Raw genomic sequence first — 53,907 nt, 5'->3', positions numbered from 1 at the left:
CTCCCCCCGCCACGCCCGGCCCCCCGCGCGCCGGGCGCCGGCCCCGTCGGGCGGGGCCGGGGTTCATCCCCGTCCGTCCGCCCCCTCCGCCCCGACGGCGCCGGTGAGGAGCGCGTGCACGGCGGCGGCCATGGTGTGCCGCGCCTGTTCGACGCTCAGGCCGCTGTCGCGCCAGTGGTGCCAGGCGCTCCAGGTGGTCACCGCGTCCAGGGAGTTGAGCAGGTCCGTGCGGGCGGGCCCGGGGAGCGGGTCGAGTTCCGCCGCGAAGACCTGTGCGAGCCGCAGGCGGGCGAAGTCCAGCATCTGCCGGACGGCCTCCAGGACCCGGGGGGACGGGTTCTCCAACCGCATGACGGCGAGCCTGGCCGGGGTGACGCCCTCCAGGATGCGCGCGCGCTGTTCGGTGATGGCCGCCACCCGCACTTCGCGCGGCCCCTCGGTGGGCAACGGCCTGATCTGGGCCGCGAGTTGTTCCAGGCGCCGGTCGACGGCGACTTCGGCCAGTTCGGCCATGTCCGCGAAGTGGTGGAACACCAGCCGGCGTGAGACGCCCGCCCGTTCGGCCACCTTGTCGGCGGGGAAGTGCGCCTGGTTCTCGTCGAGCAGCGACAGCACGGCGTCGGCGATCTTCTCGCGGGTCTGGCGCCCGCGTTCCGTGCGCCCGTCAGGGACGGGCGCGGCGGCCTCGGTCCGTTTCACGTGGGCTCCTCGCCCTCTCGTTGACATTGTTGCACCGTGAGTGCAAGTGTACGCGTTGCACTGAGAGTGCAATGAGTTTGGCGGGGGCCCGATCGCGCCTCCCGCCGCACGAGAAGGGCTGTCCGTCGCCGATGTTCACCACTGTGGGGCGCTGGTGCGCCCGCAGGCCCAAGCGGGTCGTCGCGGCCTGGCTGCTGCTGGCGGCCGCCGCGCTCACCGCCCTCGCGACGTTCGGGCGCGTCACCAGCGAGGCCGTCTCCATCCCCGGCAGCGACAGCCAGGCCGCGCGGGACCTCGCCGACCGCGCGTTCCCCGCCCCGGCCTCCGGCAAGCAGCCCGTCCTGCTCCACACCCCGGCCGGCGGCCCCGCCCTCACCGACCCGGCCACCGCCGCCGCGGTGCGCGGCGCGGCCGCGGCCGTCGCCGCCGTCCCGCACGTCGCCGCCGTCACCACGCCCTACGACCCGGCGGGCGCGGGCGCCATGAGCGCCGACGGCCACACCGCCTACCTCTCGGTCGAACTCGACGTCACCGGACGGGAGGTGACGCCCGCGACGACCGCTGCCGTGCTCGCCGCGGCGGCCCCGGCCACCGCGGCCGGCGTCGAGGTCACCCCCGGCGGCTACCTGGCCGCCGCGGTCGACAAGGGGAGCACCGGGCGCAGCGAGGCCATCGGCCTCGGCGCCGCCCTGGTGATCCTCACCCTCACCCTCGGCAGCCCCGTCGCCGCCGCACTGCCGCTGCTCGCCGGTGTGATCGGCCTCGGCATCGCGCTGCCCGTCCTCGGCCTGGCCGGGCACCTGATGGACGTGCCCGAGGCCGGCGAGACCATCGCCGCCATGATCGGCCTGGGTGTCGGCATCGACTACACCCTCTTCGGCCTCACCCGCTTCCGGGACCTGCGTGCCGCCGGGGCCGGCATCGAGGACGCCGCCGTGCGCACGACCGCCGGCTCCGGCAAGTCCGTCGCCTTCGCCGGCAGTGCCGTCGTCGCCGCGCTCGCCGGACTGGCCCTGGGCGGACTGCCGCTGCTGTACGCCCTGGCGCTCGCCCCCGCGATCGCCGTGGTCACGGCGCTGGGCGTGAACCTCACCCTCCTGCCCGCGACCCTCGTCCTGCTCGGCCGGCGGCTGACCCCCCGCGCGGCCGCCCCGGCCCCCGGCGGGCGCCCGCGCGGCTGGGGGAGGATCGCCGCCCTGGTCGCGGCCCGGCCCTGGCCCCTGCTGCTGGCCGGCCTGGCCCTGCTCGGCGCCCTCGCCGTCCCGGCCGCCCGCCTGCACCTCGGCCAGCTGGACGCCGGCAGCAAGCCCGCCGGGAGCATGAGCCGCACCGCCTACGACCGGATGGCCGAAGCCTTCGGCCCGGGCGCCAACGGCGTGCTCCAGGTCGTCGACGTCCTGCCCGCCCCGGCGCCCGCGGGCACCGCCGACCCCCGGACCGCGGCCGTGACCACCGCGCTGCGCGGGGCGGAGGGCGTCGCCGCCGTCAGCCCGCCCGCGCCCGCCGCCGACGGCCGCACCGTCCGCTGGCAGGTCACCCCGGCCACCGCCCCCGCCGACCCCGCCACCACCGCCCTGGTCCACCGCCTGCGCGCGCAGGTGCTGCCCGCCGCCACCGCGGGAAGCGGCCAGGTGCTGCACGTCGGCGGCACCCCCGCCGCCCAGGCGGACCTCAACGCGCGGATCGCGCAGCGCATGCCGCTCGTCGTCGGCTTCGTCCTCACCGTCGCGGGCCTGCTCCTGCTGCTGGCCTTCCGCTCGCCGGTCGTCGCGCTGAAGGCCGCCGTGATGAACCTGGTCTCGGTCGCCGCCGCCTACGGCGTGCTCACCGCGGTCTTCCAGCAGGGCCACGGCGCCCGGCTGATCGGCCTGGAGGGCGCCGTGCCCGTGCCCGGCTACGTGCCGCTGCTGATGTTCGCCGTGCTCTTCGGCCTGTCGATGGACTACGAGGTCTTCCTGCTCAGCGCCGTGCGGGAGGGCTACCTGAAGGAACGGGACAACCGCCGCGCCGTGGTGGCCGGACTCGCCGGCACCGGACGGATCATCAGTTCGGCCGCCCTGATCATGGTCGCCGTCTTCCTCGGCTACCTGCTCTCCGACGACCCGGTCGTCAAGATGTTCGGCATCGGCCTGGCGACCGCCGTCGCCCTGGACGCCACCGTCGTCCGCGGCCTGCTGGTCCCCTCCACCATGGTCCTGCTCGGCGACGGGAACTGGTGGCTGCCCCGGTGGCTCGACCGCCTCCTGCCGCACATCGACATCGAGGGCGACGGCTCCGGGGAGCACCCCGCCGCGCCGCACCCCGCCGACCCGTCACCCGCGACCCGGTGAGCCCCGCGGGCCGACGCCCGCCGGACCGCCCGGGCCCCGCAGCCCCACCCTTCCCCGACCCGATCCACCCGCCAGGAGCAGTTCCCGATGCACCCGCACCCGCGCCGCCTGCCGGCGCTCACCGCCGTCGCCCTCACCGCCCTCACTGCCGGCGGCGCCGCCCTCGCGGCGCCCGCCGCCCACGCCGCCCCCGACTGCGGGCGCGCACCGCTCCAGTACTCCGTCGACAGCGGCGCCCACTGGACGAACAGCGCGACGATGCCCGCCGAGTCCGCCACCGTCCAGGTCCGACTGGCCGGAGAACCGGCCGCCGGCTGCGACTACCACGTCTCGCTGGGCTCCTACGAGGCCCAGGGCCCGACCTGGGCCACCTCGGGCCGCCAGGCCTTCCTCGGCTGGGCGACCACGACGCTCACCCGCGAGCACTACCGCGACACCCTCGACGTCACCGGCCACCTGCCGCGCTGCTACGGCGAACTGGCCCTCTACGCGGTCGGTGAGAAGTACGACGGGAGCGACAGCGACCACCCGCTGCCGCACTACCCGGACGAGCCGTTCTCCGGCCTGGCGATCGCCTCCTGGAACGGCGGCACCGCCTGCGCCCCCGCGCCCACGGCCGGCCCGACGTCCACCCCGACGACCCCCGCCCCGGTGCCGTCCACCCCGACGACCGCCCCGACCACCGCAGCCCCGACGACTGCCGCCCCCGCCCCCGCGCCGTCCCCGACCGGGCCGGGCACACCGTCCCGGACCCCGACGCCCGCCCCGACGCTGGCCGCCACCGGATCGGACGACGGCCTGCTGACCGCCGCCGCGCTGGGCGCCGTGGTCCTGGTCGCGGCCGGCGGCGCGGCGCTCCACGTCGGCCGACGCCGCTGACGGCCCGGCGACGAACGGGCGGCGGCCCCGCGTCGGGGCCCGCCGCCCGGCGCGGGGCCGACGGCCCAGCCGGCGTCCGCAGCGGCGTCCACGGCCTGCCCGGCCGCTACGCCCGCTCGCCCTCGCCCTCGGTGTCGAGGTGCGGCAGGACCCGGTCCAGCCAGCGCGGCGTCCACCACGCCTTCGCCCCCAGCAGCGTCATCACCGCCGGCACCAGCAGCAGCCGCACGACCGTCGCGTCCACCAGCACGCTCACCGCCAGGCCCAGCCCCATCATCTTGATCACGATGTTGTCGCTGACGATGAACGCGGCGAACACACTGACCATGATCAACGCCGCGCAGGTGATCACCCGCGCCGTGATCTCCAGCGCGTGCGCCACCGCGTCCCGGCTGCGCCCCGTGCGCAGCCAGGCCTCGTGCACCCGCGACAGCAGGAAGATCTCGTAGTCCATGCTCAGCCCGAAGACGATCGCGAACATCATCATCGGCACGTAGCTCTCGATCGGCACCTTCCCCGAGACCCCCAGCGCCTGCCCGCCCCAGCCCCACTGGAACACCGCCACCACCACCCCGTACGAGGCCGCGATCGACAACAGGTTGAGCACCGCCGCCTTGACCGCGACCAGCAGGCCCCGGAAGACCACCAGGATGACCAGGAAGGCCAGCCCGACCACCACCGCGATGATCAGGGCCAGCCGGCTCGCCACGATGTCCAGGAAGTCGACCTGGGCCGCGGTGTTCCCGGTCACGTACGTCCTCGCCCCGGTGCCCGCCACCGCGTCCGGCAGCACCGTGTCCGACAGACGGTTGACCAGGTCGGTGGTGGCCCGGTCCTGCGGCCGGTCGGCCGGGACGACGGTGCCGAACAGCACCGCGCCGTCCGGACTGGTCTGCAACGGCGTGCTGCTCGCGGCGCCCGGCACACCCGTGAGCGACTGCTGCACCGCGGCCAGCACGGCCGGCCGCGACCCGGCGGGCACCGCGCTCTGGTCGACGACCACGGTCAGCGGCCCGTTCGACCCCGGACCGAACGCCGCGGACATCAGGTCGTAGGCACGCCGGTCGGTGAAGGAGGTGGAGTCCGCGCCGTCGTCGATGTGACCCAGCTGGATGGAGAACAACGGGATCGACAGCACCGCCAGCACCGCCACCCCCACGGCCAGGTACCGCCACGGGTTCGCCTCCACCCGCCGGGCGTAGCGGTGCCAGCTCCCGCCCTCCACACCCCCGTCACCGCCGGCCTCGGCGATCGGACGGCGCACGCACACCCGGTCCATCCGGCGCCCGATCGCCCCCATCAGCGCCGGCAGCAGGGTCAGCGCCCCGAGCACCGCCGACACCACCGTCACCGCCGCCGCCGCACCCAGCTTGGCGATGAAGGAGATCCCCGACACCGACAGCCCGGACAACGCGATGATCACCGTGCAGCCGGAGACCAGCACCGCCCGCCCGCTGGTGGCCACCGCCTGCCCCGCGGAGGCCACCGGATCCACCCCGTCCATCAGGTTCTGCCGGTGACGGGTCAGCAGGAACAGCGCGTAGTCGATGCCCACCCCGATGCCGATCATCGTCGCCAGCGTCGGCGCGACCGTCGCGAAGGTGGACAGCGCCGCGATCAGCCCCAGCACCCCCAGCCCCACCACCGCCGCGAACAACGCCGTCAACAGCGGCAGCCCGGCCGCGACGACACTGCCGAACCCCACCAGCAGCACCACGATCGCCACCGCGAACCCGATCGCCTCACTGGCCCGGTCGTCCGGCGCCGGCCGGGCCAGCTCGCCCAGCGGCCCCCCGTACTCCACCTGCACCCCGGCCTCCCGCAGCGGTGCCACCGCCTCGTCCACCCCGGCCAGGTACTCGGTGCCCAGCAGCGTCGGCGCGGTGTCGAACCGGACGGTGATGTACCCGGTCGTCCCGTCGGCGGACAGCGGACCGCCCGGCGGGGACGGCTGACCCGGCGGCGGCAGCGGACTCTGCACCGACACCACGTGCGGCAACTGCTGGAGCGAGGAGACCGCCTGCGCGATCTGCGGCTGGAAACCGCCCAGCTGCGCCGGGTCGTGCAGCACCACCTGCGAACTGGTGCCCGCCGCGGCCGGCTCGTGCGCCTGCAGGACGTCACGGCCCTGCTGCGCCTGGGTACCGGGCAGCGAGAAGTCGTCGGAGTAGGTGCCGCCGATCGTCTTGTTGGCGGCCTGCACCCCGGCCAGGGCGACGATCCACAGCACGATGACGATCACCGTGTGGCGGGCGCACCACTCGCCCAGACGGCGCAGCGCCGCCCGCTCGGTCGGGCTCGCGGCGGCCGGAGGGGCTTGGCGGGCGGACGGCGGCATGGACGGCTCCCGGGTCTGCTGCGCGCTGGTGCGCCGGATCGGCGCAGTGTTCCCGACGGCGCGCCGCGGCCACCGGTACCGGCGGGTAGTCGCCCCTACGGCCCCGGCCCCGCAGTGGGGCCGGCGCCGCGGGGAACCGCAGGTCAGCGCCCGGTCAGGGCCGGGCGGGTCCGCCCTGCAGGGGGGTGCGGACGGGGGCGGCGGCGCCGACCAGGACGACCAGCTCGTGGCCGCCGGGGTTGGTCCGGACGGGCACGGTGCGCCAGTTGTTGGCCAGCCAGACGTTGCCCGAGGGGTCGATCTGCAGGCCGGTGTTGCGCTCCAGGCCGTCGCTCGGATACCCGGTGCCGGGCGGGGAGATCGGCTGGCCGGTGCGGAACCCGGGCGGACAGGCGGTGAGGTCGGTGCCGCACAGCCGGGCGACGCGGTGGCCGCCGAAGTTGGCGACCCAGACAGTGTCGTCCCCGTCGACGGCGACGCCCCAGGGCAGGAACAGGCCGCCGTCGGTGAAAGGTTCGGGGGCCGGGGTGCCGTCGGGCCCGATCAGGGTGACCGAGGCGCCCGGGAGCGGGCCGGAGCCGGTGTCGGTGCCGACGGCGGCGGCGAAGTCGTCCGCGGTGGTGTTCCCGCAGGGCACCGGCAGGATGCCGCTGTTGCTGACCCAGGCGTAGCCCCTGCTGTCGGTGGCGACGGCCAGCGGGCGGCGCAGGCCGCCGCCGGTGACGGTCCGCTCCGGGGTGCCGTCGGCGGCCAGGACCTGGACGCTGTCGTTGCCGTTGCCGCTGACCCACAGCCGCCCGGCGGGGTCGACGGCGGCGCCGAAGGGCTTGCTCAGGGCGGGGGTGGGGACCTCCCGGGCGCGGGTGGCGTCGCCCTCCGGGATCCGGGTCACGCTGTCGCCGCCGCAGTCGGCGACCCAGACCGTGCCGGCCCGGTCGGCGGCCATGCCCTGCGGCTGGACGATGCCGCCCCCGCGCCAGCCCTCGCGCGGGGAGAGCGCGGTGCCGTCCGCAGCGAACCGGGAGACGCTGCGCTCCAGCGGGGCCGGGTCGACGGGGCAACCGTCGCCCTGGAAGCCGAAGTTGCCGACCCAGGCACTGCCCCGGGCGTCGACGGTGATGCCGAAGCCGGCGCCGTACAGGCCGCCGCCGCGGTAGGGCGCGCCGGGGGCGTCCCGGCCGGCGGGGGTGAACTTCAGGACGGTGCGGCCGCCGCAGACCGGGACGGCGGGGTCGGCGCCGTAGCGGTAGTTGTTGCTGACCCAGGCGTTGCCGTCGGCGTCGAAGGCGATGTTGCCGGGGCCGTCGAGCTCCCGGCCGTTGCCGTCGTAGCGCAGGGCCACGGTCCAGGCGTCGGGGGCGGCGGGCAGGGCCGGCCGGTAGGTCGGGGTGGTGGCGGCGAGGTCGAAGAGGCCGGCGGCGTTGTTCCCGGGGTCGTGGGCGATGTCGACGGCGGCGCGCAGGGTGTCGCGGGGCCGGTCGTGGCCGGGGCTGCGGGCCAGGTCGAACAGCCGGTCGCAGGCGCCGCCGGTGACGCAGGCGGCGAGCAGGTCGGCCAGGGTGTTGAACTCGGCCATGGTCGAGGTGAGGGCGCCGTTGGGCGGCGCGGCGAGCAGGGCGGCGACGTCGCCGGTGCCGGTGTCGGCCAGGTTGTGGGCGACGGCGGCGGCGTTCTGCAGCCCGGGGTGGGGGCCGGAGACGCCGTCCGGGCCGGTGAAGCGGGACAGGGCGTAGGCGACGGCGACGGTGGTGCGCTCGTTGACGACGAGTTCGGGAGGGGCGGCGGCGCCGCCGAGCACCGCGGCGAGCACGGCCGGCCCGCCCCGCCGGGCCCCGTCCGGCCCGGCCCCGTCCGGCGGCGCGCCCTGCGGGGCCCGGCCCGCGGGGCGCCCGAGGTCGGCGAGCACGTACAGCACGGCGCGCGGGTCGTGCGGACGGCGGTAGTCGAGGGTGAAGCGTCCGTCCTCGGCGCTGCGGGCACGGGCCAGTACCCGGGGCGCGGCACCCTCGCCGTCCCCGGCCTGGTAGAGCGTCACCTCGGCGCCGCCGAGCGGGGTGTCGCCGCTGCGCACCACCCCGCACTGGTCGGTGCTCTCCCACCCGGCGGGGGCGGGGGCCGCCGCGTGGGAGGGGCCGGCGGCGAGCTGGGCCAGGAGGGCGGCGGTCAGCAGGACGCCGTGGCGTCGGCGCATGGGGGCTCCGTTCGGTCGCGGGGGAACGGCGGCCCGTGCGCCCGGCACGGGCGGGGCCGCCGTCCTCCTGCCTGCCACACCGGGGCGCCGCCGTGCGCGACCGGCCGCGGGACGCGGCGGAAATTGCCCGGTACGGGCGAGGCGGTGCGGCGGGAGGTGTCCCCGCCGCACCGCCCCGCCCGTGTCGTCCGGGGGCGCGGTGCCTCAGCGGAGTTCGGCCAGGGCGGCGGTGGCGAAGGCGTGGTCCTGCTCGGGGGCGCCGCCGCCGATGCCGATGGCGCCGATCAGGCGGCCGTCGCGGTGGACGGGGATGCCGCCGGCGATGAACAGCAGGGGGCGGTCCAGCGCGGTGGACAGGGAGTGGAACGGGCCGTCCGGCTTGACCAGGTCGACCAGGTCGGCGGTCGGGGCGTTCAGCTGGAGGGCGGTGTAGGCCTTGCGGGTGCTGGTCTCGCCGGAGATCAGCACGGCGCGGTCGTCGCGGCGGAAGGCGAGCAGGTGCCCGCCCGCGTCCAGGACGGTGACGCCGACCGCGACCCCGGCCGCCTCGGCGGCGGCGCGGGCGGCGGAGACGAGGGTCTCGGCGTCGGTGATGGTCAGCGGGGCGACGGCGGTGGTGGTGCTCATGGGTGGTTCTCCCGTGGTGCGGTGCGGTGCTCGGTGCGGGTGGTGGGGGTGGTGGTGCTCGGTGCGGGTGGTGGGGGTGGTGGTGCTCGGTGCGGGTGGTGCGGTGGGGGTGGTGCGGGGCGCCGGTCAGTGGTGCAGGGCGGCGGCGCGGGGTGCGGCGTCCGGGGTGACGGTCGTGGCGGCCCGGTCGCGGCGCTCCAGGGCGGCGGACCAGAAGGCGAGGACGAGCGCGGCGGCGGCGAGGGCGGCGCCGACCCAGTTCGGGGCGGTGTAGCCGAGGCCGGCGGCGATGACGGTCCCGCCGAGCCAGGCGGCCAGCGCGTTGCCGAGGTTGAACGCCCCGATGTTGACGGCCGAGGCCAGGGTGGGCGCGCCGTGGGCCTGGTCCAGGACCCGCTTCTGCAGCGGGGGGACGGTGGCGAAGCCGAGGGCGCCGACGAGCAGGATGGTGACGGCGGCCAGGACCTTGTCGTGCGCGGTGAGGGTGAACAGGGCCAGCACGACCGCGAGGCCGCCGAGGGTGGTGTAGAGCATCGGCATCAGCTTGCGGTCGGCGTACCTGCCGCCGAGCAGGTTGCCGAGGAACATGCCGACGCCGAACAGCACCAGCAGCCAGGTGACCGCGCCCTCGGAGTAGCCGGCGACGTCGGTCATCATCGGGGCGACGTAGGTGATCGCGGCGAAGACCCCGCCGAAGCCGAGCACGGTCATCGCCATCGCGAGGAGCACCTGCGGGTTGCGGAAGGCGGTCAGCTCGCGGCGCAGGTGGGCGCCTTCGGGGCGCGGCATCGCGGGCACCAGCCTGGCGATGCCCAGCAGTCCGAGCACGCCGAGCACGGCGACGCCGCCGAAGGTGGTGCGCCAGCCGACGGCCTGGCCGACGAAGGTGCCCAGCGGCACGCCGACGATGTTGGCGACGGTCAGTCCGGTGAACATGGTGGCGATGGCGCCGGCCTTCTTCCCGGGGGCGACCAGGTCGGCGGCGACGACCGAGCCGATGCCGAAGAAGGCGCCGTGGGCCAGGGAGGTCACGATGCGCCCGGCCAGCATCAGCGGGAAGGTCGGGGCGAACGCGGAGAGCAGGTTGCCGGCCACGAACAGGCCCATCAGCAGCATCAGCATCGTCTTGCGGTTGATCCTGGTGCCGAGCGCGGTCATCAGCGGCGCGCCGAGGACGACACCGAGGGCGTAGCCGGTGACCAGCAGGCCCGCGCTGGGGATGGAGACGCCGAAGTCGCCGGCGATCCGGGGCAGCAGGCCCATGATCACGAACTCGGTGGTCCCGATCCCGAACGCGCCGATGGCCAGGGCGAGGAGAGCGAGAGGCATGGGCCGTCCCTTCCGTGCGGTTGCTTGAGTGGGCGCCTAGCGTGCTTTCACAATAGTTGCAGACGCGCGATAAGTGCAAACGCTGACAGGAGGCGTGCGCCATGGGGCCTGGTCGGGGCGTTCCGGTCGGGGGTGTTCCGGCCGGGGCGGTCGGGCCGGTGCCGGGCCTGTGTCGGTGGCGCCGGGCCCGTGTCGGTGGCGGGGTGCCGGGAAACGCGACCGGGCCCGACGCGTCCGTGCCGCGGGGCGGCAGGGGCGGGTCGGGCCCGGTCGGGTGGGGGAGCGGCCGGCGGGCCGCCCGGGGTCAGGTGCGGGACGAAGCGGCGTCCACGGCCTCGACGGCCTCGACCAGTGAGGCCAGCTCGGGGTTGCGGGCGGCCTCGTCGAGCGCTTCCCGCAGGGCGGCGTCGTTGGTCGGCCGGGCCTCCTCCAGGAGCTTCAGGCCGTCCTCGCTCACGTTGGTGTAGATCCCGCGGCGGTCGGTCGGGCACAGGTAGCGCAGCAGCAGGCCGCGGTCCTCCAGCCGGGTGACCAGGCGGGTCGTGGCGCTCTGGCTGAGGACGACGGCGTCGGCGACCTGCTTCATCTGCAGGTGCCCGCCCTCGCCGTCGTGCTGGCGGCTGAGCACGTCGAGCAGCGAGTACTCCCGCACGCTCAGGTCGTGCCCGGACTGCAGGGCGCGCTCGATGTGGGACTCGATCCTGCCGTGCAGGAGGGACAGTGCGCCCCAGCCGTTGGCGAGGGCGGTGAGCGCGGGGTCCGTGGCGGTCATGGGGCCTGGTCTCCTTCCGGATGTGGATGTACTCCAGTCAGGATACGCCATGAAATGAAATATCGGCTAGAGCTTATATAAAGCTTGTGCAAGTATCTTTCGCCCCGGAGTTCACGCGACGCCCTGACGTCCGCGCGGCACCCCGGCGGCCGCACGGTGGCGCCGGAATGGTTCAGACCATTGACGCGCGGGAAGGCGGCTCCTACGGTGTCCGCAACCGGTCTGGCGCGAGCATGCCATGTCATGGCAGGGCCCCACGCGCACCCCCACGCGCACGCCCCGCGCCGGGCGCACACTCCATCCACCCCCACGGAGGAGCACCATGCGCACACGCCACCTGATCGCGGCCACCGCGGCCGCGATCGCCCTGCCGATCGCGACGGCCTTGCCCGCCCAGTCGCACGGCTTCGTCAACCAGCCGCCGAGCCGCTCCGCACTCTGCGGGGCCAACGCCGTCCCCTGGGACTGCGGCGACATCCAGTGGGAGCCGCAGAGCGTCGAGGGCCCCAAGGGCTTCCCGGGCCGCGGCCCGGCCGACGGCACCATCTGCGCCGGCGGGGACGCCCGGTGGGCGCCGCTGGACGACCCGCGCGGCGGTACCTGGCCCACCACCACGGTGACGGCCGGCCGGCAGCTCACCTTCACCTGGGAGATCGAGGCCCGGCACTCCACCACGAACTTCACGTACTACCTCACCAAGCCCGGCTACGACGCCTCCCAGCCGATCACCCGGGCCGCCCTGGACCTGACCCCGTTCCTGACCGTCCCCTACAACGGCCGCCGGCCCGCCGCCACCACCACCCACACCGCGACCCTGCCCACCGGCCGCACCGGCCACCAGGTGATCGTCGCCGTCTGGGAGATCGCCGACACCGGCAACGCCTTCTACTCCTGCACCGACGTCCGGTTCTGACCCACCGCCGCGTCCCGCCGCCGCCCGCCCCCGCCCGGGCGGCGCCGGCGGGGCGCCGCGCGTCCGGGGCCCCAACAGGCCCGGCCGGGGCGGTCCCGGCCGCGCGCTCCGGAGCCCTTTCCGCGCGCCGGAAAGCCGCAGATCTGTAGATTGAGGGCATTTGGGGGGAGCAGCGCCAGGCTTCGCGCGTCCACGCACAGAAGGCCGAACCGCCTTCGGAAAGGGTCTCCATGCACCCCGCCCTCAGCCCTGCCGTCCTCGCCGAACTGCGCCGGCCCCGGCCCTACCCGGTGGTGTCGATCCTGATGCCCACCCACCGCCGGGAGCCGGACAACGCGCAGGACCCGGTCCGGCTGCGCAACCTGCTGGCCGAGGCGAAGGAGCGGGTCCAGGCCGACCCGGCGGTGTCCCGGGCCGAGCGGATCGACGTGCTGGAACAGCTCGACCGGGCCGCGGCCGAGGTCGACCTGGTGCACGCGGAGGACGGCCTGGCGGTCCTCGTCGCGCCCGGTGAGCACCGGGTCTGGTCACTCGGGCGCACCGCCCCCGCCCGGGTGGTCGTGTCCGACACCTTCCTCACCCGCAACCTGGTCGCCGCGCACGCCGCCGAGCGCCCGCACTGGGTGCTCGCGGTCTCCGCCGACCGGGTCGCGCTGTGGGGCGGCACCGGCGAGCGGGTCGTCGAGGAGACCGGCGACGGCTTCCCGCTGGTGCGCGTCCACGACAACCCCGACCCCGAGCGGCAGGAGCAGATCGGCGACACGCCCAGCACCTTCCGCGACGAGGAGACCAAGACCTTCCTGCGGCAGGCCGACACCGGGATCGGCAAGGTGCTCGCCGCCGACCCGCGCCCGCTGTACGTGGTCGGCGAGGCCGCCGCGCTCGCCCTGCTGGACGCCGTCGGCCCGATCGCCCAGCAGGCCACCGCGCAGATCCCGCACGGAGGCCTCGCCCAGGCCGGCGCCGAGACCGTGCGCCGGGTGGTCGAGCCCGCCGTGCGCGCCCGGGCCGAGCGCGAGGTCACCGACGCCCTCGCGGTGCTCGACAAGGCCCGCGGCGGCAAGGGGTTCGCCGCCGGCCTGGACGAGGTCTGGCGGGCCGCCGGCGAGGGCCGGATCGACCGGCTGGTGGTCGAGGAGAACTACCGCGCCACCGTCCGCGACGACGGCGAGCACCTCGTGCCCGCCGAGTCCGACCAGTCCGGTGCCCGCGAGGACATCGTCGACGAGGTCATCGAGCGCGCCCTCGACACCGGCGCCACCGTCAGCTTCGTCCCCGACGACACCCTCGCCGACAGCGGGCGGATCGCCGCCGCCCTGCGCTACTGACCCGCCGGCGACCCTTCGCGGCCGCCCACCGGAGCACCCCTCCGACGGGCGGCCGCGGTGCGTCCGGGGCGGTCGGGGTGGTCGGGGCGGCCGCGGTGCATCCGGGGTCTTGACGCCCCGTAAGTGTGAGTGGTTGAGTACTCACATGCAGACGGAACGCCGCCGACAGTTGTCCACCGCCGAGGAGCGCCGGGAGACGGTGCTGCGCACCGCGATCGGTGCCTTCGCCGCCCGTGGCTACTTCGGGACCACCACCACCGAGGTCGCCAAGGCCGCGGGCATCTCCCAGGCGTACGTCTACCGGCTCTTCCCGAGCAAGGAATCGCTGTTCGTCGCCGTCGTCGAGCACTGCTTCGTCCAGGTGCGCGCCAGTCTGGAGCTGGCCGCCGTCGAGGCGAAGGGCAGCTCGGCGGAGGTGGTGCTGCACGCGATGGGGGAGTCGTACGCCCGGCTGATCAGCGACAACGACCTGATGCTGATCCAGCTGCACGCCCAGGCGGCGGCGGTCTCCGAGCCGGCCGTGCGCGAGGCGGTCCGCCAGGGCTACGCCCGCCTGGTGGAGTACGTCCGCGGCGCCTCCGGCGGCGAGGAGCGGCAGATCCAGGAGTTCTTCGCCACCGGGATGCTCTGCCACCTGCTGGTCTCGATGGGCGCGGACGCCGTGGACGCGCCCTGGACCAGGACCCTGTCCGCGGGCATCACCCACTACTGACCCGCACCCGCCGCCGACCCGTTCGGCCCCGGACCCCGCACCGGCGGGGCGCGCACCCGCTGCGCGCGCCCGCCGTTTCTTCGGCCACGAGTGTGAGTGGTCAACCACACATATATCTGAGAGGAAACCCCACCATGTACACCGTCGACCCCACCGCCCCCCTCGTCGTCCGCCTGTCCACCGTGATCGACGCCCCGCTCGACACCGTCTGGGCCCTGCACACCGACATCGGTGACTGGCCCGTCTGGAACACCGACATCGACCAGGCCCGCCTCCACGGCCCGCTCGCCGAAGGCGCCCTGTTCACCTGGCGCACCCACGGCATGACCATCACCTCGACCGTCCACGAGCTCGTGCCCGGCGAGCGGATCGTCTGGGGCGGCCCCGCCAACGGCATCGACGGCATCCACGTGTGGACCTTCGAGCAGACCGGCGGACAGGTCACCGTCCACACCGAGGAGTCCTGGAGCGGCGAGCCCGTCGACGCCATGCCCGAGGAACTCGGCCACGCCCTGCGCGCCTCCCTGGAGAGCTGGCTCACCTGCCTCAAGAACCGTGCGGAGAAGCGTCTCTGACGGAACATCACCGAATCCCGCCCCCCGCCATCCGATCCCGCCCCACCACCCGATCCCGCCCCACCGAGACTGCGAGGCCCCGACCATGACCGGCAAGCCCTATCTCACCGGCCACTACACCCCCGTCGCCGACGAGATCACCGCCACCGAGCTGACCGTCGAGGGCACCCTGCCCCCCGAGCTCACCGGCCGGCTGGTCCGCAACGGCCACAACCCCAAGCCCGGTGTCACGCCGACGCACTGGTTCAAGGGCAGCGGCATGGTCCACGGCGTCCGGCTGCGCGCCGGGCGCGCCGAGTGGTACCGCAACCGCTGGGTGCGCACCCCCGCCCTGGACGGCGCCCCGTACATGACCGAGCACGGCCCGGACCTGACCGCCAGCGTCGCCGGCACCCACGTCATCGAGCACGGCGGACGGCTGCTGGCGCTGTGCGAGGCCAACCTCCCCTTCGAGCTGACGCCCGAACTGGAGACCGTCGGGGCCTACGACTTCGGCGGGCGGCTGCGCACCGCGATGACCGCCCACCCCAAGGTCGACCCCGTCACCGGCGAGCTGCACTTCTTCGGCTCCTCGCCCGTCCCGCCGTACCTCACCTACCACGTCGCCGACGCGAGCGGAGAGATCGTCCGCAGCGTCGAGGTGCCCGGCGCGAGCGCCGCTCTCAAGCACGACTTCGGCCTGACCCGCAGCCACGTGGTCTTCGTCGAGGGCAACGTGACCTTCGACCCCACCGAACGCTCCGGCATCCCCTACGGCTGGAAGGACGAACAGCCCGCCCGGATCGGCGTGATGCCGCGCACCCCCGGCGGCGCCGGACGGATCCGCTGGTACCCGGTCCGGCCCGGCAGCATGCTGCACGCCGCCAACGCCTACGAGGACGCCCGGGGCCGGATCGTGCTGGAGGGCCCCACCGTCGACCGCGAGGGCTTCGAACGCTCCTGGAACTGGTGGACCGGCGCCCCCGGGCGCGGCAGCGAGCCGTCCTCCCGCTCCTTCAACCGCCGCTGGGTGATCGACCCGGACACCGGCACCGTCGACGAGGACACCGTGGACGACCTCGCCACCGAGTTCCCCACCATCAACGAGGACTACCTCGGCGCCGAGCACCGCTACCAGTACGCCGTCTCCTTCCCGGACGACGACCTCGGCGGCTACGGCATCGTCAAGTACGACCGCACCACCGGGGAACGCCACCTCCGCCCGGTCGGTGACGCCCGGCTGCCCAGCGAGGCCCTCTTCGTCCCCGCCGCCGGCGCCACCCGCGAGGACGACGGCTACCTCCTCACCGTCGTCTCCGACCTCAAGCAGGACACCTCCCGGCTGCTCGTCCTGGACGCCTCCGGCCTCGACCAGGTGGCCGCCGTCCACCTGCCGCGCCGCGTCACCGCCGGCGTCCACGGCTCCTGGATCCCCGACAACGGGCCCGACGCCGACCGGGACTGACACCCAGGCCGGGCCCGACGCCGACCGGGACTGACACCCAGGCCGGGCCCGACGCCGACCGGGACTGACACCCGCCGGGACCGGCACCACGCCACCCCCTCCCCGCCTCCCGGTTCCGCCCCGCCCCGGCGCGCGGAACCGGGAGGCGCCCCCAATCCGCCGCCGCACCCGCTCCGAACACCGGATGCGTCCCCGCACGGGCGCCGCCCAGCCGCACCGCACCGAGCGCACCGCACCGGCCGACCGGGAGGGAACCCCGTTGACCACACCCACGACCGCACCGCCCGCCGCCCCGCGCACCCCGCGGACCCCCGAACGCCGCCGGATCGCCGTCGTCGGCGCGGGCGTGGCCGGCCTCACCGCGGCCTGGGAACTCCGGCGCGCCGGCGCCGCCGTCGAACTCTTCGAAGCCGACGGACGCCTCGGCGGCCACGCCCACACCCAGCGCGTCCCCGCCCCCGACGGCCGCCGACTCGCCCTGGACACCGCCTCCCTGATCCACGACGAGCGCACCAGCCCGCACCTGGCCCGACTCCTGAGCGACCTCGGCGTCCCCACCCGCGACGCCGACATGAGCATCTCCGTCCACTGCCAGGGCTGCGGCCTCGCCTACGCCGGCGCCGACGGCCCGGCCGGACTCCTCGCCCGCCCCGACCCGCCGCTGCGCCACCGCTACCTGCGCCTGCTCGCCGACATCCCGCGCTTCCGGGCCCGCGCCCGCCGCCTGCTCGCCACCCCCGGCGCCGGCGACCCCACCCTGCGCGACTTCCTCCTCGACGAGTGCTTCTCCGGCTACTTCCTCCACCACTACCTGATCCCCCTGGCCGCCGCGGCCCCGCCCCGCGCCCCCGAACCCGCCGGCGACCACCCCGCCCGCCACCTGTTCGCCCTCCTGGACCACCACGGCCTGCTCACGGAGACCGGCCCGCTGGCCTGGCGCACCGTCACCGGCGGCTCCGCCGCGTACGTGCGGCGGATCGCCGACCGGCTCACCACCGTCCACCGCAACACCCCCGTCCGGGCCGTCCACCGCCACCTCGACGGCGTCACCCTCACCACCGGCGACGGCCGCCGCGCCGAGGCCGACGCCGTCGTCATCGCCACCCACGCCGACCAGGCCCTGGAACTGCTCGCCGACCCCACCCGCGCCGAACGCGAGGTCCTCGCGGCGTTCCGCCACACCAGCACCCCCACCGTCCTGCACCGCGACGCCTCCGTCCTGCCCCGCGACCACTGGGCCCGCAGCGCCTGGAACTACCGCATGCCGCACTGCACCGCCCCGGCCGGCACCGCGCGGATCAGCCACCACCTCAACCGGCTGCTGCGCCTGGACACCGCGGAGGACTACCTGGTCACCCGCAACGAATCGCCCCACGACCCCGTCCCCGAGGACCTGGTGATCTCCCGCACCGTCCACGAGCACCCCGTCCACACGGCCGAGTCCGTCGCCGCCCAGCGCCTGCTGCCCCGGCTGACCACCGGACGCACCGCGTTCGCCGGCGCCCACCACGGCTGGGGCTCCCACGAGGACGGCTGCCGCTCCGGCCTGGCCGCCGCCCGCGCCCTGCTCGGGCTCGCAGCGGACGCGCCGTGACGGCCGCCGGGCACCGCACCGGGCGGGCCCAGAACGCGTACCCGACCCGCAGCCAGGGCGCGTGCCGCTCGATCAGCGCACGCAGCCCGGCCAGGGCCGCCGCCTTGGCCCGGGCCCGGTAGCGCACGTTCCAGCCGCCGTTCCCGGACAGCTCGGGCTCCTGGAGGCGGGGCGCCACAGCACCTGCTCGGCCCTGGGGGGCCGGCCGGGGTTCACCTCGTGCAGGTCCCGGTTGCGGGTCAGCATGATGATCTCGGCCGCCGCCTGCGCCTTGACCGCCGGGCCGAGCACGTCGTCCATCCGGCACATGGGCTCGGCCCAGTCGGCCTGCCGGCCGGCCCGCAGCACGACGGGGGAGAGGTCGAAGCGGACCTCGTAGCCGGCGGCCAGAAAGTCGTCGGCGGCCCGGACCCGCTCGGGCACCGCACGGGAGGGGCGGAGTGGGACACGGGTGACCTCCAGGGGAGCCGATCGCAGGGCCCGCCGTGCCACGGGCGAAAACGCTGCGCAAACGCTGCGAATACCCGGCCGGGGTTCCGCTGCGGGACGGTCGGAGTGTGCAGGCGACGATCGACCGGCGACCCGGCGCGAGCGCCCCCGAAGCCCCCGGCGCCGGGGTGCCGACCCCCGAGGCACCCGGCGCCGGGACGTCCGCGGACCGGCGGGCCGGGCTGCGCGCGCTGATGGCCCGGACCGCGTGCGGCGACGAACGGGCCTTCGAGGCCCTCTACGGCACCGCCGCCGCCCCCGTCCTCGCCCTGGTCCTGCGGGTGCTGCGCGACCGCGCCCAGGCCGAGGAGGTGGCCCAGGAAGTGTTCTGGCAGGTGTGGCGGGAAGCGCCGCGCTACCGCCCCGAGCGCGGCGAGGTCCTGCCCTGGGTGCTCACCCTGGCCCACCGGCGCGCCGTCGACCGCGTCCGCTCCGCCCGGGCCGCCGCCGACCGCGACCGCACCGCCGCCCTGCGCGACTACACCCCCGACTTCGACCAGGTCGCCGACCGCGTCGAGGACGCCCTGGACCGCGACCGCGTCCGGCGCGCCCTGACCGTGCTGAGCGACGCCCAGCGCGAATGCCTGCTCCTGGTCTACTTCGGCGGCTGCACCCAGGCCCAGGCCGCCGCCCGGATCGGCGCCCCCCTGGGCACCGTCAAGACCCGCATCCGCGACGCCCTGCGCCAACTGCGCGGCCACCTCGGCGACGCCCCCCTGCCCCCGCCCCGCCGGTCCCCGCGTCCGAGCGGCGCACCGGCGCGCCCCGCCGTAGGCTCACGGCCGTGACCGCCCCCACCGTCGCGGCCGCCGCCGCACTGACCACCGGAGCCCTCGCCCGCCGGCTCGGCGTCTCGCCCACCACCATCCGGTCCTGGGAGAGCCGCTACGGCATCGGCCCGGCCCACCGCGACCCCGGGCGGCACCGCCGGTGGGAGCCGCACGACGTGGCCGTGCTGGAGGAGATGTGCCGCCTCACCGCCCGCGGCGTCACCCCCGCCGAGGCCGCCCGCGTCGCCCTGGCCGCCGGCACCGCCGACCCGTCCGCGCCCGTCGGCGGCGCCGCCCCGGACCGGGCCCCGAGCGCGCCGCCCGGGCCGTCCGGGACCGTGCCCGCCCCCGGCGGCAACACCCTGCCGGTGGGCACCGTCCGCCCCGAGTGCCGGGGACTGGCCCGCGCCGCCGTACGCCTCGACGCCCCCGAGATCGCCCGCATCCTGCGCCGCAGCATCGACGACCTCGGCGCGGTCACCGCCTGGACCGAGGTCATGACCCCGGCCCTGCGGGCGGCCGGGCGCAAGTGGGCCGTCGAGGGCGAACGCTGCGTCGAGGTCGAACACCTGCTGTCCTGGCACGTCGCCGCCGCCCTGCGCCGGGCCTGCGACCGGGCCGACCCGCCGTCCGGCCCGGCCGTGCTGCTCGCCGGCATGCCCACCGAACTGCACTCCCTGCCGCTGGAGGCCGTCGCCGCCGGCCTGGCCGAACGCGGCCTGCCGTTCCGCATGTTCGGCCCCGCCCTGCCCCCCGAGGCGCTCCTGGAAGCGGTGCGCCGCACCGGACCGCCGGCCGTCCTGCTCTGGTCCCAGGTCGCCCGCACCGCCGACCGGACGCTGGCCCACCACGTCGCCCGCACCACCTGGGGCCCCCACGGCGCCCGCACCGGGCCCGTCGTGCTCGCCGCCGGCCCCGGCTGGGCCGGCCCCCGCCGCCCCCCGGGCACCCTGAGACCCCGTGACCTGGCCACCGCCCTCGACCAGTTGGAACGACTGCTGCGCTGACCGGGCCGCCCGGACCGGGCCCCGCCCGGACCCCGGGCTGACCGGGCCCCGCCCGGAAGACCCCGCCGCAGCCGCAGGAAAGGAGCCGACAGTGGACGAGCCGACCCCGACCGGACGGCGCTGCCTGGTCACCGGAGCCACCGGCTACATCGGCGGACGGCTGGTGCCCGAACTCCTCGCCGCCGGGTACCGGGTGCGCTGCCTGGCCCGCGACCCCGGGCGCCTGCGCGACCAGCCCTGGCGCGCCGAGGTCGAGGCCGCCCCCGGCGACGTCACCCGGCCCGAGACCCTCGACGGCGCCTTCGACGACGTCGACGTCGCCTACTACCTCGTCCACTCGCTCGGCACCGGAGCCGACTTCGAGGACACCGACCGGCGCGCCGCCCGCGCCTTCGGCCGCGCCGCCGCAGCGGCCGGGGTCGCCCGGATCGTCTACCTCAGCGGACTGCTGCCCGCCGGCGTCCCCGAGGCCGAACTCTCCCCGCACCTGCGCTCACGCGCCGAGGTCGGCCGGGTCCTGCGCTCCGCCGGCGTGCCCACCGCCGAACTGCGGGCCGCGGTCATCATCGGCTCCGGCTCCGCCTCCTTCGAGATGCTCCGCTACCTCACCGAACGCCTGCCCGTCATGGTCACCCCCCGCTGGGTCGACACCCGCATCCAGCCCGTCGCCGTCCGCGACGTGCTGTCCTACCTGGTCGGCGCCGCGGCCCTGCCGCCCGAGGTCGACCGGGCCTTCGACATCGGCGGACCGGACGTCCTGACCTACCGCACGATGATGCTCCGCTACGCCCGCGCGGCCGGCCTGCCCCGGCGGGTGATCCTGCCGGTGCCCGTCCTGTCCCCGGCCCTGTCCAGCCTCTGGGTCGGCCTGGTCACCCCCGTCCCCGGCCCGCTCGCCCGCCCGCTGGTGGAGTCGCTGCGCCACGAGGTGGTCTGCCACGAGCACGACATCGCCCGCTGGATCCCCGACCCGCCCGGAGGCCCCACCGGCTTCGACCGCGCCGTCGAACTCGCCCTGCGCCGCATCCGCGACGCCGGGGTCACCACCCGCTGGTCCTCCGCCTCACTGGCCGGCGCCCCCAGCGACCCGCTGCCCACCGATCCCGACTGGGCCGGCGGCAGCCTCTACCAGGACCTGCGCGAACGACGCGTCGCCACCGCACCCGCCGCCGTGTGGCGGGTGGTCGAAGGCATCGGCGGCGACAACGGCTGGTACTCGCTGCCCTACGCCTGGGCCCTGCGCGGCACCCTCGACCGCCTCGCCGGCGGCGTCGGCCTGCGCCGCGGCCGCCGCGACCGCCACCACCTGCGGGTCGGCGACGCCCTCGACTTCTGGCGGGTCGAGGAGATCGAGCCCGGCCGGCTGCTGCGCCTGCGGGCCGAGATGCGCCTGCCCGGCCTGGCCTGGCTCGAACTGCGGGTCACCCCCGACGGGGCCGGCGGCACGCGCTACCGCCAGCGCGCCCTGTTCCACCCGCACGGCCTGGCCGGCCACGCCTACTGGTGGACGATGGCGCCCTTCCACGGCCTGGTCTTCGGCGCCATGGCCCGCAACATCACCGACCAGGCCCGCCGTGCCGCCTGACCGCCGTGCCGCCTGACCGCCGTGCCGCCTGACCGCCGTGCCGCCTGACCGCCGTGCCGCCTGACCGCCGTGCCGCCTGACCGCCGCGCCGCCTGACCGCCGTGCCGCCTGACCGCCGTGACCGCCGGGCCGGCGGTCACACCGCGGCCGCCTCGGCGGGCCGGGGGGAGCGGACGGGGGAGGGCGCGGGGGCCTGCGGGGCCGCGCCCTCGTCGGAGCCGGCCGGCTCCAGGGCCACGTCGAGCACGTCGACCATCCGGCGCAGCTTCTGCTGGACGCGGACGGCCTCGGGCCGCGGGACGCGCACGACGGCCCGGGCCGAGGCCGGCGCCGCGGTGGTGAACGCGAGGTCCAGGACCCGGTGGTTGTTGAGGGTGGAGGCGAGCCGGGCGAGCGTCCCGGTGGTGGGGCGCAGGGTGACGGTGAGCCGGGTGTGTTCCATGGCGACGGTCCTGTCTGTGGATGGGACTGGCGGGCCGGGAAAGCAGAAAGACCCCTCGCGGAGCGCGAGAGGTCTGCGTGCGGGCGGTGGGCCGGGGAGGTTCACTCCTCCCGGCGCGGTGCCGGCACGCCGCTGGTAATCAGCTGCTGCTGCATGCCCCGCATGCTGGCAGAAACCCGCAGCGGTGGGACGGGGCGTCTCATCCTGCGGGACAGCGGCGGTGCCGCGCCGTCAGACCGCGCGCCGCGCCCGTACACCTGTCCGCACGCCCGTCCGCGGGCCGCGCCCGTACGGCCCGTCCGCGGGCCGCAGCGCGACGCCCGGATACCATCGGCCGCCGTCGCCGGCCGCAGGCCCGTACCGCCGGCCGTCCGACCCCGCAGGAGCGCACCGTGCCCGCCCCCGACCGCCCCGCCTGGTTCACCGGCCCCGAGGAGTCCCTCGCACTGCTGCGCGGCGCCGCCGAGTCCGGCGGCGTGAGCCTCGACCCGGACACCCCGCCCGGGGAGGAGGACGCCCGGGTGCTGACCGACGAACTCGCCGACGTCCTCCTGTCCGGGGACTGCTTCGACCGCGACCGCGACTGGGAGATCACACCGTTCGGCGACCTGGTCGAGACCCTCATCGACACCCTCAACCGCTACGCCTACCCGGACTGATCCCCGCCCCGGGCGGTGCCGCTCCCGGAGGTGCCGGCCGTAAACCGGTTGGGACCGGGGGCCCGCGACTGCTACGGTCTGCGCAGCCGTGAGAGAACGCGAGGAGGTGAGACCCATGAAGGCCGTATCCATGTGGGTGCTCCCCCTTTCCGTCACGGTGGGCGGTTGACATAGGTGTCGCCCCGGGAGCGCCTCAGACCAGGCACTCCCGAAAGGCACCACCCATGAACCCCGAACACGTCAACCCCGTGCGCCCGGACCCGCTGCACGCGGACCCGGCGCGCCCCCTCCCGGGCACCGGCGACCGCGCGGTCGTGGTCACCCGGCTCTCGGACACCCAGTGGCACGCCGTGCAGGACGACCGCGTGGTCGGCTCCGGTGACGCCTCGCGCCGGCCCGACGGGCGGCTCTTCGTCAGCGTCGACGCGTGGCACGACGAGGTCTTCGACCGCGTCGCCGCGGCGATGTCGGCCGACCTTCCCGAACCGCTGCACACCCTCACCGACGAGGCCGACCGGGACACCACGGCCGCCTGGCAGCGGGCCGGCTTCACCACCGTCCGCCGTGAGCGGGGCTACCTGCTGCCCACCGACCCGCAGGCCACCGGCCTCGGCGCGGTACGGCCCCCGGCGGGCGTGACCGTCCTGCCCGCCGGGCAGGCACAGGAGGGCCCGCTGCGCGCCCTGGACCGGATCGTCCACGCCGAGGTCGAGGCGGGCCCCGGCTGGCCGGCGATGCCGGCCCAGGTGCTGCCCTGCCCGGCCGGCACCACGGTGGTCGACCCCGCCCGCTACGCGGTGGCGCTGCAGGACGGCGAGTACGTCGGACTGCTGCGGGTGGCCCCGCTCCGCCGGCCGCGGATCGGGATGCTCGCCGTCCGCGCCGACCACCGGCGCCGCGGCATCGCCCGCGTGCTGCTGGCCCACGCGCTGGAATCGATGCACCGGGCCGGCACCGCCTCGGCCTGGGCCGACGTGGCGGAGTCCAACACGGCCGCCACCGCCCTCGTCGAGGGCATCGGCGCCCGCCGCGCGGGCGCGACCCTCGAACTCGTCCGACACTGACGACGACTGACCACGACTGACGACGACTGACGAGGACTTACACGACTGACGACGACTGACGACACCGTGCGACAACCGACGACCGACCACCGAACGGAGAGGTGAGAGACATGGCCAAGACAGCAGACGGAATCGAAGTCGAAGGCACCGTCACCGAGTGCCTGCGCAATGCCACTTTCAGGGTGGAGCTGGCCAACGGGCACATCGTGCTCGCCCACATCAGCGGCAAGGTCCGCAAGAACCACATCAAGATCCTCCCGCACGACCGGGTGCTCGTGGAGCTCAGCCCCTACGACCTCACCCGCGGCCGGATCCGCTACCGCTACCGGTCATAGGGTCCGCCGTCGGACCCGCGTACCGGGCCGGGGAATCCGGCGGCGCCGGCGGGGCGCAGCGGCTTGGATGGGGGGATGACCGACACCGCGATCCCCCGGCTGCGCGAGGCCGTCCGCCGTACGGGTGAACTCACCCGTGACCGCACGCCCACCGGCCGCCGGCCCGGCGACGCCGACGTCCACGACGGGACCTTCGCCACCGACGGGGCGATCGGGTTCGACCCGCTGCCCTTCCTGCGCGCCCTGCAGGAGGCCGGGTCGGGCGCCGTCGTGGTCGGCCAGGTCGCCGGCATCATGCACGGCTCCGTCGAGCCGACCGGAGACCTCGACCTGCTCTGGGACGGCACCCCCGCCGAGGCCCGCGCCCTGCGCGCGGCCCTCACCGCGGCGGGCTGCGCCGAACTTCCCGACCTCGGCCGCCCGGTGGGCTCCTACCGGGTGGCCGGGGCGAGCGGCGACCTGTGCACGCCCGCAGTGCCGTGGGGCGGCCTGGACACGGCCGCCTGCCTGGGGCGGGCCCTGACCGCCACCGACGCCGCGGGCCTGACGGTGCGGTACGTCGCCCTGGACGACCTGATCCGCATGCGGCGCGCCCTCGGGCGGCCCAAGGACCACCGCCGGGCCGACGAGCTCGAACTCCTGCACAGGACCTGAGCGCGTCGGCCCGGTTCGGTCATCCTGCGGTGCCTCCGTCGGCCGGCCCAGCGTCAAGTGACTGATGTGCGCGACCGCCCCGCGGACCACAGTGGGTGGTGCCGGCCGCCGGTCCGCGGGGCCGACGCGACGCACGACGGAGGAACGAGCATGATCGACAGGCGCACCTTCACCAGGGCCGTCGGGCTCGGGGCGGGCGCGAGCGCGCTGTCCCTGGCCGCCCTGCCCCAGGCCGCGCAGGCCGCACCGGCAGCCCCCGCACCCGCGGCCCCCGCCCCGGAGGCCGCGCCGGGCGGCGCCCCCGCCGGGCGGACCGGGTTCGCCCGGCGGGGGCAGGTCCGCGCCGGGGTGCTGGACGTCGGCTACGCCGAGGACGGCCCGGCGGACGGCCCCGTGGTCGTCTGCCTGCACGGCTGGCCGTACGACATCCACAGCTACGTCGACGTCGCCCCGCTGCTCGCCGCGCAGGGCTACCGGGTGATCGTCCCCTACCTGCGCGGGCACGGCCCGACGCGTTTCCTGTCCGCCCGTACGCCCCGCAACGCCCAGCAGGCCGCGGTGGCGCTGGACGTCGTCGCGCTGATGGACGCGCTGGGGATCGGCCGGGCGGTGCTGGCCGGCTTCGACTGGGGCTCGCGCACCGCCGACATCGTCGCCGGGCTGTGGCCCGAACGGGTCAAGGCACTGGTGTCGGTCAGCGGGTACCTGATCACCGACGTCGAGAAGCAGAAGGAGCCGCTGGCGGCCGCCGCCGAACACACCTGGTGGTACCAGTTCTACTTCGCCACCGAGCGCGGGCGCCTGGCCATGGAGGACCGGGACAAGCGGCGCGCCCTGTGCCGCCTGGTCTGGGAGGACGTCTCGCCCACCTGGGCCTTCGACGACGCCGTCTTCGAGCGCACCGCCGCCGCCTTCGACAACCCCGACTACCCGGCGATCGTCATCCACAACTACCGCTGGCGCCTGGGCCTGGCCGACGGCGAGCGCCGCTACGACCGCCTGGAGCAGCGACTCGCCGCCCGCCCCCGGATCGCCGTGCCCACCGTCACCCTCGACCCCGGGCGCGACCCCTTCACGGCCCCCGGCGACGGCTCGGCCTACCGGCAGTACTTCACCGGCCCCTACCTGCACCGCACCCTCCCGGAGGTCGGCCACAACCTGCCCCAGGAGGCGCCCGCCGCCTTCGTCCAGGCCGTCCTCGACGCCGACCGCCTCTGAGGCCGGCACCGCCCCTGCCGCCCCTGCCCCTGCCGCCGTTGCTCCGCCGCTGTTCTCCGGCGCTGCGTCCGCTGCTGTTCTCCGGCGCCCCCCGGCCCCGGCCCCCGCCCCGGGGAGCCGGGGCCCGCCCGCGCCCGAACCCCGGACCATTGCAGACCTGTTGCACGCGGAGTGGCCCGGCTCACAGCCGTTCGGGCGCGGAGCGTGATCGACTCGCCCGATGCGTCAGTTCGAGAAACACCCGGCCCTCCTGACGGCCCGCCGGTCGGCCGCACTCGCCGCAGCCGCCGCCGCGGCCGTCGCGCTGCTCACCGGCTGCGGCTCCCGGGTGGCCGGCGCGACCGGCGCGGCCGGGGCGGACGGCACCCCGGCGGCGTCCGGCACCGCCGGGCCGTGCGGGATACCGCTGCCGTCGCCCACCGGCGCCCAGGAGCCGTCCGGGCTCGCCCAGCGCGGGGTGCGGATCGCCGCCGTCGGCCCGGTCTGCGCCGAGTACGAGGTGACCAACCCGGACGCCGAACCGTCCGACGTCACCGTGGTGTTCAACCGCCTCTCGGCGACCGGCGCCGCACTGGACACCGTGACGCACACCGTCACCGCGCTCGCCCCGGGGGCCACCGAGAAGCGGCGGATCGACCTGTCCCCGTCCGACCGCACCCGGCCGGCCACCGGCGCACAGCTGAAGATCGTCAAGGTCCGCAGCGTCCCCAGCGCCGAGGCCCCGCAGCCCGGCGGCCCCTGCCCGGCGTCCGGTCTGCGCCTGTACGCGGACGAGGGGGACGCCGCGATGGGCCTGCGCGTGGTCGGCCTGCACCTGCGCAACTGCGGCACGGCCGCAGTGACCCTCGACGGCTACCCGACCCTGCAACTGCTCGACGTCGACCACCGGCCCGTCGACGGTGTACGACTGCTGTCCGGCGGCGCCGAGATCGCCACCGGCACCGGCGCGGACACCCCGCCGCAGAAGATCGCGCTGCGCCCGGGCGAGGGCGCCCGCGCCACCCTGGTGTGGCGCAACACCACGGGGGACGGCGCCCCGGTGAACGCCCCCTACGTGCGGGTCCGGGCCACCCCGGACGCGGCCCCGGTGACGCTCACCCCGGAACTCGACCTGGGCACCACCGGCCGCCTCGGCATCGGCGCCTGGGCCGGCGAGGCCGGCGACGCCCGGCCGCCCGCGACCACACCGCCCTCCCCGTCCGGCGCCCCGGCCGGCTGACCGCGTGACACCCGGGCGGGGCGGGCGCCGTCCGGCGGGCCCCCGCAGCCCAGGCCCGGACCGCCCGCCGCCGTGCTCGGCGTCGACTGCAGCACCGGCACCTTCGGCAGCGACGGCACCCAGCAGTCCTTCACCAGCTCCTGCACGGCCACCGGCACCACCCCGTGGTGCGTGAACGCGAGCTGTTCGAACGGCACCACGCGGACAGCCGGCCCGTACCCGGCCTTCCGGAACGTGCGGGTCCACTGCCTGCCGGACACCACCGCCCTGCGCGGCCGGGTCGGTTACGTCCGCCCCCCGCACGGGCGGCCGTGCGACCGGCGGCCCGGCACGCTCCCCCGTGGCGTGCCGGGCCGTCGGCGTCCACCGTGGAGGATGCCAGGGCGCGGTCCGGCGGTGTTGGCACTGCGTCGACAGTTCCTTGGCACTGCGTCGACGGTCCGCCCGGTCACCCGCCCGCGGGCCCGTCCGTTCCGTTGTCATCCGCCCGCGTGGTCGTCATCCGCCCGCGTGGTCGTCGCCCGCGCGCTCGGCCGGCGCCCGGCGGCGGTGCTCACTGGGCGAGAGCCCGTACGCGGCCCGGAAGGCGCGGCTGAGGTCGGAGGCGCGGGGGATGCCGCAGCGGGCGGCGACGGCCTGGACCGGCAGGCCGCGCAGCGCGGGGTCGGCGAGGTCGCGGTGGGCCTTCGCCAGGCGCAGGCGCCGGATCCAGGCGGCGAGCGTCTCGCCGTCGCCGTGCCGGGTGAACAGGCGGTGCAGGTAGCTGACCGAGACGTGGTGCGCGCCGGCGATCACGGCCGGGGTGAGTTCGGGGTCGTGGAGGTTGCGCCGGACGAAGGTGCGGACGTTCTGCACGAGGGCGCGCCCTCGGGCGTCGTCCGGCAGCGCGGCTTCGGCGTCCAGTTCCCGGGCCAGCCAGGCCGCGACCAGGTCGACCACGACGGTTCCCAGCCGGGGCGCCTCGGCGTCGCCGAGCAGGGCGGCCTGCCGGTCGAGGCCGACGAGGAAGTCCGCGAGCAGCGCGCTGGTGCCCTCGCGCCCGGAGAACCCCCGGCCCAGCAGTTCACGCAGCCGCTGCGGCGGGAGCGGCAGCAGACAGGTGGGGAAGTCGATGCCGACGGCCTCGACCCGGCGGTCCGCCCGGCCGGGGGCGGGGGAGGCCCGCAGGTCGAAGGGGTCCGAGCTGTCGAGGACGTGCAGGTCGCCCGGGGTGAAGGTCTCCGTGCGGCCCCGGGCGTCGCGGGTCAGCGCCAGGCCGCCGTCCAGCAGCAGCGTCAGGTGGTACACCTCGGGGTCCGAGCGCCGCACCATGCCGGCGGTGCGCCGGAACCGGGTGGAGGGGAAGGAGGTCCGCAGGAGCGTCACCGGCCCGAGTTCCAGGCGCCGCATCTCCGCCCGGAAGTCGTCGGCGTGCGCGCTGGTCACCTCACTGGCCCGGGTGCGGCCGATCAACTCCCGCCAGTAGTCGAAGCGTTCCCTCGCGGGCACGTCCTCGCCCCGGAGCACGTTCCCCGTCCTCGCGGTCACGTCCACCGCTTCCTCTCCTGTTGCCTCCCCCCCGCCGTCGGCGGGGACGTCCCGCCCGATTTTCCTCTTCCGATCATGAGCTGGTAACTTCGTCCCCGTCGGCGGGACAAGATCGCGGAAGCGGTCGGGAACCGCCGGCCAGGCGTCGGTGGTGCAGTGGTAGCACGCCCACTTTCAGTGGGAGGGGTTCGTTCGATCCGGGCCCGGCGCTCCAACGGACAGGGGCGGAAGTCGCGTACGACTTCCGCCCCTGTCGTGTTTCCCGCCGCGGCGGCAGGACGGCCGGTCAGGCCGGCCAGTCCAGGCACAGCTCGTGGAACTGCCCGCCGAAGCGGCTCCGGGCGTGGGCGTGCATCCGGCGCAGGTACACCGGGTCGGCGGCGAGCCCGGAGTAACCCCGGCCGCGCCGCAGCGGCAGACCGGCGGTGTCGGCGAGGTACACGTCCAGGCCCGGGTACATCAGCTCGATGCAGGGCAGGTCGTCGACGTCCAGCGCGAACACCGGGTACTCGCCGTGCTCGTCGGCCTGCCCGGTCGCCAGCACCCGGCGCGAATCCGACCCGCCGGGCAGCAGGAAGCACTCGTCGAAGCGCTCCGACAGCGCCCCGAACGGCGCCCCCCACCCCTCGCCGAACTCCGCGGTCGCGATCTCGCCGAGCGGACGCGGCGTGAACACCAGCGCGTCCGTGCCGTCCGTGCCGTCCGTGCCGTCCGTGCCGTCTTCGGCGAACCACCCGAAGCGCCGCAGCATCCCGCTGTCGTACGCCAGCCACCGCCGCAGGCTCGGCGGCAGCGGCCGCCCGCTCGGGAACACCGCGCGCTCCAGCACCTCCGGCGCCACCGGCCGCGGCCGCCCGTCCACCCACGGCCCGGCGAAGCGGTCGTGGGCGAGGACGAGGCGCTGCGGATCGGCCCGGACGGCGGCGATGGCGCGCTCGGTCAGGGCGACGCCGTGCTCGGCGGCGGAGGTCATCACGGACTCCCGGAGGTGCGGTGATCGCGGGGACGGGCGCCGGCGGGCGCCGGCCGGACCAACCTATTGGTCGGCTACGACAGTTGGCGGCCCGGCCGGCGCGGGACCGGCCTCAACCGGCCTCAACCGGCCTCAACCGGCCTCAGCCGGCCGACAGCGCGCAGACGAAGTCCTCCTCGACCGCGCGCAGCTGCGCCAGCAGGTCCGGGGCGACCCGCTCGTTGACCTGCGTGGTGACGGACACCGTGACGCTGCGCCGCCCGTCCGGGGTGCCCGCGCCGAACTGGGTGTAGCCCGCGGTGTTGCCCGTGTGCCCGTACACCACGCCGCACCGGGTGGAGTACTCGAAGATCGCCAGCCCGGCCCGGTTGGCGCCCGGGCCGGCCGGCTCGGAGGCGCCCTCGACGAAGGTCCGCTGCTGGCGTCGGGTCGCGGCGGAGATCAGCGGGCCGCCCGCGTACCCGGCCGCGAACGCGCTGAAGTCCCTCGGGGTGGAGACGATGCCGCCCGAGGCCCAGGCGCCCGAGGCGCCGAACAGGGTGCTGACGTCCTCCGGCGGCTCGGGCGGCTGGACGGCGTAGCCGTGCAGGTACGGCTCGGGCAGCTCGTAGCCGGAGGGCAGGCTGGTGCGCCTCAGCCCCAGCGGCCGGTAGACCTCGGCGGCCAGCAGGTCCTCGTAGCGCTGCCCGGTGACGGCCTCGGCCATCAGGGCGACGGCGATGTTGTCGGAGTTGGAGTAGTGGTACTGCGAGCTGGGGGTGAACTCCAGGTCCTCGTCGGCGACGAAGTCCAGCAGGTGCCGGGAGTCGAACACGTGGTGCGGGTCGGCGCGGATCAGGGCGACGAAGTCCGGCGCGTTGCTGTAGTCCGGCAGCCCGCTGGTGTGCTGGAGCAGCTGGCGCAGCGTCACCGCGCCCCAGGCGGCGGGCAGCGTGGGCAGCCGCTCGGCGATCGTGTCGTCCAGCCCGAGCTGCCCGCAGTCGACCAGGCGCAGCGCGACGGCGCCGCTGAACGCCTTCGCGGCGCTGGCCAGGCGCATGTGGTCGTCGATCCGGGGCGGCCGGCGGGTGCCGACCTCGGCCGTCCCGGCCCGGTACACCCGCACCCGGTCGCCGTCGCGGAGCACCGCGATCGCCCCGGGCGGGCCGTCCGGACGGTCGACCAGCTCCTGCAGCCGGGCCCGCAGCGCGAGGTCGTCGTCGTCCCGGGGCGCGGCCGAGGCGGGCCCGGCGGGCGCCAGCGCCAGCACGGCGGTGAGCAGGGCGGCGGCCGCGCGCCCGGGGCGGGCGGACAGCGGAGCGGGGCGAGCGGGGCGGTCAGGGCGGGAGGGGGGTGAGCAGCGGCGGGAGCGCAGGGACACGGCGGGGCCTCCGGACGGCGACGGGGACGACTCGGGTGACGCGGCGGCGGGGACGGATGCACCGCCGCCCTGGCCGCAAGGGATCACCCGCCGCCGCCCGGCGGAAACGGCCGCGGGCCCGCCGTGACCCGCCCAGCCGAGCCCACCGGGCCGCCCGGGCGGCCCCGCCGCGCACGGCGATCCCGACGTCCGTTCACGGACCGCGGCCCCGGGGCCCGGTGACGCCGTATCGGGGCGAAATCCGGTTGCCGAAGCGGTGGCGGGCGGCGAGACTGCGCTGCGGCCTGCCCGGCCTGCCCGGCCGCCGGGTGTCCCGCCCGTCCGGCGGCGGCCGGATCCGCCCACCTGTGAAACCGGGGTCCTCACGTGTCCGATCTGCTCCTTCCCCGCGCCCTGCGCCCCGGTGACCTGGTGGCGGTGGCCGCGCCGTCCGGCCCGCTCGAAGCCGACGATCGGCCGTTGCTGGCCCGTGGCACGGCCGTGCTGGAGGAGCTGGGCTTCCGGGTGCGGGTGTGCCCGTCGGTCGCCGGGGCACGCAGCCGCTGGTGGGCCGCGGGCCGTCCGGCCGAGCAGGCCGCGGAGTTCAACGCCCTGCTGCGCGATCCGGAGGTGCGGGCGGTCTTCGCGCACAGCGGCGGGCAGGCGGTGACCGGCTGGCTGGACCTGCTGGACCTGGACGCCGTGCGCGCCGACCCCAAGCCGGTCCTGGGCTGCAGCGACGTCTCCCAGCTGCTGCTGGCCCTGCACGCCCGCACCGGCCTGGTCGGCGTGCACGCCGACATGGTCACCCACGGCTTCGGCGACTCGTGGAGCGAGCGGTTCACGGACGGCCCCGAGGAGGACGGTGCGCGCCGGGCCCTGCGCGAGGCGTACGCGCGGGTGCTCACCGAGCCGGTCGCCGCCGGGCCGCTGCCGGCGCTCTCCCCGTGGCAGTGCTGGCGCGACGGCCGTGCCCGGGGCCGGCTGGTCGGCGGACTGCTCCGGCGGATCGTCTCCCTCCAGGCCACCCCGTACGCCGTCCCCGCGCGGCGCTTCGACGGGGCGGTGCTGTTCTGGGAGGAGACGGGCAAGCCGCTGTCCGCCGTCTGGAACGACCTGCACGCGCTGCGACTGGCCGGCGTCCTGGACCGGATCGCGGCGATGGTGGTCGGCACGCCGCACCGGGTCGGTTCCGGCGACGCGGCGGAGCCGGCCCTGCGCGAGGTGGTCCTGGACGTGCTCGGCGACCGCCCGCTGCCCGTCCTCGCCGGGGTGGACCTCGGCCACGCCGGCCCCAACCTCCCGCTGCCCCTCGGTGTGGAGACCGAGGTCGACGCCACCGCCCGGACGCTCACCCTGGTGGCTCCGGCGGTCTCCTGACCCCGGGAAGCCGCGGGCGTCAGCCCCCGGCCGGGGCGCCGAGGGCGAGGGTGAAGCCGAAGCGGTCGCCGTGGTAGAGCGTGCGGACCTGTTCCAGCGGGCGGCCGGCGGCGTCGAGGCTGCGGCGGTGCAGCAGGAGCATCGGCAGGGCGGCCGGGGTGCCGACGAGCAGGGCCTCGCGCGGGGTGGCGAGGACGGTCTCGATGCGCTCGTCGGCGGCACCGGGGTGGACGCCGTGCTCGCGCAGGTAGCCGTAGTAAGGAGCCCTCGGGGTCGAAGTCCCGGTCCAGGTCGGGGACCCGGGCGACGCTCACGTGGTCTTCGACAACGGCGCCCCGCAGCTCGTGAAGTCCTACCGCAGCGACCTCGACACCGTCGAGCACCTGCCCGTCACCGTCCCGGCCGGCGCCGCCACCGCCCGCTTCCGGTTCCGCTACACCGGCACCAACAGCGCCTTCCGGACCGTCGACCAGGTCACCTTCACCGCCCCCTGATCCACCGCCGCCCGACCGGCCGCCGGACCACGCGGGCGGGGCGCGTCCACCGACGCCCCCGCCCGCCCGGCGTTCAGTGGGTCGACGGCGGACCGGAGAACACGCCGAAGCACAGGGGGTCGGAGGACCCCGGGGTGCAGACGGCGACGGTGGGGAAACCGCTGGGGCCCCACCCCGAGTCGGGGAACCCGTGGTCCGGGACGTTCGGACCCGGGGACGTCAGCGGCGCCGGAGCGTCGGCACCCGCCCCGCCGGGCCCGCCCCCGAAACCGGCCACGGCGGCGGTCACCCCGATGCCGACGACCACCAGGCCGACCACGGCCTCCGCGACCAGCAGGGCGGTGATCCCGGACGGGTGCCGGTCGGCGATCACCGCCCGCCGCGGCCGCTCCGGCAGGTACCGCACCTGCACCCGGTCGCCCCGCACCCGCGGGACGCCGGACGTGTCCCGGAACCGGACGTCCTGGCCGTCCGGTGTGGTGAACCCGATGATCACGTGCCGGTCGGAGGAGGTGTGCCGGTCCGTCCCGGTTCCCCGGGTCTCCACCGTCACATAGGTGTCGAGGCACCGGGCCTGCGCCGTCAGCCCCTCCGCCAGGGTCCGCGCCCGTAGCCGGACCTTGAGCACCACCCCGGTCAGGGCCGCCGCCCCCAGACCCGACGCGGCGACCCCGATCACCGACCGGAGGACACTGTCGTCCGCCATGTCCACCCCCCGTGGAACTGCTTGCCGTACGTAGGAACCTTCGCCATGGAGACGGTGATCGGCTCCGCGCGGTTCCGGCCGCCCCGGGGCCGGCGGAACCCGCCGGGGCGCTCCCAGGACACGACGGATCCCCGCCCGGGCCCGGCCCGGACGGGGATCCGCGGTGGACCGTCCGTCAGGCCCCCGGCAGGTGGTCGGCGACGAGGACGGCGAAGTCGTCGGGGGTGACGATCCGGATGCCGAGCTCCTCCGCCTTGGCCCGCTTGGAACCGGCCTTCTCACCCGCCACCAGCAGGGTGGTGCGCTTGGAGACGGACGAGGACGCCTTGCCGCCGGCGCGCTCGATCAGCTCGTTCATCTCGTTGCGGGACAGCGCGGCGAGCGGACCGGTCATGCTGCCGGTGACGACGACGGCCTCGCCCGCGAGCGGGCCCGCGCCCCCTCCGTCCGTCGCCGCCGGCCCCTCGGCCGCCCCCTCGGCGGCCGCCGCGACGGGCACCTGCGGCGCGGTGACGGCGGTTCCCACGTCCTGGGCCGCGAGGCGGTCCAGCAGCGGTGCCAGTTCGGCGAGTTCGGCGACGATCACCCGGGCCTTCTCGGTGCCGATGCCGTCGACCTGGGCCAGGGTGTCGGCGTCCGCGGCGCGGATCGCGGCCATCGAACCGAAGTGGGCGGCGATCCGGCGGGACATGGTGCGCCCGGTGCCGCGCACGCCGAGCGCGCAGAAGACCCGGTTCAGCGGGCGGCTGCGGGCGGACTCGATCGCGGCGAGCAGGTTGTCGGTACTGGTCTCGCCCATCCGCTCCAGGGAGAGCAGCTGCTCGCGGGTGAGCGTCCACAGGTCGGCGAGGTCGGCGACCAGACCGGCCTCGACCAGCTGGACGGCGCGGGTGCCGCCCAGGCCCTCGATGTCCAGCTGGTCACGGCCCACGGCGTAGCCGATCGACGCCACCACCTGGCAGTTGCGGCCCCGCACGCAGCGCCAGCGCTGCTCCTCCCGGTCGATCGCGTCACCGCAGCGCGGGCACGCCTCGGGGAAGGCGATCGGCCGCTCGTCACCGGTGCGCTCCTCGACCAGCGGCGCCTCGACGCGCGGGATGACGTCCCCGGCGCGGTAGACGAAGACCCGGTCGCCCAGCATCAGACCGCGCCGGGTGATGTCGGCGGGGTTGTGGAGCGTGGCGTAGGTGACGGTGACACCGTCGATGACGACCGGCTCCAGCACGGCGCGCGGGGCGATGATGCCGGTGCGCCCGACGTTCCACTCGACGTCCAGCAGCCGGGTCACCTTGTGCTCGGCGGCGAGCTTGCGGGCCACGGCCCAGCGCGGCGCCCGGGAACCGGAACCGGCCTCCCGCCGGTCCGCCGCGGAGTCCGCCTTGACCACCACCCCGTCGATGCCGAACGGCAGCCCGGAGCGGAGCGCGGCGATCTCCTCGACGCGCCGCTGGGCCTCCTCCAGCGTGGCGCAGCGCAGCGGGTGGGCGGCGGTGACGGCGGCGGTGTTCGCCCCCAGGGCGGCCAGGCGCTCCAGCAGGGCGCTGTGGGTGAGGTCGTCGTCGAGGCCGACCGCGCCGTAACCGAAGAAGGTCAGCTCGACGCGGTACGGACGGTCCTTGGCGCGCAGGGTGCCGGCGGCGCCGTTGCGCGGATTGGCGAAGGGGACGGCGCCGTGCGCGGTGCGGACCTCGTTGGCGTGCTCGAACTGCTCGCGGGTCAGCAGGACCTCGCCGCGCAGCTCGACGTCGACGGGCTCGGCGAGCACGGCGGGCAGGCCCAGCACCGCGTCCGCGGCGTGGCTGATGTCCTCGCCGGCCAGACCGTCGCCGCGGGTGATCAGCTGGTGCAGGCGCCCGGCGCGGTAGCGGGCGGCCACCGCCAGGCCGTCCAGCTTGGGCTCCACGCACCAGGCGGCCACCGGGCGGCCCAGCCGGCGCTCCAGCCCGGCCGCCCAGTCCGCCAGCTCCTCGGGCGAGAAGACGTTGTCCAGCGACAGCATCGGCACGCTGTGCGGCACGTCGCCCCCGACGGCGCCGCCGGCGACCTTCCCGGTGGGGGAGTCCGGCAGCACCTCGCCCGGGTGCGCCTCCTCGTAGGCGGCGACGGAGCGCAGCAGGGCGTCGTACTCGTCGTCGCCGAGCGGTGTGCCGCCGTCGGTGTAGTAGGCGGCGGCCGCCCGGACGGCGGTGGCAACGGCGTCGGCGTAGTCGCCGGGGGTGAGCAGAGCGGCGTCGTTCATGGACAGCATCATCACCACCGGCACTGACAACGGACGCCGCCGGGCAGTGCCGGGGCCGTACCCGGGCCGCATCCGGGTGGTCCGGGGGTGGTGCGGGGAGCGGGTGCGGGCGGCTGGGCGGGCGTACCACCGGGCGCGGCCGGTCGCGCCCCGCTCCCGCCGGGGCGGCGGTGCACGCGGACTGCTCCCGGCTGCGGGCGGCCGACGTTGACGCCCGGTCACACCGGGGTGGAGCGTGGCCGGTGGCGGGGTGCCGTCGCTCCGGGCCTCCCGCCCTCCCGCCCTTCCGTTCTCGTTCTCGCGCGTTCCCGGCCGCGTTCCCGTCCCGAGCACCGAGGAGTCCCCGTGCGCTCCAGCGCGTCCGTCCGAAGAGCCCCCGTCCTGGCCGCCTGCGCGTTCGCGCTGGCCGCCCTGCTGTCACCGGCCGCCCCGGCCCTCGCGTCCCCGGCCCTCGCGGTCCCCGCCGCGGTCCCCGCCGTCGACCCGCCGTTCGGGACGCAGACCGTGATCGGCCTGTACGCGCCCGTCCCGGCCGGCTGGGCGGCCGTCGCCCGGAACCAGGCGACCGGCCAGAAGACCATCGAGTTCCTCGGCGGAGCGCCCTACCTGGCCAGGGTCGCGGTGCTGGCCAACACCACCGTTCCGGCCGGCTGGGTGCTGGTGGGCGTGTCCCTCGACGGCCAGACCTCCGTCGTCGCCTACCTCGGCGGCGCGCCCCACGGGGCCACGGTCACGGCCGACGTCGGCTGCACGACGCCCGGCGGCCGGATCTACGGCTACCCGGTGCCGGCCGGCTGGTCGATCGTCGGCAGCGGCACCAACTCCGCGTGCTCGTACCAGAACCTGCGCTTCGCCTGAGCCCGCTCCGCGGCGTCGCCCGGGTCCTGCCGGGCGTCCTCCTGCCGGGCGGACCCTCCGCACCGGGCGTGCCGAAGGGGGGTCCCGCGGGGCCGGGGCGGGGGCGGTGCCACCGGTGGACGGTCGGACCCGTCCAGGTCGGCCCCGCGCCCGCCGGCCCCGGTTCCGCTCAGGGGAGGTAGCGCTCCAGCGCGGCAGCGCCCTTGCGCTCGATCTCCTGCCGGGCCCACTCGATGCGCCCGGGGGTGACGTCGCGGCCCGACGCCATCACGAGGTCCTCGGGGTCGAAGGGCCGCTCGGACCCGGAGTAGAGCTGGCGCTGCATCCCGGATGCCGACTCCGGCACGCCCTCGTTCGACGATTCGCGCATGTCCATCACCTCATCGCATGGTGTCCCGTACGCACGGTCCTTCGATGGTCGTTCGGACGGCCGGACCGTGACGGGTGGAGCACGACCAAGTTACTCCGTTCGGGTGAACGCGCGACCCGACGGCCGACCCGGCCGCGGTCCGGGCCACCGAACCGGTGCCGCAGTCGAGGTCCGGAGCGCGCTCGCCGGGGCGCGCGGCGAGGCGCTCGTGCGCCCACGCGCGCAGCCGCCGCACACCGGCCGCCGCACACCGGCGTTGGCGGCCCGGACGTCCAGGGCGGCCGGCCGGCCGGGTCGGTGACCGCGGGGGCGGCCTCGGCCGCGTGGAAGGCCGAGGTGGGACGCGGGTCGCTCATGGCGTCACCACAGGACGCCGCCCGGACACCGTCCGTGGCCCGCCCCGGACCCCGACCCCCTGTGGAATGCCCTCGGCTCGCCGTTCAACGTCTGCTCAAGCTCCAAGGGAAACAATTCGCCACGGTGCTCGGCCGGGAACGCGGCACACTCCCCGCCGGGATCGACTCACGGCACTCCCGGACATCGGGCCCGACCATCTGTCGACCCATTCCCGCATCGCCACGGAAAAGAGTCCGGCCCCGTCGCTCGCGCGGCGGGGCCGGAATCAGGATCGGCCCGGTTCAGCGACCTGCGGAAGCGCGTTCATTCTCGATTCCGGGTCACGCGGCTGCTTCGGCCGACTCCGGTGACGAAGTTCGGCGCCCGCGTGACGTGCGCCAGGTGCGCCAGAGAAACACCGGCCAGGCAATTGCCGCCGCCAGACCACCGACGGCGAAGCCCGTCACCAGCAGGTAGGAGGAACCGCCCTCCGTGGAGAAGACTCCGCCGGCGGCGCCGGAGTCCCGTGCTACGGCCGTGCCTCCGATCCGCAAGGAATCCGGTCCGTCGTAAAGGAGGACGTTCGTGCGGGTGGAAGTGCCGTCGGCCGCCTTCCAGTCGCCGTAGAAGTCACAGGACCCGTGGCTGCAGGACTCCCGGGCGGCAGTGAACGTCCCGGTGACTCCGCTGCCGCTCTGCGCCTTCCATGCGGGCACGAGATCGGGAGCGGCCTTGGCAAGGCCGACAAAGGCTATGAAAGGCAAGCCGATCCAGAGGAATACCGACATGCGCCAGTGGCGCTTCGAGGGGGAGTCGCTCACGACGGTGGAGCTTACGATGCGGGTCGGTTCCGGTAAAACCACTTCAGTCGTGAACCCCCGTGCACGGCACATTTCGCCCTCCGCATTCATGGCGATGAGACCAGCCTCACCCGGCCGCTCGGCGCCGGGACGGGACGACGAACCCCTTCGCGTCCTTGGGCCCGTCGACCGTATTGATCGTGAGGTGCAGGTACTTCTGTGCCCCGCCGACCAGTTGGCCGGCGTCGGCGTGGGCGTAGGCGGCCCGGACGGTGGTGATCTCCGGGTGCGTCAGCCGCAGCCGGAACAGCACGTCCTTCGCCGCGTGCCGGTCGGTGACGCTGGGGTGACCGTGAAGAACGGCGGCAGGCCCGTGGTGTCCACGACCGGGTGCCCTCGGCCCTGATCCGCCGGCCGGCTACCCCCGGGCGCAGTTGACGCCCACTCGGGCCGGCACCGGGGTCGGGCCGGCACCGGCACCGGCACCGGGGATCGGGGCCGGGGATCGGGCCGGTGCTCGGGCGGTGCTCAGGCAGGGGCGAAGGTGCGGCGCAGGTGGGCGACCAGGCGGGCCGGGTCCGCGGCAGGCAGCCGGGCGGCGAGGTAGCCGTCGGGACGGACGAGCACGGCCTCGCCGTCGCCGGGCCGGTAGGCGGCGTGGAAGGCGCCGGCGGTGTCGTGGACCACGGGCAGCCGCAGGCCCGCCGAAGCGGCGGGGGAGTGCGGGGACTGCGTCGAGTACGGCGAGTGGGGCGAGTGCGGGGACTCCGGGGCTTCCGGGCCGAGGACGGCGTACACGTCGAGCAGCCCGTGCGCGGCCGCGTGGGCGGCGGCCGCGCAGGCGTGCAGGGCCGGGGCGTCGGTGGCGGGGCCCGCGGCCAGCAGCAGGACGTGGCGGGTGCCGCGCAGAAGCTCGTGCAGGCGCTGCGGGTAGGCGGTCAGGGGGCGGGTGAGGCCCGGGCAGTCGGGGGCGCGGTCGCCGGGGGCGGGGCGGGTGCCCGGGGCGGGCTCGGTCAGCGGTCCTCCGCGGTAGCCGACGAGGAGCTGGGCCTCGCGCAGCAGCGGGGCGGCGGGGTCGGCGGGGTCGGCGTCGAAGCCCGTGCGGGCGTGGCGCACGGTGCGGGAGACGACCTCCTCGCCGACCGGGTGGCGTTCGGCGTGGTAGCTGTCGAGGAGGGTTCCGGTGGCGACGCCGCGCACGGTGAGGGCGAGCTTCCAGGCGAGGTTGAAGGCGTCCTGGATCCCGGTGTTCATGCCCTGGGCGCCGGTGGGCGGGTGGATGTGGGCGGCGTCGCCGGCCAGCAGCAGACGTCCTTCGCGGTAGCGCTCGGCGAGGCGGTGGCTGATCCGGAACACCGAGGACCAGCGCAGCGCGGAGGCGGTGGCGGGCCGCGGCGACAGCCGGTCCAGGCCCTGCTGGATGTGCCGCAGTTCGGGGGTGCGGCCGCCCTCCAGCCCGTGCGCGACCCCGCGCACCGGGTCGGCGTCGGTGGCGAGTTCGGGCGGGACGGTCATCGACACCCGGTAGCGGTGCCGGCCGGGCAGCGGGACGCACACCAGCGTCTCCCCGTCGGCGCCGCCGGTGGCGCGCACGGCGTAGCCGGGCGGCAGGTCCCAGTCCAGCTCGACGTCGCCGAGCATGAACTGCTCGGGGAAGGCGTCGCCGGCGAAGCCGATCCCGGCGGCGTGGCGCACCGTGCTGTGGGCGCCGTCGCAGCCCACGACCCAGCGGGCGGACAGCTCGCGCGGACCCCCCGGGGCGGCCAGCGTGACGAGCACGCCGTCCTCGTCCTGCCGCAGGCCGACCACCTCGGTGCCGCGCTCGACCACGGCGCCGTGGCCGGCCAGGTGCTCGGCCAGCAGCCGCTCGGTGGCGTCCTGGGGCAGCGCGGCGAAGCGGTACGGCACGTCGGCGGGGAGACCGAGGTCGAGGCGCGGGCCGGGCTCGCCGTCCACGAAGGCCAGTTGGCCGAGCAGGGGCACCGCCTCGTCCAGGGCCCGGCCCACCAGCCCCATGGCGTCCCAGACCTCCAGGGTGCGGGGCTGGATGCCCACCGCCTTGGCGTACGGCTGCGGGGCGTCCAGCCGGTCGACGATCCGGCACCGCACGCCACGGCGGCACAGCTCTGCGGCGGCGGTCAGACCCACCGGTCCGGCCCCCACGACCAGTACGTCGGTGTCGTCCATGCCCGCTCCTCGGTGCCCGGCACCGGCGGCGCCGCCGTACTCCCAGGCTGCCCTCCGGCGCGGGCCTCCGCCCGGCGGTCGGCTCCGGTCCCGTCCGGGGCGTGCCGGGCCCTCGTCGGTCCTCGTCCTCGTCCTCGTCCGTGTCGGGGGCGGCGTCCGGCCCGCCGGCGGGTGCACCGTTCGGGTCAGGGCGTGTGCCAACGGTTGACGCCGGGCACGCCTGCTCCACCGACCCGCAGCCTCGACGCCATTCCCCGTTCGTCCGACAGTCTTGTAAGGTCCCTACATTCGGGCCACTGCCGGTGGTCGGCCGTCGGCGGTGCGTACCCGCCCGGCTCCGCCCGGCCCGTCCGCACCTGAGCGAAAGGCGCCGCCCGATGGCCCCCCGCCTGTCCGTCGTCGTCCCGATCTACAACGTCGAGCGCTACCTCCGGGAATGCCTCGACTCGATCGCGGCCCAGACCTTCGAGGACTTCGAATGCGTCCTGGTCGACGACGGCTCGACCGACGACGGACCCGTCATCGCCAAGGCCTACGCCGACCGCGACCCGCGCTTCCGGCTGGTCCGGCAGGAGAACAAGGGCCTCGGCGCCGCCCGCAACACCGGCTGGCGCCACCTCACCCCCGGCACCGAGTACCTGGCCTTCGTCGACAGTGACGACACCCTGCCGCCGCACGCCTACCAGCTGATGATCAGCACGCTGGACGAGACCGGATCCGACTTCGTCACCGGAAACGCGCTGCGCCTGCGCACCAGCGGCCTCACCCCCTCGCACGGCCACCGCCGCGCCTTCCGCGAGACCCGGCTGCGCACCCACGTCAGCGAACTGCCCGCCCTGGTCACCGACCGCACCGCCTGGAACAAGGTCTACCGGCGCTCCTTCTTCGACACGGCGGCCGTCCTGTACCCCGAGGGCATCCTCTACGAGGACGCCCCGGTCAGCGTGCCCCACCACTTCCTCGCCGAGCGGGTCGACGTGCTCGCCGAGCCCATCTACCACTGGCGGGTGCGCGAGGACGGCGACCTGTCCATCACCCAGAAGAAGACCGACCCGCGCGGCGTGGTCGACCGGGTCCGCTCGATGGAACTGGTCCGGCAGTGGCTGATCGCCCGCCCCGAGCCGGAGTTCGCCGAGCACCTGCGCGCCTACGACCACAACTGCCTGGTCGAGGAGATCCCGATGTTCTTCTGGTCCGTCCCGGACGGCGACCGCGCCTACCGCGAGGCCTACCAGCAGCACGTCAGCCGGCTGCTGCAGGCCATCGGCCCCGAGCGGCTGGCCGGGCTCAGCAGCCAGCTGCGGCTCAAGTACCGCCTGACACTGGCCGACCGGATGCACCGCTTCGTCGCCGTCCAGCGCCTGCACCGCCTCGCCCGCCGCACCCGTCAGGCCGCCACCCGGGCCTGAACCGCCGGGCCCGCACCGGCGGGTCCGATTTCCCGTGACCGAACCGCCGGGCCTGCGCCCGGGAGTCGGCGGCCGCCGGCGCGCGGCAGGAGCAGGTCACGGCCGTGCACGGGGGCCCCTGGGACCACTGCGGCAGGAGCTCGCCGACCAGCCGGAGGACTTCCTCCAGGTTGTCCTCCACCCACTCGTCGCCGCAGCCGTCGTCATCGACGTCGTCGGTGTCGACGTCGTCGGTGTCGCCGCCGCCCCCGGGCGGCCGACGGCAGCACGAGGCCGGCGGCAGCACGAGGCCGGTCAGCCGCGCGCGAGCCCGTCGATCATCAGGCCGAGGGCGAAGTCGAAGCGGTCGTGGCCCTCGCCCGCGGTGAGTTCGGCGGCGTGGCGGGTGGTGTGCGGGAAGGCCCCGGCGGGCAGGGCGGTGAACCGGCGCAGCAGTTCGTCACGGTCGACGACCCAGGCGGAGTCCTCGTGCGCCGCGCGCCGCCGCACGATCGACGTCTCCAGGCAGTAGGCGGCCACGTACAGCAGGAGGGCGTCGACGGCCCAGGCGGCGGCCTGCGGGGCGACGCCGCCGGTGAGCAGGATCGCCAGCATGCCCTCGCCGACGCGTACGGTCTCCAGGTCGGTGGGGGCCATGGCGAGCGCGGCGCGGGAGATGCCGGGGTACTTCAGGTACTGGTCGCGGATCCGGGCGCACAGGTCGTGGATCTGCTCGCGCCAGGCCGCCGGATCGGGCTCGGGCATGGCGAGTTCGGAGCACAGCCGGCCGATGAGCAGTTCGTCGAGGTCGGCCTTGTTGACCACGTGGGCGTAGAGCGAGGCGGGTCCGGTGTCGAGCGCGCCGGCCAGCCGGCGCATGGTCAGTGCCTCGTAGCCCTCGGTGGCGATGACGTCCAGCGCGGTGTCGACGACCTGGTCCACGGTGATCGGGGCCCTGCGGCGCCGCGGACTGGGGTCGGTTCCGGCCTCGGGGTTCGGCGGCTGGTGGCGTGCCGCGCGTCGCTCTCTCGGGTTCACCCGGCCATTCTAGCGCGACACGAACGATGTTCGTTTATGGAACACTGTTCGTTATGGATGTGAACCAGAACGCGGACAGCACCGCGGACACGAACCACGACACCGACGTGACCGTGGTCGGAGCCGGACCGGTGGGCCTCGTGCTCGCCGCGGAACTGGCACTCGCCGGCGCCCGGGTGCAGGTGCTCGAACGGCTGGCCGAGCCCGACACCGGCATGAAGGCCGGGGGGATCAACGTGCCGACCGCCGAGGCGCTCGACCGCCGCGGCCTGCTGCCCGCCGCCGAACGGGTCCAGCGGGACCTGCTCGCGAAGCTCGGCCCCCTCACCCGCCCGGGCGGGGACCACCGGCCCGGCGACGGCCGGGCGCCGCACGAGCCGCGCTTCACCGGGCACTTCGCCGGAATGGTCCTCGACCCCGGCCTCGTCGACTGGGCCGACCCCGACCTCGCCGCGCACACCGCGGTCGACGGGGCGCGGATGGTCCCGCAGCGCGAACTGGAGGAACTGCTGGCCGCCCACGTCGCGCGACTCGGCGTACCGGTGCGCCGCGGGGCGGAGGTCACCGCGTTCGAGGACACCGGCGACGCCGTCCTCCTCGACACCACCGCCAGCCCCGTGCGCACCGGCTGGCTGGTCGGGTGCGACGGCGGACGCAGCACCGTACGCCGCCTCGCCGGCATCGCCTTCCCCGGCACCGACCCCGAACTCACCGGACACCTGGCCGTCGCCGACATCGCCGACCCGCACGAACTCGCCGACGGGTGGACCTGGTCGGCCCGAGGCGCGTACCGCTACGGCCCGCAGCCCGGCCGGGTGGTCACCGTGGAGTTCGACGGCGCCGCCGCCGACCGCTCGGCACCGGTCACCCTCGAACACCTGCAGACCGTGCTGCGCCGCGTCTCGGGCACCGGCGTCACCCTGACCGCCCTGCGCGGCCCCGCCACCCGCTGGAGCGACAACGCCCGCCAGGCCGCGGCCTACCGCTCCGGGCGGGTGCTGCTGGCCGGCGACGCCGCGCACGTGCATTCGCCGTTCGGCGGCCAGGGGCTCAACCTCGGGATCGGCGACGCGATGAACCTCGGCTGGAAGCTCGGCGCCGTGGTCGCCGGATGGGCACCCGAAGGGCTGCTCGACACCTACGACGCCGAGCGCCGCCCGCTCGGCGCCTGGGTACTGGACTGGACCCGGGCCCAGACCGGGGTGCTGCGCGGGGACGCCAAGTCGGCCGCGCTGCGGGAGGTCCTCGCCGACCTGCTGGCCACCCGGGACGGCGCGACCCACGCGGTCAAGAAGATCTCCGGCGTCACCCAGCGCCTCGACCTGCCCGGCGACCACCCGCTGGTCGGCCGCGCCGCCCCCGACCTGCGGCTGCAGGACGGCACCCGGCTGGCCGACCACGGCCACGACGGCGGCTTCCTGCTCCTCGACCGCACCCCGGACGGCACGCTCGCCCGCCTGGCCGCGCCCTGGACCGGGCGCGTGCGCACCGTGACCGACGGCCGTGCGACGCCGGTCGGGGTGCTGGTCCGACCGGACGGCGTCGTCGCCTGGGCCTGCGACACCGTCGCCGGGGCGGTCACCGGGTCCGTCGCCGGGGCCGACCCGGGCGCCGAAGGCCTGGGCGCGGCCCTGCACCGCTGGGCCGGCGCGCCCTCGCCCTCGTCCTCGCTCTCGGTCGCACCCGCGCCTGCGCGCGGGTCCGGGCCCGACCGCGAGCCCGACCGCGAGCCGGCGGGCTGAACCCCGGCCCGCCGGGCCTCAGTCGACGCCCGGCCTGGCGGTGCGCGGCCCGGTGCCGTCGAGCGCGGCGAGCAGGCGGGCGCGGACGTCGGCGGCGGCCTCGCGGGTGACCGGGTCCGCGCTCTCCAGCTGCGGGGCGATCAGCTCCGCGGCCGCGGCCAGGAGCGGGAGGGGGACCTCCGCGGTCCGCAGGTGGAGGAGTTGCGACGCCGCCCGCTGGCCGGGCGTGGCGGGCGCGGGAGCACTGGGGATCAGGGCGGTGATGCCTCGGGGGAGCTGACTGTCGGTCACCCGTCCATTGTCCCGCGCGCAGCCGCTGACGATCACCAGGTGCGGCCGCCCGGCGGGGCAGAAGGCGGTGTTCCCGGGTGGCCGGGGGCGGGAGAATGGCCGCCATGAGTGCGATCATCAGCTTGGATCTGGCCGGCTTCACCCCACGGGAGGACGAGGGCGGCACCGGGGGCGGAGACCGGGTGTGGGACGACGCCCGGGGAGTGGTCCTGTCCGTCCACGACTTCCCGCTCGTCCCTGACCTGGTGGCCCCGCTCGACGCGGACGACCGGCTGCTGCGCGAACTGGCCCGCCACACCGCGCGCGGCGGCGCCGCGCTGATCGAGGCGCAGGTGCGCGACCTGGGCGGCGTGCCGGGCCTGTGGCAGCTCGTCAAGGTCTCCCGGGGCACCGGCCGCGGGCAGGTGTTCATCGGGGCGTGGACGGTGCCGCGGGACCGGTGCAGCGTGGTGCTGAAGGTGCAGGCCGCCGAAGGCCCGGTCAGCGGCATGCGCGAGGCGGTGGTCGCCGACCGGGTCGGCTTCGACGCCTTCGTCCGCCCCCACCCCTACGACCCCGGCCTGCGCGGCCCACTGCCCTACCACGTCGCCGACCTCCCGGAATGGGACGCCCACTTCCCGACGCACCCGCTGACCCTGGTCCGCGAAACGCTGGCCCGCGTCGGCGCGAGCGCCGTCCTCGACGACCGCTTCCGCGCCCTGCCGCCGTTCCCCGGCCCGACACCGGCCGGCCCGACACCGGCCGGTCCGACACCGGACGGTCCGGTACCCCCGGGCCCCGCGGGCGCCGGCCCGGCCCCGGCAGCCGCCCCGGAGGAAGCCGCCCGCCGCCGCTGGTGGCGCGGCCGCTGACCGCCCGCCGGCCCGGGCTCCCCGGGCCGGCACCGCTTCAGCGCCCGGGCCCGGGGGAGTGCCCCGGCAAGGGGCCGAACCGGACGCAGATCTCGCAGCCGCAGCAGGTCAGGGAGTCGGCCGCGCAGTGGGCGGCAGACCGGAACGGCTGCCGACTGCGCCACAGACTCAGCCCGGTGACCGCGCGGACCGCCCTGAGCGCCTCCGCGCCGCGAGGGCCGGGGCCGGTCAGCAGGACGGTGAAGGCCGGGTCCTCCACGGCCGCTCCCCGGTCGGTTCGGTGTCACGTACCCCGACAGTCACGCTCCTCGGCGAATCGTCGGCCAGACGTTTTCCTGCGGCCCGGCCACGGCCCGCCCGCGCCTCCGCGCGCCGCGCACCGGGGACCGCCGGTGGGACGTGGATCGCCGCTCCGGCGCGATGGGTCCCGGCCGGGCCGCCGGTCCACCCCGGGTCACACCGGGCGATCCGGAGGAACGGACCCGTGCGCATCGTGGTCGACGAGTTCATCAGCCCGGACGGCGACGTGCGGGCGCCCGGCGGCGCCGAGGAGGACACCGACGGCGGCTTCGCCACGGCGGGTGGTCGCACCCGTTCTTCGACCCGGAGACCCCCAGCCCGTTCATCGGCGCCACGACGGGCACCGCCGACGCCCTCCCCTTCGGCCGCCGCACCTGGCGGACGATGGCCGCCGCCCGGCCCGGGCGGGCCGGCGACCCGTTCGCCGACCGGATGGACGTCATCGGGAAGTACGTGGTCTCCGACACCCTCGAAGCAGCCGACCTCACCCGGGCGAACACCACCCTCGTCCCCGGCACCGGGGCCGTCGACCGGGCCCGGCGCCGGCGCGCGACCGGCGGCCGAGACCTGCTGGTCACGGGCAGCCCGACGCCCGTCCGCTCGCTCCTGGCCGAGGACCTGGTGGACGAGCCGCGGCTGATGGTGATGCCCGTCCTGCCCGGCGGCGGCAAGACGCTCTTCCCGACCGACGGCGTCCGCCGCATGCTCGACCTGGTCTCCACCGAGGTCGGCAGGACCGCCGTCCACGTGACCTCCCACCGCCGCACCGACACCTGACGGCGGCCCGCCCGGGGCCGTGCGCGGGAAGTCGGACGGGCCGACTTCCCGTGCAACCACGCCGCCTCGCGCCTGCCGCTCGCGCAGCCCGCGCCGCTGGCGCAGCCGGCACCCGGGCGGGCCCGAACCCGGAGCGGGTGGAATCCGGGCCGGGCCGGCCGGCCGGAACCCGGAACCCGGAGCGGGCGGACAGGCGTTCGGGTGGCAGACCGTCGCCCCGCCCCGGAAGGAATCGTGTGACCACCACGTACGGAGCCCCGTCCGACCGCGCCCCGCAGGGGGTGCTCGGATGAGGCGGGACCCGGTCACCGACGAGACCGTCGCCCGGTGCCGGGAGGCGGCACGCACCGACCCCGCCGAAGGCCTGCCCGCACTGGCCGAGGCGCTGCGCGGCCTGGCGTACAGCCGCCCCCGAAACCGTTGCCCGGACGCCGTCAGCCTCGTGGAGGAGGCCGCCGACATCTACCGCTCCCTCGTCGCGGACGGCGCCGTCGAGCACCTGGGCGGGGCCTCCCACGCCCTGTCCTCCCTCGCCCTGTGGTACTCCCTCGCCCACGCCGACGACCTCGCCCTCGCCGCCCGGCGCGAGGCGGCCGACCTGGCCCGACGTGCCGAGGAGGAACGGCCGGAACCGGGCTTCGGCCGGGCCGACGTCATGCGCGCCGACCTCGCCCACGCCCTCGCCGAGGCGGGACGGTTCGACGAGGCCGTGGACGCCGCCCGCGCGGTGGCCGACCGCGCCCGGGCGGTGGCCGAGCCGGACGGGAGCGACCTGATGTGGCGGCTGCTCGACCTCACGCTGCCGCTGCGCCTCGCGGGCCGCACCGAGGAGGCGGTGGCCGTCGAGCACGAGGCCCTCGCCCCCTGGCGCGACGAGCGCGCGCAGTGCGCCCATGGCGTCCTTGCGGCCCTGCGGACGGCCGGTGCCGCGCTGTGGTTCGACGACCTCGGCCATCCGGGGCAGGCCCACGCCCTGCTCGGGGAGGCCGCGTCGGCCTGCGAGCGCCTGCCGGCCCGGGGCCGGAGCGGCGACTTCGGTTTCCACGAGGGCCTCAGGGCGGTGCTGTTCGCCCGCTCCGGAGTGCGCGACGAACAGGCCGCGGCCGACGCGCCGGACCCGCTCGGCGTCGACCCGCGCCGACGCCTCCAGCCGGTCCTGGGCCTGGACACCCACCACTGGTCGTTCAGCCTGCGCGCGTCCTTCCGCGACGGGCTGGACGCCCTCGTCGGGGCGGTCGAGGCCATCACCGGCACGTCCGAGGACGCCCCCGGCCCCGTGCCCCTGCCGCAGGACCGCGACCTGCTCGCCACCCTCGGCACCCTCACCCGGCGGTGCGACCTGCGCCGGGCGGTCCTGGGCGAACACCCGAACTCCTACGCCGGCACCACGATCCCCCGGCTGCAACGGAGCGTCGACATCGAACGCCGCCTCCACGCGACGGACCCCGCCGCCGGCACCCGGCGCTTGGCCAGGGCCCTCACCGACCTGGCCATGGCGCAGCTCGTCGACAACGACCACGCCGTCGCGGCCGGCACCCTGCACGAGGCCCACGCGCTGCCGCGTTCTCCGTGCTCCCCGCGTTCTCCGTGGGATCCGTGCTCTCCGTGAGTGCCCCGGACACCGACTGCGCCCCGCCGCAGCGCAGTCCGCCGCAGCGCAGTCCGGCGGAGCGTGAAGCCGGCGGAGCGTGAAGCCGACGGCGTCGGCCCTCAGACGCTACGGCTCAACGCTTCGCCGAGCCAGGCGTCCACCGCACCGGGGGTGGGGTCCGGGGAGACCTCGCCCGCCAACTCCCAGTAACGGCGCACCACGGGGTGTCCGCCGCGTGCCAGCGCACCGTTCAACTCCCGCCGGAAGGCGGGCGTGTCACGCCGCTCGTGCGAACGGGCGTGCGCCGTGACGAAGCAGTCGAGCGCCTCGCCCCCTGCGGGCGGGTGCCCCGCCACCAGGGCCGGAGCAGCCAGCGCGTACGCCTCGCGCAGGCCGTCGTAGAGCAACTCCGGTCTGGCGACGGCCGGTCGGTGGGCAGCCAGGCACCCGTCGTCCGCCGCGCGGGTCAGCTCGTGCAGCCGGGCGAAGGCCAGCACCTGCCCCGGTGAAGGCTGTTCCGGCAGCGGAGCCACCGCCGCGTCCACCACCGCCGCGGCGATCCGGGCCGGCAGGCGCGTCGGCAGCAACCGGCGCCAGTACCGCGCCGGCGCGTCCGTGGACGGCGGCGAGCCCACCGCGCCGAGCAACCGCAGGCGTTCGGCCCGCTCCCCGGGCGGGCAGTCGTGCAGCAGCCGCAGCGCCGCCTCGCGCCAGCGCATCGCCCGCAGCTCGGCGGACAGGTCCTCCAGCCGCCGCGCGACGACGTCCCGCAGCCGCTCCCCGGCGTCCTCCTCCAGGACTCCGGCGATCTCCGGCAGCGACACGTCCAGCCCGCGCAGCGAACGGATCGTCCGCAGCCGCTCCAACGCCTGCGGCGGGTAACGACGGTGGCCGCCGCCGCTGCGCTCCGCCTCCGGCAGCAGACCCCGGTCCGAGTAGAAACGCACCGCCCGCACGCTCACCCCGGCCCGCTCGGCCAGCTCACCGATGCTCAGCAGCTCGTGCGACAGCAAGACTTGAACCTCCGGCAGGGGGAGTTCCTACCGTACCCGCCATGCGAAGCGACAACGAGATCACCACCGCGTTCGTGCTGGCCTCCGGCCCCTTCACCGCCGCCGCGCTGTGGCAGCAGACCGGCGAAGTGCTGCGGCGGGCCGGCGCCGAGGTCCACGCGGTGACGTTCACCGGCCTCGGAGCCGGCTCCGGCCCAGGCCGTGACACGGGCTGGGACACCCGCCGGGACACCGGCCGCGACATCGCCCCGGACACCCACGTCGACCTGGACACCCACATCGCCGACGTCCTCCGACTGATCGACGCCGCCACCGCACCGCGCCTGGTGCTCGTCGGCCACGACTACGCCATCCACCCCGTCCTCGGGGCGGCGCAGCAACGGGCCCACCGGATCAGCCGGATCGTCCACCTGGACACCGCTCCGCCCCAGGACGGCGGCACACCGCTCGCCCTGGTCCCCGACCAGACCACGCACGAGCTCCTCCGGTCCAGGCCGGACGCACCCGTACCCGCCCCCACCCCCGACCGGTGGGCGGACTGGGGCGACACCACCGGCCTCTCGGCCGCCGACCTGGACCGGCTCTCGGCACTGGCCGCGCCGCAGCCCGCCCGCACCCTGACCCGGCCGCTGCGCCTGACCCCGGCGCTCGCGGGCGTGCCGACCAGCGGCATCCTCTGCACGGCGGGCGGCACGACGATCGCGGGCCTGCAGTACCTGGTGTCCGCGGGCGTGCCGCAGCTCCAGGCCCTGGCCGACCCGCGGGTGGGCTTCCTCGAACTGGCGACGGGCCACTGGCCGATGCTCTCCTGCCCGGACGAGCTGGCCGCGGCCCTGCTGCGCGCGGCGGCGGGCGAGGGGCACCGGCTCACCCGGGCCGCGGCGGCCGAGACACCCGGCGATCTGCCGTCCTCCGGCGATCTGCCGTCCTCCGGCGATCTGCCGTCCCCCTCCGACCTGCCGTCCCCCTCCGACCTGCCGTCCGGCGACCGGCCGGTCCGCGAACGGCCCTTCCACGAGCGGCCGTTCGTCCTGGACACGGTCGAGGCGCCGCGGATCCGCACCGGCCGGGTCGACCTGCACCTGCCGGACGCCGACGAGCCGCGGCCCGCGGTCCTCTTCGTCCACGGCGGCCCGCTGCCCCGGGGCATGCGTCCGGGGCCGCGCGACTGGCCGCTGTACACCGGCTACGCGCGCCTCACCGCGAGCCGGGGCGCGGTCGGCGCGGTGGTGGAACACGGGCTGCACGGCCCGGCCGACCACCCCGCCGCCGCGGCGCACGTCGCGGAGGCGATCGACCTGCTGCGCGCCGATCCGCGCGTCGACGCGGACCGCGTCGCCGTGTGGTTCTTCTCCAGCAGCGGTCCGCTGCTGGCCGAGCTGCTGGGGGCGCCCGCGCCCTGGCTGCGGTGCGTGGCCGCGACGTACCCGGTCCTGGTCCCGCCGCCGCCACCGTCGTCGCAGCCACAGCCACAGCCACAGCCACAGCCGCAGCCGCAGCCGCAGTCGTCGTCGGCACCGTCGTCGTCGCGCGGTACCGGCGCCGACCGGCGGTTCCGGCCCGCGGCGGCGCTGGCGGGGGCCGGGCGGCTGCCGGTCGTGCTGACCCGGGTGGGCCGGGAGGCCCCGGACGTCGCCGGGGCCGTCAACGGGTTCCTCGCGGCCGCGCGGACGCACGGCACGCCGGTGCGGCTGGTCGACGTACCGCACGGGGTCCACGGCTTCGACTGTGACGAGCCGACCGGGGAGTCCCGGGCCGCCGTCGAGGAGGCGGTGCGGGCCGTGCTCGCGCACCTGCGGGACTGAGGCCGGCGTCCCCGGCGCGGTGGCCGGGGTTCCACCCTGCCGATCGGCAGGGCAGAACGCCCGGGGGAGCGGGACGTTTATGCCGATCGGCACATGTGCGCGAGGGGGTGCGGCGGCGAGGCTTGGGGCATCAGGACGGCGGCCACCGGGGCCGCCGGAGGGAGGGAAGCCCACCATGTTCCGCATGCGCACCCGCGTCCGTGTCAGCACCCGTGCCGCCAGGGGCGTCGCCGCCGCCGGCCTGGCCTTCGCGGCGCTCACGGGAGCCGCCGGCGCCCCGGCCTCCGCCACAGGTGTTCCGCCCGCCGACGCCCCGTCCGCCGGCGAGGCGTCCGGCCGCCAGGACGGCGTCCCGTCCGCGCGTCCGGCAGGCGTCAGCGGCACGGCCCGGATCTCCTACGCCCTCGCCCCGGACGACGAGATCTGGTTCACCGTCAACGCCCGGGCGGCGCCGTACACCCGCCGCTTCCCGGGCACCGGTGCGGCCGAGGGCCTGCCCACCGACGCGGGGGGCACCGTCCGCTTCTCCCACCAGGTGGCCGCCACCGGGAAGGTCTACAGCGCCGAGGCCCGGGTGGACTGCCTGTCCACGGGCGGCCCGGTCGCCACGCTGACCGCCGTCGTCACCACGTCGGACGTCGGCAACGTCGGCGAGCGAATAGGCCTGAGCATCTACCAGGGCACCGGCCACGGCGACGGCCGCCTCGGGTTCTCCTGGGGCGTGGCCAACATGGACGTGGGCGCCGACGGCAAGCCCTACCAGCCGGTGGTCGGCACGTGCATGGCCCCGGCCCCGTTCGCCCCGGTCCTGCGGGGCGGCTTCACCGTCCACCACACCGAACTGGAGGCTCCCGAGGCGGCGGGCCGATAGCCGCCGCGCCCCCGTGCGGCGGGGCGCTCAGCCGGCCCAGACGAGGAGCCCGTGCCGGTAGCGCGCGGTGGTGCGGACGAAGGCGGTGAGGTCCGTGTAGTGCGTGCCCAGGTAGGGCAGGGCCGTGTCGTCCGCCCAGAGCCCGGTCGGGTAGACGTCGGAGCGGGCGAGGTCGGCGGCGGTGACGTCGCCGAGCAGGGCTTCGAAGGGGAGTTGCGCGAGCGTGTCGGCGGCGAGCGTCACGTGCTCGGGCGTGAGCACGCGGGGCGGGCCGTAGCCCCAGTCGTCGGCGCCGGGCAGTTCCTCCTCGCCGCGGAGGAGGTCGACCGGGAACGCGTGGCGTTCGAGGAGGAATCGCAGTGCGTCCCAGGCCTTGCCGGTGTCGTGGCCGCGGCGTTCCGACGGGCTCACCGGCCGTTCCGACTCCCGCTCGGCGACCTCGTCGGCGAACACCGACGCCCAGTCCGGTTCCCGGGCCGCACGGGCCAACTCGCTTGGATTCAGGCGGAGATACAGTCCGATGATGCTCACGGGGGCCGATCCTATGAAACGTCACCCCGGGGGCAGCGGCGGCCCCGGGCAGCACCGCCCCGGGCAGGAAGCGAGGTGCGCCCCGCCTCCGTCGCGCTCCGCAGTGCCACCGGCCACCGTCCGGCCACGGTCCCGACCCCTACACCCTGACCACGAGGCGGCCGATCGCCCTGCCGAGGTGGCCGGGCGGCAGGCGCCGGGCGGTCCACATCGCCCGGGTGCCGCGCCCGGGGAAGGCCCACAGGCGTCCGCGCGCCAGGGCGCGGTCCATCGATTCCAGAACCACGTCGACGCCCAACCCGCTCACCCGGCCCACCAGTTCGGGGGAGTCGGCGCGCATCCGGTCCAGCATCGGGGTCTCCACCGCGGGAGGGCAGACGCACACGACGCGGATCCCGTCCCCGCGGTGCTCGACCGCGACGGTCTCGGCGAGGACGTGGACCGCGGCCTTGGCCGCGCCGTACGCCCCGCCCATCGGCACGGGCACCCAGCCGGCGATCGATCCGAACAGCACCACCTGGCCGCCGCCCCGCGCCGCCCCGCACTGCGCCGCCCCGCACCGCCATGACCGGTACCACCGCCCGGACCACGTGCAGCCTGCCGCCGCACACGAGGCCCATCACGCGCAGGGCGTCCGCCGGATCCTGGTCGAGCAGCCGCCCCATGGCCCCGACGCCGCGCAGTGCACCAGTCGGCGGGGCGGCCCCAGCTCGCGGCCCACGTCGCGGACCACGGCGTCGACGGCCGCCCGGTCGGCGATGTCGCAGACGAACGGACGCACCCCGGCGGCCTCCCCGGCCGAGGCGTCGAGGCGGGCCGCGTCGACGTCGACCGCCGCCACCGCCCACCCCGCCCGGACCAGCGGCAGCGCGGGCGCCCGTCCGATCCCACTGGCGGCACCGGTGACGACGGCCACCGCGCCGGGTGAAGACGACATCCGCACGCTCCTCGGACTGTTCGACCCGTTCGACCTGTTCGACGGCCGGGCGCACCCCGGGGTCCGTGCCCCGGCACCGGAGACCGCACCTTCCCGCCCCGCCGGGGCCCTCCCCAGACGGCACGCCGCCACCGCCACCGCCGACGCCGACGCCGACGCCCGGAGGCCCGGGCGCCCCGGCCCGGGCACGGCGGGGGCCGCCGTGCGACGGTGAAGGGAGGACCGCGGCTCCGGGCACGCGCGGCGCCACCGAGCGGGACCACCGCGTGACGGGTCCCGGCAGGCCACGGGTCCGCGCGGCCGCCGGAGGAAACATCATGCGTGCGAGCGACAGGACACCGGGAGACCCGGGGGACGAGCACGGACACGCACCCGGGCACGCACCCGGAG

The 53,907-nt window shown here is 76.1% G+C and carries 49 protein-coding genes, 1 tRNA gene and 2 pseudogenes; 28 read left to right on the top strand and 24 right to left on the bottom strand.

Annotation, left to right across the window (positions count from 1 at the left end; translation table 11 throughout):
- Positions 1-63: 63 nt before the first annotated feature.
- Positions 64-699: a TetR/AcrR family transcriptional regulator gene (locus ACFV04_RS19765; RefSeq protein ID WP_380530598.1), complete on the bottom strand. Its 636-nt coding sequence runs from the start codon at positions 697-699 to the stop codon at positions 64-66.
- A gap of 131 nt (positions 700-830) precedes the next feature.
- Between ACFV04_RS19765 and ACFV04_RS19760 the strand changes: the two genes are divergently transcribed.
- Together ACFV04_RS19760 and ACFV04_RS19755 are read left to right on the top strand one after the other, a co-directional pair.
- Positions 831-3,029: an MMPL family transporter gene (locus ACFV04_RS19760; protein WP_380530595.1), complete on the top strand. Its 2,199-nt coding sequence runs from the start codon at positions 831-833 to the stop codon at positions 3,027-3,029.
- A gap of 87 nt (positions 3,030-3,116) precedes the next feature.
- Entirely contained in the window at positions 3,117-3,908 is a 792-nt protein-coding gene (locus ACFV04_RS19755; RefSeq protein ID WP_380530592.1) for a hypothetical protein, read from the top strand.
- A gap of 106 nt (positions 3,909-4,014) precedes the next feature.
- On the opposite strand, the gene ACFV04_RS19750 is transcribed toward ACFV04_RS19755, so the two are convergent.
- The 5 genes from ACFV04_RS19750 to ACFV04_RS19730 all read right to left on the bottom strand — a co-directional run bounded on the left by ACFV04_RS19750 (position 4,015) and on the right by ACFV04_RS19730 (position 11,165).
- A complete protein-coding gene (locus ACFV04_RS19750) occupies positions 4,015-6,246 on the bottom strand; it encodes an MMPL family transporter (protein ID WP_380530589.1) in 2,232 nt (743 codons plus the stop codon).
- A gap of 154 nt (positions 6,247-6,400) precedes the next feature.
- Positions 6,401-8,437 carry an NHL repeat-containing protein gene (locus ACFV04_RS19745; RefSeq protein ID WP_380530586.1) on the bottom strand — a complete coding sequence of 679 codons (2,037 nt, stop codon included), beginning with the start codon at positions 8,435-8,437 and terminating at the stop codon, positions 6,401-6,403.
- A gap of 204 nt (positions 8,438-8,641) precedes the next feature.
- Positions 8,642-9,064, bottom strand: coding sequence for a heme-binding protein (locus tag ACFV04_RS19740; RefSeq protein WP_380530583.1), 423 nt, complete (start codon positions 9,062-9,064; stop codon positions 8,642-8,644).
- Positions 9,065-9,190: 126 nt separating this feature from the next.
- Positions 9,191-10,393: an MFS transporter gene (locus ACFV04_RS19735; protein ID WP_380530580.1), complete on the bottom strand. Its 1,203-nt coding sequence runs from the start codon at positions 10,391-10,393 to the stop codon at positions 9,191-9,193.
- 304 nt (positions 10,394-10,697) lie between these two features.
- Complete coding sequence (locus ACFV04_RS19730; protein WP_380530577.1) at positions 10,698-11,165, bottom strand: MarR family winged helix-turn-helix transcriptional regulator; 468 nt, start codon at positions 11,163-11,165, stop codon at positions 10,698-10,700.
- A 322-nt stretch (positions 11,166-11,487) separates the two neighbouring features.
- On the opposite strand from ACFV04_RS19730, the gene ACFV04_RS19725 reads away from it, so the two are divergent.
- From ACFV04_RS19725 to ACFV04_RS19700, 6 genes are all read left to right on the top strand, one after another.
- Positions 11,488-12,078: a lytic polysaccharide monooxygenase gene (locus ACFV04_RS19725; protein ID WP_380530574.1), complete on the top strand. Its 591-nt coding sequence runs from the start codon at positions 11,488-11,490 to the stop codon at positions 12,076-12,078.
- A gap of 230 nt (positions 12,079-12,308) precedes the next feature.
- The gene (locus ACFV04_RS19720) at positions 12,309-13,406 is read left to right on the top strand and encodes a chemotaxis protein (RefSeq protein ID WP_380530571.1); all 1,098 of its coding nucleotides are present in this window, start codon (positions 12,309-12,311) and stop codon (positions 13,404-13,406) included.
- 145 nt (positions 13,407-13,551) lie between these two features.
- Positions 13,552-14,118: a TetR/AcrR family transcriptional regulator gene (locus ACFV04_RS19715; RefSeq protein WP_380346805.1), complete on the top strand. Its 567-nt coding sequence runs from the start codon at positions 13,552-13,554 to the stop codon at positions 14,116-14,118.
- 134 nt (positions 14,119-14,252) lie between these two features.
- Positions 14,253-14,693, top strand: coding sequence for an SRPBCC family protein (locus tag ACFV04_RS19710; RefSeq protein ID WP_380346806.1), 441 nt, complete (start codon positions 14,253-14,255; stop codon positions 14,691-14,693).
- A gap of 85 nt (positions 14,694-14,778) precedes the next feature.
- A complete protein-coding gene (locus tag ACFV04_RS19705; RefSeq protein ID WP_380346807.1) occupies positions 14,779-16,137 on the top strand; it encodes a carotenoid oxygenase family protein in 1,359 nt (452 codons plus the stop codon).
- 259 nt (positions 16,138-16,396) lie between these two features.
- The gene (locus tag ACFV04_RS19700) at positions 16,397-17,731 is read left to right on the top strand and encodes an NAD(P)/FAD-dependent oxidoreductase (RefSeq protein WP_380530566.1); all 1,335 of its coding nucleotides are present in this window, start codon (positions 16,397-16,399) and stop codon (positions 17,729-17,731) included.
- Positions 17,732-17,803: 72 nt separating this feature from the next.
- Here ACFV04_RS19700 and ACFV04_RS19695 read toward each other — a convergent pair whose 3' ends face one another.
- Positions 17,804-18,154 (bottom strand): hypothetical protein, encoded by a 351-nt coding sequence (locus ACFV04_RS19695; protein WP_380530563.1) that lies wholly within the window; start codon positions 18,152-18,154, stop codon positions 17,804-17,806.
- 260 nt (positions 18,155-18,414) lie between these two features.
- On the opposite strand from ACFV04_RS19695, the gene sigK reads away from it, so the two are divergent.
- The 3 genes from sigK to ACFV04_RS19680 all read left to right on the top strand — a co-directional run bounded on the left by sigK (position 18,415) and on the right by ACFV04_RS19680 (position 21,582).
- Positions 18,415-19,008, top strand: coding sequence for an ECF RNA polymerase sigma factor SigK (gene sigK / locus ACFV04_RS19690; RefSeq protein WP_380530601.1), 594 nt, complete (start codon positions 18,415-18,417; stop codon positions 19,006-19,008).
- Complete coding sequence (locus ACFV04_RS19685) at positions 19,005-19,997, top strand: MerR family transcriptional regulator (protein ID WP_380530560.1); 993 nt, start codon at positions 19,005-19,007, stop codon at positions 19,995-19,997. Before sigK ends, ACFV04_RS19685 begins: the two co-directional genes overlap by 4 nt.
- A 91-nt stretch (positions 19,998-20,088) precedes the next feature.
- Entirely contained in the window at positions 20,089-21,582 is a 1,494-nt protein-coding gene (locus tag ACFV04_RS19680; RefSeq protein ID WP_380530557.1) for an SDR family oxidoreductase, read from the top strand.
- A 136-nt stretch (positions 21,583-21,718) separates the two neighbouring features.
- On the opposite strand, the gene ACFV04_RS19675 is transcribed toward ACFV04_RS19680, so the two are convergent.
- Positions 21,719-22,024: a hypothetical protein gene (locus ACFV04_RS19675; RefSeq protein WP_380346771.1), complete on the bottom strand. Its 306-nt coding sequence runs from the start codon at positions 22,022-22,024 to the stop codon at positions 21,719-21,721.
- A gap of 392 nt (positions 22,025-22,416) precedes the next feature.
- Here ACFV04_RS19675 and ACFV04_RS19670 point away from each other — a divergent pair, with 392 nt between their 5' ends.
- From ACFV04_RS19670 to ACFV04_RS19645, 6 genes are all read left to right on the top strand, one after another.
- Positions 22,417-22,683 (top strand): hypothetical protein, encoded by a 267-nt coding sequence (locus tag ACFV04_RS19670; RefSeq protein ID WP_380346770.1) that lies wholly within the window; start codon positions 22,417-22,419, stop codon positions 22,681-22,683.
- 224 nt (positions 22,684-22,907) lie between these two features.
- Complete coding sequence (locus tag ACFV04_RS19665) at positions 22,908-23,747, top strand: GNAT family N-acetyltransferase (protein WP_380530554.1); 840 nt, start codon at positions 22,908-22,910, stop codon at positions 23,745-23,747.
- A gap of 110 nt (positions 23,748-23,857) precedes the next feature.
- The gene (infA, locus tag ACFV04_RS19660) at positions 23,858-24,082 is read left to right on the top strand and encodes a translation initiation factor IF-1 (RefSeq protein ID WP_360255148.1); all 225 of its coding nucleotides are present in this window, start codon (positions 23,858-23,860) and stop codon (positions 24,080-24,082) included.
- A gap of 75 nt (positions 24,083-24,157) precedes the next feature.
- The gene (locus ACFV04_RS19655; RefSeq protein WP_380346766.1) at positions 24,158-24,736 is read left to right on the top strand and encodes a hypothetical protein; all 579 of its coding nucleotides are present in this window, start codon (positions 24,158-24,160) and stop codon (positions 24,734-24,736) included.
- Positions 24,737-24,886: 150 nt separating this feature from the next.
- Complete coding sequence (locus ACFV04_RS19650; RefSeq protein ID WP_380530549.1) at positions 24,887-25,954, top strand: alpha/beta fold hydrolase; 1,068 nt, start codon at positions 24,887-24,889, stop codon at positions 25,952-25,954.
- A gap of 220 nt (positions 25,955-26,174) precedes the next feature.
- On the top strand, positions 26,175-27,173 hold the full coding sequence (locus tag ACFV04_RS19645; protein ID WP_380530546.1) for a DUF4232 domain-containing protein: 999 nt from the start codon (positions 26,175-26,177) through the stop codon (positions 27,171-27,173).
- A 498-nt stretch (positions 27,174-27,671) separates the two neighbouring features.
- On the opposite strand, the gene ACFV04_RS19640 is transcribed toward ACFV04_RS19645, so the two are convergent.
- Positions 27,672-28,700 carry an AraC family transcriptional regulator gene (locus tag ACFV04_RS19640; protein WP_380530543.1) on the bottom strand — a complete coding sequence of 343 codons (1,029 nt, stop codon included), beginning with the start codon at positions 28,698-28,700 and terminating at the stop codon, positions 27,672-27,674.
- A 142-nt stretch (positions 28,701-28,842) separates the two neighbouring features.
- On the opposite strand from ACFV04_RS19640, the gene ACFV04_RS19635 reads away from it, so the two are divergent.
- A tRNA-Glu gene (locus ACFV04_RS19635) sits at positions 28,843-28,914 on the top strand.
- A gap of 72 nt (positions 28,915-28,986) precedes the next feature.
- Here ACFV04_RS19635 and ACFV04_RS19630 read toward each other — a convergent pair.
- Together ACFV04_RS19630 and ACFV04_RS19625 are read right to left on the bottom strand one after the other, a co-directional pair.
- On the bottom strand, positions 28,987-29,673 hold the full coding sequence (locus tag ACFV04_RS19630; RefSeq protein ID WP_380530540.1) for a hypothetical protein: 687 nt from the start codon (positions 29,671-29,673) through the stop codon (positions 28,987-28,989).
- A gap of 142 nt (positions 29,674-29,815) precedes the next feature.
- Positions 29,816-31,033 carry a serine hydrolase domain-containing protein gene (locus ACFV04_RS19625; RefSeq protein ID WP_380530537.1) on the bottom strand — a complete coding sequence of 406 codons (1,218 nt, stop codon included), beginning with the start codon at positions 31,031-31,033 and terminating at the stop codon, positions 29,816-29,818.
- Positions 31,034-31,399: 366 nt separating this feature from the next.
- On the opposite strand from ACFV04_RS19625, the gene ACFV04_RS19620 reads away from it, so the two are divergent.
- Positions 31,400-32,392 (top strand): LD-carboxypeptidase, encoded by a 993-nt coding sequence (locus ACFV04_RS19620; protein ID WP_380530534.1) that lies wholly within the window; start codon positions 31,400-31,402, stop codon positions 32,390-32,392.
- A 19-nt stretch (positions 32,393-32,411) separates the two neighbouring features.
- Here ACFV04_RS19620 and ACFV04_RS19615 read toward each other — a convergent pair.
- Positions 32,412-32,709: pseudogene (locus tag ACFV04_RS19615) on the bottom strand (UTRA domain-containing protein); the annotation flags it as partial.
- On the opposite strand from ACFV04_RS19615, the gene ACFV04_RS19610 reads away from it, so the two are divergent.
- Positions 32,707-32,886: a hypothetical protein gene (locus tag ACFV04_RS19610; protein ID WP_380346783.1), complete on the top strand. Its 180-nt coding sequence runs from the start codon at positions 32,707-32,709 to the stop codon at positions 32,884-32,886. The pseudogene ACFV04_RS19615 and the gene ACFV04_RS19610 overlap by 3 nt on opposite strands.
- Positions 32,887-32,959: 73 nt before the next feature.
- Here the strand turns inward: ACFV04_RS19610 and ACFV04_RS19605 are convergent, their stop codons facing one another.
- Both ACFV04_RS19605 and ligA read right to left on the bottom strand, forming a co-directional pair.
- A complete protein-coding gene (locus ACFV04_RS19605) occupies positions 32,960-33,592 on the bottom strand; it encodes a DUF3592 domain-containing protein (RefSeq protein WP_380530531.1) in 633 nt (210 codons plus the stop codon).
- Between the two features lie 175 nt (positions 33,593-33,767).
- Entirely contained in the window at positions 33,768-35,831 is a 2,064-nt protein-coding gene (gene ligA, locus ACFV04_RS19600) for an NAD-dependent DNA ligase LigA (protein ID WP_380530528.1), read from the bottom strand.
- 345 nt (positions 35,832-36,176) lie between these two features.
- Between ligA and ACFV04_RS19595 the strand changes: the two genes are divergently transcribed.
- Positions 36,177-36,689 carry a hypothetical protein gene (locus ACFV04_RS19595; protein WP_380530525.1) on the top strand — a complete coding sequence of 171 codons (513 nt, stop codon included), beginning with the start codon at positions 36,177-36,179 and terminating at the stop codon, positions 36,687-36,689.
- A gap of 169 nt (positions 36,690-36,858) precedes the next feature.
- Here the strand turns inward: ACFV04_RS19595 and ACFV04_RS19590 are convergent, their stop codons facing one another.
- From ACFV04_RS19590 to ACFV04_RS19575, 4 genes are all read right to left on the bottom strand, one after another.
- Positions 36,859-37,059, bottom strand: a complete 201-nt coding sequence (locus ACFV04_RS19590) for a hypothetical protein (protein WP_360255275.1) — start codon at positions 37,057-37,059, stop codon at positions 36,859-36,861.
- A 677-nt stretch (positions 37,060-37,736) separates the two neighbouring features.
- Complete coding sequence (locus ACFV04_RS19585; protein ID WP_380530522.1) at positions 37,737-38,216, bottom strand: hypothetical protein; 480 nt, start codon at positions 38,214-38,216, stop codon at positions 37,737-37,739.
- 106 nt (positions 38,217-38,322) lie between these two features.
- Positions 38,323-38,508 carry a hypothetical protein gene (locus ACFV04_RS19580; protein ID WP_380530519.1) on the bottom strand — a complete coding sequence of 62 codons (186 nt, stop codon included), beginning with the start codon at positions 38,506-38,508 and terminating at the stop codon, positions 38,323-38,325.
- A gap of 215 nt (positions 38,509-38,723) precedes the next feature.
- Positions 38,724-40,382 (bottom strand): FAD-dependent monooxygenase, encoded by a 1,659-nt coding sequence (locus ACFV04_RS19575; protein ID WP_380346751.1) that lies wholly within the window; start codon positions 40,380-40,382, stop codon positions 38,724-38,726.
- A 377-nt stretch (positions 40,383-40,759) separates the two neighbouring features.
- On the opposite strand from ACFV04_RS19575, the gene ACFV04_RS19570 reads away from it, so the two are divergent.
- Positions 40,760-41,791, top strand: a complete 1,032-nt coding sequence (locus ACFV04_RS19570; RefSeq protein WP_380346749.1) for a glycosyltransferase family 2 protein — start codon at positions 40,760-40,762, stop codon at positions 41,789-41,791.
- Between the two features lie 294 nt (positions 41,792-42,085).
- Here ACFV04_RS19570 and ACFV04_RS19565 read toward each other — a convergent pair whose 3' ends face one another.
- Positions 42,086-42,808 (bottom strand): TetR/AcrR family transcriptional regulator, encoded by a 723-nt coding sequence (locus ACFV04_RS19565; protein ID WP_380346748.1) that lies wholly within the window; start codon positions 42,806-42,808, stop codon positions 42,086-42,088.
- Between the two features lie 53 nt (positions 42,809-42,861).
- Between ACFV04_RS19565 and ACFV04_RS19560 the strand changes: the two genes are divergently transcribed.
- Positions 42,862-44,550 carry an FAD-dependent monooxygenase gene (locus tag ACFV04_RS19560; protein ID WP_380530515.1) on the top strand — a complete coding sequence of 563 codons (1,689 nt, stop codon included), beginning with the start codon at positions 42,862-42,864 and terminating at the stop codon, positions 44,548-44,550.
- Between the two features lie 18 nt (positions 44,551-44,568).
- On the opposite strand, the gene ACFV04_RS19555 is transcribed toward ACFV04_RS19560, so the two are convergent.
- Positions 44,569-44,841 (bottom strand): hypothetical protein, encoded by a 273-nt coding sequence (locus tag ACFV04_RS19555; RefSeq protein WP_380346745.1) that lies wholly within the window; start codon positions 44,839-44,841, stop codon positions 44,569-44,571.
- Positions 44,842-44,945: 104 nt separating this feature from the next.
- On the opposite strand from ACFV04_RS19555, the gene ACFV04_RS19550 reads away from it, so the two are divergent.
- Positions 44,946-45,692, top strand: coding sequence for a hypothetical protein (locus ACFV04_RS19550; RefSeq protein WP_380530513.1), 747 nt, complete (start codon positions 44,946-44,948; stop codon positions 45,690-45,692).
- A gap of 37 nt (positions 45,693-45,729) precedes the next feature.
- Here ACFV04_RS19550 and ACFV04_RS19545 read toward each other — a convergent pair whose 3' ends face one another.
- Positions 45,730-45,951, bottom strand: coding sequence for a hypothetical protein (locus ACFV04_RS19545; RefSeq protein WP_380530511.1), 222 nt, complete (start codon positions 45,949-45,951; stop codon positions 45,730-45,732).
- 425 nt (positions 45,952-46,376) lie between these two features.
- On the opposite strand from ACFV04_RS19545, the gene ACFV04_RS19540 reads away from it, so the two are divergent.
- A complete protein-coding gene (locus ACFV04_RS19540) occupies positions 46,377-46,769 on the top strand; it encodes a dihydrofolate reductase family protein (protein ID WP_380530508.1) in 393 nt (130 codons plus the stop codon).
- Between the two features lie 289 nt (positions 46,770-47,058).
- Complete coding sequence (locus ACFV04_RS19535) at positions 47,059-48,378, top strand: hypothetical protein (RefSeq protein WP_380530505.1); 1,320 nt, start codon at positions 47,059-47,061, stop codon at positions 48,376-48,378.
- A gap of 101 nt (positions 48,379-48,479) precedes the next feature.
- On the opposite strand, the gene ACFV04_RS19530 is transcribed toward ACFV04_RS19535, so the two are convergent.
- The gene (locus ACFV04_RS19530; RefSeq protein ID WP_380530502.1) at positions 48,480-49,373 is read right to left on the bottom strand and encodes a MerR family transcriptional regulator; all 894 of its coding nucleotides are present in this window, start codon (positions 49,371-49,373) and stop codon (positions 48,480-48,482) included.
- A 41-nt stretch (positions 49,374-49,414) separates the two neighbouring features.
- On the opposite strand from ACFV04_RS19530, the gene ACFV04_RS19525 reads away from it, so the two are divergent.
- Positions 49,415-51,178 (top strand): alpha/beta fold hydrolase, encoded by a 1,764-nt coding sequence (locus ACFV04_RS19525; protein WP_380530499.1) that lies wholly within the window; start codon positions 49,415-49,417, stop codon positions 51,176-51,178.
- A gap of 184 nt (positions 51,179-51,362) precedes the next feature.
- Positions 51,363-52,049: a hypothetical protein gene (locus tag ACFV04_RS19520; protein WP_380530497.1), complete on the top strand. Its 687-nt coding sequence runs from the start codon at positions 51,363-51,365 to the stop codon at positions 52,047-52,049.
- Positions 52,050-52,076: 27 nt separating this feature from the next.
- Here the strand turns inward: ACFV04_RS19520 and ACFV04_RS19515 are convergent, their stop codons facing one another.
- Positions 52,077-52,580, bottom strand: a complete 504-nt coding sequence (locus ACFV04_RS19515; RefSeq protein WP_380346733.1) for a YfbM family protein — start codon at positions 52,578-52,580, stop codon at positions 52,077-52,079.
- A 139-nt stretch (positions 52,581-52,719) separates the two neighbouring features.
- Positions 52,720-53,517: pseudogene (locus tag ACFV04_RS19510) on the bottom strand (SDR family NAD(P)-dependent oxidoreductase).
- Between the last annotated feature and the right edge of the window lie 390 nt (positions 53,518-53,907).

The organism is Kitasatospora sp. NPDC059599 (assembly GCF_042735125.1).
Taxonomy (GTDB): Bacteria; Actinomycetota; Actinomycetes; order Streptomycetales; family Streptomycetaceae; genus Kitasatospora.
Note: the sequence above shows the minus strand (reverse complement) of the source record. Positions and strands in the feature narration are given on the sequence as shown.

What these genes read in the sequence shown, in the direction of transcription:
- ACFV04_RS19520 (WP_380530497.1), top strand. Translation starts at nt 51,363, where the DNA reads ATGCGCACCCGCGTCCGTGTCAGCACCCGTGCCGCCAGGGGCGTCGCC.
- ACFV04_RS19605 (WP_380530531.1), bottom strand. Translation starts at nt 33,592, where the DNA reads ATGGCGGACGACAGTGTCCTCCGGTCGGTGATCGGGGTCGCCGCGTCG.
- ACFV04_RS19745 (WP_380530586.1), bottom strand. Translation starts at nt 8,437, where the DNA reads ATGCGCCGACGCCACGGCGTCCTGCTGACCGCCGCCCTCCTGGCCCAG.
- ACFV04_RS19720 (WP_380530571.1), top strand. Translation starts at nt 12,309, where the DNA reads ATGCACCCCGCCCTCAGCCCTGCCGTCCTCGCCGAACTGCGCCGGCCC.
- ACFV04_RS19560 (WP_380530515.1), top strand. Translation starts at nt 42,862, where the DNA reads ATGGATGTGAACCAGAACGCGGACAGCACCGCGGACACGAACCACGAC.
- ACFV04_RS19735 (WP_380530580.1), bottom strand. Translation starts at nt 10,393, where the DNA reads ATGCCTCTCGCTCTCCTCGCCCTGGCCATCGGCGCGTTCGGGATCGGG.
- ACFV04_RS19715 (WP_380346805.1), top strand. Translation starts at nt 13,552, where the DNA reads ATGCAGACGGAACGCCGCCGACAGTTGTCCACCGCCGAGGAGCGCCGG.
- ACFV04_RS19760 (WP_380530595.1), top strand. Translation starts at nt 831, where the DNA reads ATGTTCACCACTGTGGGGCGCTGGTGCGCCCGCAGGCCCAAGCGGGTC.
- ACFV04_RS19590 (WP_360255275.1), bottom strand. Translation starts at nt 37,059, where the DNA reads ATGCGCGAATCGTCGAACGAGGGCGTGCCGGAGTCGGCATCCGGGATG.
- ACFV04_RS19535 (WP_380530505.1), top strand. Translation starts at nt 47,059, where the DNA reads ATGAGGCGGGACCCGGTCACCGACGAGACCGTCGCCCGGTGCCGGGAG.
- ACFV04_RS19730 (WP_380530577.1), bottom strand. Translation starts at nt 11,165, where the DNA reads ATGACCGCCACGGACCCCGCGCTCACCGCCCTCGCCAACGGCTGGGGC.
- ACFV04_RS19540 (WP_380530508.1), top strand. Translation starts at nt 46,377, where the DNA reads ATGGCCGCCGCCCGGCCCGGGCGGGCCGGCGACCCGTTCGCCGACCGG.
- ACFV04_RS19740 (WP_380530583.1), bottom strand. Translation starts at nt 9,064, where the DNA reads ATGAGCACCACCACCGCCGTCGCCCCGCTGACCATCACCGACGCCGAG.
- infA (WP_360255148.1), top strand. Translation starts at nt 23,858, where the DNA reads ATGGCCAAGACAGCAGACGGAATCGAAGTCGAAGGCACCGTCACCGAG.
- ACFV04_RS19655 (WP_380346766.1), top strand. Translation starts at nt 24,158, where the DNA reads ATGACCGACACCGCGATCCCCCGGCTGCGCGAGGCCGTCCGCCGTACG.
- ACFV04_RS19675 (WP_380346771.1), bottom strand. Translation starts at nt 22,024, where the DNA reads ATGGAACACACCCGGCTCACCGTCACCCTGCGCCCCACCACCGGGACG.
- ACFV04_RS19650 (WP_380530549.1), top strand. Translation starts at nt 24,887, where the DNA reads ATGATCGACAGGCGCACCTTCACCAGGGCCGTCGGGCTCGGGGCGGGC.
- ACFV04_RS19570 (WP_380346749.1), top strand. Translation starts at nt 40,760, where the DNA reads ATGGCCCCCCGCCTGTCCGTCGTCGTCCCGATCTACAACGTCGAGCGC.
- ACFV04_RS19550 (WP_380530513.1), top strand. Translation starts at nt 44,946, where the DNA reads ATGAGTGCGATCATCAGCTTGGATCTGGCCGGCTTCACCCCACGGGAG.
- ACFV04_RS19645 (WP_380530546.1), top strand. Translation starts at nt 26,175, where the DNA reads ATGCGTCAGTTCGAGAAACACCCGGCCCTCCTGACGGCCCGCCGGTCG.
- ACFV04_RS19705 (WP_380346807.1), top strand. Translation starts at nt 14,779, where the DNA reads ATGACCGGCAAGCCCTATCTCACCGGCCACTACACCCCCGTCGCCGAC.
- ACFV04_RS19525 (WP_380530499.1), top strand. Translation starts at nt 49,415, where the DNA reads ATGCGAAGCGACAACGAGATCACCACCGCGTTCGTGCTGGCCTCCGGC.
- ACFV04_RS19665 (WP_380530554.1), top strand. Translation starts at nt 22,908, where the DNA reads ATGAACCCCGAACACGTCAACCCCGTGCGCCCGGACCCGCTGCACGCG.
- ACFV04_RS19630 (WP_380530540.1), bottom strand. Translation starts at nt 29,673, where the DNA reads ATGACCTCCGCCGCCGAGCACGGCGTCGCCCTGACCGAGCGCGCCATC.
- ACFV04_RS19710 (WP_380346806.1), top strand. Translation starts at nt 14,253, where the DNA reads ATGTACACCGTCGACCCCACCGCCCCCCTCGTCGTCCGCCTGTCCACC.
- ACFV04_RS19725 (WP_380530574.1), top strand. Translation starts at nt 11,488, where the DNA reads ATGCGCACACGCCACCTGATCGCGGCCACCGCGGCCGCGATCGCCCTG.
- ligA (WP_380530528.1), bottom strand. Translation starts at nt 35,831, where the DNA reads ATGAACGACGCCGCTCTGCTCACCCCCGGCGACTACGCCGACGCCGTT.
- ACFV04_RS19750 (WP_380530589.1), bottom strand. Translation starts at nt 6,246, where the DNA reads ATGCCGCCGTCCGCCCGCCAAGCCCCTCCGGCCGCCGCGAGCCCGACC.
- sigK (WP_380530601.1), top strand. Translation starts at nt 18,415, where the DNA reads ATGGCCCGGACCGCGTGCGGCGACGAACGGGCCTTCGAGGCCCTCTAC.
- ACFV04_RS19575 (WP_380346751.1), bottom strand. Translation starts at nt 40,382, where the DNA reads ATGGACGACACCGACGTACTGGTCGTGGGGGCCGGACCGGTGGGTCTG.
- ACFV04_RS19755 (WP_380530592.1), top strand. Translation starts at nt 3,117, where the DNA reads ATGCACCCGCACCCGCGCCGCCTGCCGGCGCTCACCGCCGTCGCCCTC.